The following is a 56,429-nucleotide window of genomic DNA, read 5'->3' on the forward strand; positions in this document are numbered from 1 at the left end:
GGGTCGCTGAATGCGGCTTCTGACGCGCGGTCCGGGGTCGCAGTAAGGCCGTCGGGTCAGGAGCCGTCAGCGGGCAGTACCAGGCCCGTACGGAGCGACGTAGCGGCGGCATCGTCGTCCACGTCGAACTCCTGGCCTTCGCGGTACTCCTGGCCGTTCAGGATGAGCCGGCGGGCGGCTCCTACGCGGAGTCTCACGGGCGTCTCCGCCGTCGCGAACGCCGGATGCGGGCCCACTCCATGGCGTGAAACAGGCAGCGGTCCAGGGTGCCTGTGGGGACGTCGCAGTGAGGATGCCAGCAGGTGTTCACGGAGCCTCCTTTCAGGAACCTGAAGGGGGCCCAGGTGGCGTCAACTACCTGAGCTCTGAAGGGGGTTGGTCAGCGCTTGTCCAGGTCGAAGCTGTCGAGTCTCGGCCGGTACAGGTAGGCCGCCCGTGCCGACACGGGAAGTGCTGCGATCACGTCAGCGCGCTCAGCGTCGGAGAGGTCGGCCCACTCGCGCTGTGTCCAGCCGATCGGCGGGAACCGGTAGGAAGTCACGCGGCCGCCGCCTCCTGGTCGATGTACTCGACCGCACCGGAGTGGACCAGCGCCGCCGCCTGGTCGGCGTCCAGCTCCAAGACGCTGCCGTTCGTGGTCGACCGAACCGCGACCTTCGGGCCAGGGCCACGAACAGCGCCGTACGACTCGTCAATGACCCTGACTTCAGCGGCTCCACGGTCGACAGGGTTGCCGTAGACGTCGACTGCCAGGCCCCCGGAGGCTTGCGTGGGTGTGGCCTCCTGGCGCTCCACGAAGTCCGTCCGCAGACCCAGCTTTGACCAGTCCGTGACCCAGGAACGGAGGGTCAGCTTCGCGCCGTAGCGCTGCCTGGCCGCGTCGGCCTCCCGCTGGAGCTTGATGTATTCCTCCGCTGCGGTGGCTACGTCCGGCTCCACCAAGGCCGCGATGGCTGGGAGTTCACGGCGGACAGCGGCGACCAAGGCGCGGTCAGCCGTCATGGCCGCGTCTCGGAGGGCCCGCAGTGCGCCGATGATCCGGGGCCGCTTCGTCTCGGCGTCCTCCATGGCGGAGGGGACGCTGAGCGGGTCCTGGCCGTCCACGATCGCAGCGCGGCCAGCCGCTTCGTCCTGGGCGCGGAGCATGTCCCGCCAGTTGGACTGGAGGAGTTCGGCGTGGTCGCTCTCGAAGTCCACGAAAGCGTCGTACGCCTTGTCGCGGTCGTCGACCAGCTTGTGGAGGGACTTCGGGAGGTACTTCTTCGGCGGGACGCCGGTCACGTCGGCGTAGATACCGGCGTCAGAGTTGAAGTCGGGGAGATTGAAGGGGTTGGTCTCAGTCATGAGCGTTGCTCCTTTGTTGGCCAGAGAGGGCGCCAGGCGGTCACGCGAGGGCCTGGCGGGGCCTCCCCTGGTCCTTTGAGGTCGGGGAGGCGAAGAGGAGGTGTTAGGCGGCTTCGTCGCGGAGGTCGATGCCCTCGAAGTAGCTCCAGCCCTTGGGGCCGACGTTCACGCAGCGACGGAACCCAGCGGCCTTCACCAGTCGGATGAAAGAGCCCAGGGGGATTTCCGGGCAGTCGGCGTCCTGAAGGGCCGCAAGGACTGCGCCGTACAGGGCGATTGAGTCCGTGAAGCCGGCAGGGTCAGCGACAGCGACGCGGGGAAGTGCGTAGTCCAGGTTGGCCAGGTGCTCCAGGTCCCTGGGGCGGAGCGCGTCCATCAGCGGGCCGTCTTCGCGTCGTAGAACTGAATGCGGCGCAGGTTCGCCTCCTGGGCCCTGGTCTGGGCGTCAACCAACTTGGCCAGTACCTCCAGGGCGTCCAGATCGATGTCCGTGGAGGCGGTCAGCTTCAAGGCCGTACCAGTGATGAGGTCACGGACGACCGCCCGCTGGACTGTTTCCGGTGACGGCTTGCGCGCTGGCACGTCGGCGGGGGTCGGCTCTGAAGATCGCTGGTCGTCCACGGTGGGCTCCTCGAAGGGGGTGTCAGGCGCCTCACTTGAGACGGCTGGTCACCCCGCAAGGCCCGACCCCGAAGGGACGGACCAAGGGAGTCGGTGTCAGCGCTGGGACCGCATGTCGTCGGTCATCAGACGCCGAAGGTCGTTCAGGACCTGTCGAGTGTTCGGCGCGTAGTCGACTCCCAAGCCGTTAGCCTCAGCGACCGCGACCGCCCAGCGGCTGGCCATCGTGCGGACCGTTGAGAACTGAACCGGGCGTCCGTCCAGGAGCCAGCCGGACGCGTCACGGCGAAGCGTGTACATCGTGAACCGATAGACCCACAGGGCGGCTTCAGCGGCGAGTGTCTGAGACGTCGGAGCGGGCGCCAGGACAGGCTCCACGGTCACCGGCCAGTCCCGCGCCAGCTCCGCCCTGACCGCGTTCACAGCGGCGACAGTGGCGCGCTCACCCCTGGCCCGGAGAGCCATCACGGCCATGTCCTGGATATCCAGCGGATGCGCGTGCTGGCCGTGCTGGCGCCAGCCCTGGGGCGCCTTGCGGAAGCCAGCCGCCGCGATGTCGTTCACGACAGACGTGATCAGAGGTGCGTTCACTGGGTGGCCTCCTGGCGCTGGCGGGCACGGCGGACACGCTGGCGACAGCGCGCGGAACAGATGGTTTTCACGCGGCCCTTTCCGGACCAGGTGACTTCCTGGTCGCATCCGTCGGCCACACAGACGGCCGTGCGCTGGGTGCGTCGGTCGGCCACGTAGCCGGCGCGGGCCTCCGCCAGGTACTGGAGTTCGTCACAGTGGTCCGTGCGGTCGTCCTCCGGGCAGCGGTAGTCGCGGCCGGAGTAGTCCCAGACCGGTTCGCCGCAGTAGCGGCACGGCTGGTCTTCCTTGCGGTGCCCGGCGCGTTCACGCTGGACGCGTTTGTGGCAGCGGGGCGAACACGCCACGGTCTTTTCCCGCCGCTTCCGCCCGTCGGCGTCGTCGGGAAGATCCTTCGTCATGTCGACGCCACAGCCTTGGCAGTGTCTGTCGTCGAAGTCGTGGTAAGGCACGGGTGGTTGGCCTCCAGGGAGTGGCGTCGGACTCCGGCCTGGGAGGGCAGGCGGGAGGGTGCCCGGTACCGCCGGGTGACGGAAGTCGTAAACGAAAAGGCCCCCAGCTCCAGACAGCGGGCCAGACCCCCGACGCCACATCGGAGACTGACCAGCCAGCCGGAGCCGGGGGCCTACGTGCGCCTGTATCAAGCCCAGGCGCTGGGCGGTCAGCGGCAGCGTTCACGGGGAAGTCGAGTGGCGTCGACCCGTGAAGCTGCGAAGTTGGGTGCCCCGGTCCTGGTGGTGATCGAAGACGGACCGGGGCGGGGTGCTGGGCTGGCCCAGCGTCTCGAAGACAGGACGGCCGGAGCCGTCCGCAACCCAGGTGAACAGCCTGGGAAGTTATGGCCCCGGCGCGGTCGCTGACCTGGAGGACTTGTCCATGGTTCGCGCCGGGGTACGAAAAAAGGCCGCTGGTCGCGCTCCGCCTGGCTGCGATTCCAGGGGCGCTGACCAACGGCCAAGCAAGTGGACGGCCTGTGATCGCAGACGGCCGTACGGAGGCGCCGAAGCGGCCTCTACTACTGACCGGTGAGGATGTCCCCTGATCGTTAACGATCGCCGTGGACCAGGCGGCGGCCAGCGGAGGGGGCCAACGAAGTGGAGCTGTCACAGAAGTTGGGACAGGTCAGAGGTTCCTAGTAACCGCCGAGAACTGAAGCTCTATGAGACTTATATTTTTTCTTGGACGTCTACCAAAAAAAGTAACAAATACCAGGTCAGAGGCCATGTCGACTGTCATGGTTCTCCGCTGTCCGCCAACGGCGCCCAGACGTCAGAGGAGCCGTCCCCCGATCTATCCAGGGAACGGCTCCTCTCGGGTCCCGCTGTCAGTCCAGTGCGCCGAACATCCCGTCCAAGGAAGCCAGCGCAACGGCCAGTAGTTCCGCGTCTGGAGCGTCAGGGCGGGCCATCTCCGCCAGGCGCAAGAACGGGCGCAGGAGGGCCAAGTCATCCACGCTGAGACTGTCCATCAGAGCCAGGATCAGCTCTGTACGCGGGACACGCTTCGACCGGGCCGGCCAGGACACGTACGCGTTGTTGTGGGGCGTCCAACGGGCGTGGCCAACCGGCAACAGGCACCCCTCCGCGGCGTCACCGCTCAGGCCGGCGGCCAGGTCCTCCGGCACCGCAGCGTCGCACGTCTCTTCCGAAAGGTTCGCCCAGGTCGTCCCAGCGGCGTTGCGATGGTCGTCCCAGTGGTCGGCGGGCAACACACAGGGCAGGGATCTGGCGCCAATCGGCGGGCGGAGTTCATAGCCCGGCATGTGGGCGTCACAGGTGTGGTTGTCCATCAGGCTGCCACCGCCGACGGGGCGTGGCCGCAGGACCGGCACTCGGCGACCACGGCCGGCATCTCCCACAGGAGGGCGGCCTGGAGGACCTCCAGGCGCTCCACACGTTCACGGAGCCGGGGCGTGTCCTGGCCCCCCAGGATCTGGGCCCAGAGGAGGCTTGCCTGGCGCTGGAGCGCGGCCAGCTCCTGAATGTGGACAGGGGTGTGCTCGGACATAGAATGTCCCTTCCGCTTAAGGGCGGAACGTCGGTCCGGTCTCGTCCGGGAAGATGCAGTCCGGACCGACGTCCAATGAGTGTTGGGGAGTGCGTGAGGCGCGGCCTACTGGTCGGCCACGGCCTCCTCCCGAGACGGCACCGCGTCTCCGTGCTCCGCGTGCTTGCCTTCGTCGTCCGGGGCCTCCGCCCACGTGATCAGTACGCGGTCCTCAGTGTTGGCGTTGCGTCCGCGCCCGATGGACTTTGTGATGCGGATGCGGTCGACGAACAGAGCTATGAAGTCCCGTCGCTCCTGGAGCGTCCAGCCGTCCCATGTCGAGCCAGGGCCGACCGGGTCCATTTCCGGCTCCGTCCACTCCAGCGGAATGGCGATGGTGCCGGGGCCGGAGGACTCCAGCTCACTCACACGTTCCGTCATGCGCTCCTCATGAGCGGTCAGGCGGGTCACCGACTCCACGAACGTCTTCTTGCCTGTCTCGCCTGGGTAGAGGCCCTCTTGGCGGTCCTCGTACAGCGTTGCCAGTGCGGCCTGGACGTGCGTCAGCTCCGCCTTAGCCGCGGCCAGTTCGGCCTGGCGCTCACTGGTGTCCTGCTGCGCCGCGAAGCGTCGGGCCGCCTCGGACAGGAACTCCAGGTCCTCCGGGTCCGACGGGTCCATGGCCTCCAGGCGCGACCAGACGTCACGGGCCACGACGTCGTCAGCCGCGGCCATACTGATGTTCAGGCCTCCGTGTCCTGGGACCAGGCCCGCGCTGGCACGGTTACAGCGGTACATGGTCTTACCGTTCCGTTCGTCCGTGACCATGACGGAGCCGCACACATCACAGAAGAGGATTCCGGCTCCGGCCAGGAGTGAAGGGCGGGATCGGCGGGTCTGGCGAACGACTGGCGTGCGACCGTCCAGGGTGTCCTGGAGGCGCCACCAGTCGTCAGGCTTGACGACTGCTTCATGGGCGGCCATGGGGCGGCCTTCGCCGTCGCGGATGATGGACCGCTTGCCGGCCGTGCCGGGGGCCTCCTTCGTCTTGGCTGTCTTGCCCGTCCACTCGATGGCGTATCCGGCCAGACGGGGGTCCCGGAGGACTCGAAGAACCGTGGTCGACGTCCAGGTGGGAGTCTCCGTCGGCTCCGACTGGGCACGCTTTCGGCGGCTCTTCATGCGCGCTTCGTCGTTGGCGTTCTTCGTCGGCACCTTGGCCTGGTTCAGCTCACGTGCGATCAGTGCGGCGGATTTCCCCTCCGTTGCCCAGGCCACCATCTGGCGGACGTGGGCGGCCTCCTGAGGGTGCGGGATGAGGCGGACGACGTTCAGCTTCCCGCGTTGTACGCGCTCTTTCGTGAAGCCGTACGGGGCCATGCCGGACGTGTGACCGCCTACGTTGCGGATCGTCTCCTTCGCGGCAGTGATGTACTCCGACTTCAGGTCTGATTCCTGCTTAGCCAGGGCCGCGATCAGAGCGAAGATAGCCAGGCCGACCGGTGAGGACGTGTCCAGGAACGGCTCTTCGACGCTGACCAGGATTACGCCGTACTTGTCCAACTCCTGGACGATGGCCAGCGCTTCGAAGACGCCCTGGCGGGTGAGGCGGGAGAGTGCGAAGACGATTACGGCGTCTACGTGGCCGGCGCGGACCGCGGTCATCATCTCTTCGAAGTCCGGCCGCTCCACGTTCGGATCCCAGCCGGAGCGACCGACGTCGGAGAAGTGCCCGGCGTGGGACCAGCCCTTCGCCGTGATCATCGCCATGCATTTGGCGTGCTGCGCTTCGGGGCTGGCTTCGCTCTTGTCGGTCCGGCGCTTGGATTGGCGGGTGTAGTCGACTGCTCGCACGTCATCAAGCGTACGAGCCGCCTGATTCATCGGAGGTGGCGTCATGTGCCTAGCGCATCAGCATCTTTGATCTTGACGATGCTCATGCGTCCATCGTGCCTCAGCGCCCTCTCAGGCCGACTCGCGCCCCGGCCGCGCCTGCCGCCACTCCCATACGAGTTCCTCGATCTCCTCCGCCGTGTACGGCTTCAGGCCGAGCGGCGGGCTGACTCGAAGCTGACTCCGGGCGGTTTGCGTTCGGTCATGAAGCAAGTGTCCCAGAGCGGATCGTGGCGCCATAGGCTGCGAGGGACAACGGGTGACCAAGGCACGACGGTGGTGGGGGTGCGCGGTGCTCGAACTGACCATGGCCACCATGGCGGGTGGCGACGAGGGGGCGACGGCCGCGATGACCATGGCCGAGGCCCGGAGCGAGCCGGGAGCCGTGCTGCGGGTCGGCCGCGACGCGAGCGTGTGCCGGCTCGTGACCCCGGACGACTGGCTGTTCGTTTCGCGGGTGCACCTGGAGTTCCGGTGCGGGCCGGAGGGCGACTGGATCCTGTTCTGGCTGCGCGGCTCGCAGGACGACCCCGCCTCCGAGGTGCGGGTGCGGTTCGGGCCGCAGGAGCAGGGGCACGGTCCCGGTCAGCCCGTCGCGTACGGCGGGGTGGCGACGCTGCCGCGCGGCTCCTCCGGTGAGGTGCTCGTGGTCGACCGGAGCGGGCCGCGCAGCGTGCACGTCGGCTTCTGTCACGAACTCACGTAGGCCAGCGCGAAGCCGTCGTGCCCCTTCGAGCCCACCGTCTGGATCGCCGTCGCGTCCAACCTCGGGTGGTCCGCGAGGAGTTGGAGCGCGGCGCGGGTGCCGACGACGTCGCCTTCCGTGGAGTCGGCGTTCGTCACGCGGCCGCCGCGTACCACGTTGTCGACGACGATCACGCTGCCCGGGTGCGTCATACGCAGCGCCCACTCCAGGTAGCGCGGGTTGTTGACCTTGTCCGCGTCGATGAAGACCAGGTCGAAGTCGGGGCCCTCGGAGGCGAGGCCGGGCAGTGAGTCGAGCGCCGCGCCCACCCGGATCTCGACGACCTTGTCCAGGCCCGCGCGGGCGATGTTGGCGCGGGCGACCTCTGCGTGCCGGGCGCTGTACTCGAGGGTGACCAGCGTTCCGTCGGCGGGGAGCGCGCGGGCCAGCCAGATGGTGCTGTAGCCGCCGAGCGTGCCGATCTCCAGGATCCGGCGGGCGCCCTGGATGCGGGCGATCAGGTTCAGCAGTTTCCCGTTGGTGGCCGAGACGTTGATGCCGGGCAGGCCCGCCGCCTCGCTGTCGGCGAGGGCCGCGGCCAGGGCCTCGTCGGCGGGGGCGAGCAGGTCGCCGAGGTAGGCGTCGACGGCGGCCGCGGACTCGGGCGGACCGGAGTGTGGGTGAGTCGTCATGGCCGTCAGCGTAGGCACGGGAGCGTAGGCACGGGGAAAGGAAAAGCGGGCGGGGCCGGAGCGATGAACATCGCTCCGGCCCCGCCCGCTTGAAGAACTGCGAGTGTTGAAGAACCTCGAAGAACTACGCGTGCGTCACACCGCCGGCGGCGAGCCCGGCAGCGGCTTGCCCGCGGACTCCTTCATGCGCCACACCGCGATACCGCCGATGACGGCCGCGGCCATCATGTAGTACGCCGGGATCATCAGGTTGCCCGTGGCCGCGATGAGGGAGGCCACGACCAGCGGCGTCGTACCACCGAAGATCGAGACGGACAGGTTGAAGCTGACGGCCAGGGAGCCGTAGCGGACCTTCGTGTCGAACAGAGCCGGCAGCGTCGAGGGCATCGACGACGTGAAGGAGACGAGCAGCAGGCCGAGCGCGGCGAGGCCGAGCGCGATCGCCCACGTCGAGCCCTGCTGGATCAGCAGCAGCGCGGGGACGGAGAGCGCCAGAAAGCCCGCGCAGCCGATGCCGATCACCCAGCGGTGGCCGAAGCGGTCGTTGGCGATACCCATCGGGAGCTGCACGACCATCATCAGCAGCATCACGCCGATCAGGATCAGCGTGCCGTGCGTGGCGTCGTAGCTGAGCTCCTCGCTGAGGAACGTCGGCATGTAGGAGAGCAGCATGTAGTCGGTCACGTTGAAGACCAGGACCAGCGCGATGCACAGGAACATCGGCTTCGCGTTGCCGACGAACATCTCCTTCAGCTTCGGCTTCGGGCGGGACTTCTCCTTCGCCTCGGCCTCGTCCGCCAGCTTCTTGAACGCCGGGGTCTCCTCGAGCTTCATCCGGACGTAGAGACCGACCAGGCCGATCGGGCCCGCGACCAGGAACGGGATGCGCCAGCCCCAGCTGTAGAGGTCGTCGGAGGCCATCGTCGTCGTGAGCACCGTCGCGAGCGCGGCACCGGCGACGTAACCGGCATTCGTGCCGAGCTCGAGGAACGAGCCGAAGAAGCCGCGGCGCTTGTCGGGCGCGTACTCGGCGATGAACGTGCAGGCACCGCCGTACTCACCACCGGCCGAGAAGCCCTGCACCATGCGGGCCACGATCAGCAGCACCGGGGCCCAGATGCCGATGGCGCCGTGCGACGGGATCAGGCCGATCGCGAAGGTGCCCGCCGACATCATGATCATGGTGATGGCGAGGACGCGCTGACGGCCGATGCGGTCGCCGAGCGGGCCGAAGAAGGCGCCGCCGATGGGGCGCACGAGGAAGGCGGCGGCGAAGGTGCCGAGCGTGGACAGGACCTGTGCCGTGCTCGATGCCGCGGGGAAGAAGACGTGCCCGAGCGTCGCGGTCAGGTAGCCGTAGACGCCGAAGTCGAACCACTCCATCGCGTTGCCGAGGGCTGCCGCCTTGACCGCGCGCTTGACCAGCGCGGGGTCGGTGGTGGTGGGCTCGGATGAGGTGCGGTCCTTCGTGGGGGCGGAGGACCGGACGGTACTGGGGGCGATGGAAGTGGCGCTGGACACGGGTCCTTCGCCTTCCTTTCGTCGGGGACATGAGCAACGGCCGTTCACGCGGAACGGCCGACGCATCGACCATAGGGGCGCCCGCGCCCGCAACGGGTAGTGTTCAGTTAACTTCCCTCCGTGAGGAAACCCTCTCTGGCCTGGGGAAACGTCAAAGCCTTCGCACGGTGCTGATGCAAATTCTTGTGATCTATGTCAAGGAACCGCACGTGTGAAGGCCGGGACAAAGTGGCCGAAGACACTGCCTACCCGTCAAATTCCGGTGGACAGACAGGTGAAGGAGCAGTTGCCTGCGTCTTATCGGGATGTGCGGTGAATGTCGGTGATCCGGCCGAGTTGAGCGGGAGGTCCGAAAGGCGTGGCGAACGCGGAGCATGGAGGGGCGGCGCCGGGATCCACGGATCCGGTGACGGGGCGGCTCGGCGTGCTGCGCGCCGGCCTGTGGGTGATCGCGGCCGTACTGGGCACGCGTCAACTTGTTGCGGTGCTGAGCGCTCCTCCGGGTGAGCGCCTCACCGATCTGGAGACCTGGATCGGACCCGATGGGGTGCTGCATGTCAGCGGCTCGCTGTACGACGGCCCCGACCGGTTCACCGGCCCGCCGTTCGCGGGTCTCGTCCTCAAGCCGCTCGCGCGCGCGGCCGAGCAAGCGCTGGGCTGGGGCTGGACGTTCGGCTCGCTGGCCCTGGTCGTCGCGCTCGGCGTGGTCGCCGCGCGCGCCCTGCCGCCGCCCGTGTCACGGCGTACGGCACTGTTCGCGGCGCCCGTCGCGATCAGCCTGCTCATGCTGTCGCTGCCGGTGCGCAACGCCTTCACGCTCGGCCAGACCAGCATCCTGCCGGTCCTGCTCGTGCTGCTCGGCTGCTTCGCGGTGCGCGGGCAGACGGCGTCCGGCGTCCTGATCGGCGTCGCCGCCGCGCTCCAGCCGACCGTGCTGCTGTTCGCGCCGCTGCTCTGGTTCACCGGGCGCAGGCGGGCCGCCGCCGCGACGGGCGCCGCCTTCGCCGCCGGCACCGGCATCGCCTGGCTCGCGATGCCGCAGGACTCGTGGACGTACTGGGTGCATCACGTGGCGGGCACCGGTCTCGCCGCCGATCCGGCCGCGACCGCCAACCAGTCACTGCACGGCATGCTGCTGCGCCTCGGCCTCGCCGGGCCGCTGGAGATCGCTCTCTTCCTGGCCCTCGGCGCCGCCGTGGCCGTGCTCGGCCTGCGCCGCTCCATCGCGTACGCGCGCGACGGGCAGCTGCTGCTCGCCGTCGCGGTCACCGGCTGTGTCGCGGTCGCCGTGTCCCCGACGACCTGGCAGCACCAGCTTCTGTGGGTGCTGCTCGCGGTGGTCGGCCGGGTGGGGGCCAAGACCGCCGACCGGGCGGTGTGGCCGGTCGCCGTCGTCCTGGTGATGACGCTGCCGGCCTCCGCGGTACTGCCGCAGCTGCCGGTGCTCGCGCCGCTGCGGGACAACCTCGTGCTGGTCGCGGTGCTCGCCGCGGCCTGCGCCGTCCCCTTCCTGCGGCGCACGGATCCGGCCTTCGGGGCCGCGCGGCCCACCGTCTATACGGAGCCGGTCCCCGCCCGCTGGGCGTGGGTGCCGCTGCTGCCGGTGTGGCGGCGCGCGCTCGCCCGCCCCAACCTGCTGCTCGAACTGCTCCTGATTCGCGTCGGATACTCCGCGTATCAGCAGGTCAGGATCGTCGCGGCGGGGGGCAGGCCGCGTGCCGAGGAGCACGGGGCGCAGGTGCACGCGGTGGAGCGGTTCCTGGGCATCGACATCGAGCACTGGGCGAACCATGCGGTGGTATCGGTCGGATGGCTGCGCAATTTCTTCGACTTTTACTACACGTCCTTTCACTTTGTGGTGCCGCTGACGGTCCTCGCGGTCCTCTACGTGCGCCGCCCCGCGGACTACCGCTGGGCGCGCACCTCCCTCGGTTTCGCGACGGTCCTGGCCCTCGTCGGCTTCTGGCTGTACCCGCTCGCGCCGCCGCGCCTGATGCCCACGCTGGGCTTCATCGACACGGTCCACGGTGTGCAGGACTTCTCCCAGCCGGACTACGGGACGCTCACCGCGGTCACCAACCAGTACGCGGCGATGCCCTCGCTGCACTTCGGCTGGTCCCTGTGGTGCGGCCTCGTCATCGTGGCCCTCGCCCCGAAGTGGTGGATGAAGGCGCTCGGCCTCGTCCACCCCTTGTTCACGGTGTCCGCGATCGTGGCGACGGGGAACCATTGGGTGCTTGATGCGGTGGGCGGGGCGGTGGTGGTGGGGGCCGGGTTCGGGCTTACGTACTTGTTGTCGGGGCCACGGGCGTTTGTGGCGGCGCCGAGGTTGAGGTCTCGGGGCTCCGCCCCGAACCCCGCTGCTCAATCGCCGCAGGGGCTTTAAATGCCCACCTGAAGTTCCTTCACTCCGTTCAGCCACGCCGCGCGCAGTCGTCGGGGGTCGCCCGCAAGACGCAGATCCGGCGCCGCGTCCGCCAGGGCGTTGAAGATCAGGTCGATCTCCAGGATCGCCAGGGACTTGCCGAGGCAGAAGTGCGGTCCGCCGCCGCCGAAGCCGAGGTGCGGATTGGGGTCGCGGGTGATGTCGAAGGTGTCCGGGTTCTCGAAGACCTCCGGGTCGTGATTGGCGGAGGAGTAGAAGATGCCGACCCGGTCGCCCGCCTTGATCTTCTGTCCGCCGAGTTCGGTGTCCTGCGTGGCGGTCCGCTGGAAGGAGACGACCGGGGTCGCCCAGCGCACGATCTCCTCGGCCGTGGTGCTCGGGCGCTCCCGCTTGTAGAGCTCCCACTGGTCGGGGTGGGTGAGGAAGGCGTGCATGCCGTGGGTGATGGCGTTGCGGGTCGTCTCGTTGCCGGCGACGGCGAGCAGGATCACGAAGAAGCCGAACTCGTCGGAGGACAGGTTGCCTTCGTCCTCGGCCGCAACCAGCTGGCTCACGATGTCCTTGGCCGGGCACTTCTTGCGGTCGGCCGCGAGGTTCATCGCGTAGCCGACGATCTCCATGGCGGCCTCGGCGCCGATCTCCTCGGTGATCGCGTACTCCGGGTCGTCGTACGCGACCATCTTGTTGGACCAGTCGAAGACCTTGGAGCGGTCCTTCTGCTCGATGCCGATGAGCTCGGCGATGGCCTGCAGCGGCAGCTCGACGGCGACATTCGTGACGAAGTCGAACGAGCCGTCGGGTCCCGCCTGTTGGACCGCCTTGGCGACGATGTCGCCGGCGCGGCTCCGGAGCTTCTCCTCCAGGGACCGGATGGCGCGCGGAGTGAATCCGCGCTGCACTATCTGGCGCACCCGGGTGTGCTCGGGCGGGTCCATGTTCAGCATGATCATCTTCTGTACCTCGATCTGGTCGCGCTCGATCGAGGAGTTGAAGCGGATCACGGCGGTGTTGATGTTGGACGAGTAGATCTCCGGGTGAGTGGAGACGTATTTGACGTCCGCGTGTCGGGTCACGGCCCAGTAGCCGGAGTCGTCGAAGCCGGAGATGCCGGTCTCCTGCTGGATCCAGCGGACCGGTTCGGTCTGCCGGAGTTGGGCGAACTCCGGGTGGGGCACGCGGTGTTGGAGGAGATCGGGGTCGGTGAAGTCGAACCCGTCGGGCAGCGCGGGGCACGGCATGGAGTCACTCCCGTGGTGGTCTGACGCTCCGTCAGTTGTGGCTGTGAAGGTAATAACGGGTTCTAGAAGTAGCAAGGCCCCCGGTCGTGTTGGTTCAGTGCGTTGTGCGTGCACGCCCCTTGCGTACCGGGGGTAAGGGACCCGAGACTGCAAGCAGAACTGGTACGCGTTCTAGTTTCGTGAGCACGAGGTCCGCGAAGTCTGTCCAGTTCTGGTCGTGCTGGTCCGGGAATCCTGGAGAGGACGTAGGTCATGGCAGCCGAGCCCGTCATCGTCGAAGCCGTACGCACCCCGATCGGCAAGCGCGGCGGCGCGCTGGCCAATCTGCATCCCGCCTATCTACTGGGCGAGACCTATCGCGAACTCCTCGGCCGCACCGGTATCCAGCCGGACTGCGTCGAGCAGATCGTCGGCGGCACGGTCACGCACGCGGGCGAGCAGTCCATGAACCCGGCGCGCACGGCCTGGCTCACGATGGGCCTGCCGTACGAGACGGCCGCGACGACGGTCGACTGTCAGTGCGGCTCGTCCCAGCAGGCCTCGCACATGACCGCGAACATGATCGCGGCGGGCGTCATCGACGTGGGCATCTCGTGCGGTGTCGAGGCGATGTCGCGGGTGCCGCTGGGGTCAGGGTCCAAGCACGGGCCCGGAAAGCCGTTCCCCGACGAGTGGAACGTGGACCTGCCCAACCAGTTCGAGGCCGCGGAACGCATCGCGCGCAGGCGGGAGTTGACCCGGGAGAACGTGGACTCGCTCGGCCTCATATCCCAGGAGCGGGCCGCCACCGCCTGGGCCGAGGAGCGCTTCAAACGCGAGACGTTCGCGGTGCAGGTGCCCACCACGGAGGAGGAGCAGGCCGCGGGGCACGGCATGTGGCGGCTCGTCGACCGCGACGAAGGTCTGCGTGACACGAGCATGGAGGGCCTCGCGAAGCTCAAGCCGGTGATGCCGACGGCCGTGCACACGGCGGGCAACTCCTCGCAGATCTCCGACGGGGCCTCGGCCATCATGTGGGCGTCGAAGCGGATGGCGCGGGCGCTCAAGCTGAAGCCGCGGGCGCGGATCGTCGCGCAGGCGTTGGTCGGCGCGGACCCGCACTACCACCTGGACGGGCCGGTCGACGCGACGCGGGCGGTGCTCGGCAAGGCGGGGATGTCCCTGAAGGACATCGACATCGTCGAGATCAACGAGGCGTTCGCGTCGGTGGTGTTGAGCTGGGCGCAGGTCTTCGAGCAGGACCTGGAGAAGGTGAACGTGAACGGCGGCGCGATCGCCCTCGGACACCCGGTGGGGGCGACGGGGGCGCGGCTGATCACGTCGGCGCTGCATGAACTGGAGCGGCGGGACAAGGAGTTCGCGCTCATCACGATGTGTGCGGGTGGGGCGTTGTCGACCGGCACGATCATCCAGCGGCTGTGACGTTCCGGTCGCCTCCGGCGCGGGTGAGCCAATTAAGCCCCCGCGGCGATTGAGCGGTGGGGGCCGGGGCAAAGCCCCGAGGCCGCAACCCACATCGGGGCTGACGTCTCGGGGCTCCGCCCCGGACCCCGCTGCTCAAACGCCGCAGGGGCTTGAATGGCTCAATCGCCGCAGGGGCTTGAAAGGCTCAATCGCCGCGAGGGGATGGCCGGGTCAAACGCCGGAGGCGATCAGTACCAACCGTTGGACTGCCAGTGGTCCCACGCGCCGCAGGCGCTGCCGTAGCGGTCGTTCATGTACTTCACGCCCCACTCGATCTGCGTCTCGGGGTTCGTCTTCCAGTCGCCGCCGGCCGACGCCATCTTGTTGGCGGGCAGCGCCTGGACGAGGCCGTAGGCGCCGGTGGAGGCGTTCGTCGCGTTCGGGTTCCAGCCGCTCTCGTGGGACACGATCTTGTCGAAGCAGCTGAACTGGGCCGAGTTCGAGATCTTCTGCTGGGCGATGGCCTTCGCCGAGCCCGACGTCGACGCGGCCTGGGCCGGGGCCGATGCGAAGAGGAAACCGGTCGTGGCGGCGGCGAGGGTGACGCCGGCGATGGCCTTCTTCGGAGTGGCGATACGGCGCAGGAGCGTGGCGGACAAAACGTGACCTTCCGTGGGGGACGGGGGTGGCAGGGCGTGGTGCCTTGCGGTTCCTCCACAGAAACAAAGACCGACGGGTGGAAGCAATGTTGGCTTTTACTAAGAAAGGTCGGACTTGGTGGACGGTGGGGTAAATGTCCGTTGTGTGACGTAAGGAAGGTGCACCAAGGGACTACGGTCCCGCTTAGTACGTGACGTGGGTCATGTGGGGGGCTTCACGCCCGCGGCTCGTCGAATGTGACCTGGGCCTCGAAGGCGGCCCGCCGGGTGGCCCGGCGCAGCGCCTTGAGGACGGCGCCGCCTGCGACCAGCGTCAGGACGACGGTGAGCGCCGCACGCCCCAGGTCCCAGCCGAGCGAGGTGGCCGCGCAGTACGCGAGGAAGCGGGCCAGGTTCTCGTGCAGCGCGGCGTCCGGCTGGTACGCCACGGAGGAGGCCAGCGCGTTCATGAACGGCCAGCCCGCGAGATTCATGATCGTGCCGTACGCGAACGCGGCCAGGAAGCCGTAGGCGGCGAGCATGAAGCGCTCGGCGCGGCCGCGCAGGGCGTGGGCGCCGGGGAGCAGCCCCGCGCCCATCGTGAACCAGCCCATCGACAGCATCTGGAACGGCATCCAGGGACCCACGCCCCCGGTCAGCAGCGCCGAGGTGAACATGCTGAGCGAGCCGAGGACGAAGCCGAAGCCGGGACCGAGGACCCGGCCGCTCAGGACCATCAGGAAGAACATCGGCTCCAGGCCGGCTGTCCCCGCGCCGATGGGCCGCAGGGCCGCCCCCGCGGCCGCCAGCACACCGAGCATCGCCACCGCCTTGGGGCCCATGCCGGACTCCGAGATCGTGGCCGCGACCACGGCGACCAGCAGCACGAGCAGCGCCGCGAACAGCCAGGGCGCGTCCTGCGCGTGCGCGTTCACCTCGGACCCGGGCCCGGTGATCAGCGGCCAGCCGATGCCGACCACGCCGACCGCGCTCACCAGGAGCAGCGCCGCGATGGAGCGGGGGCCGAGGCGTACGGGGTTCGCGCGGCCCGTGACGGGCGGTGGTGTCGTGGTCCCCGTCATGCCAAGGCCTTCTCTACCTCGGAAACCGTGAGCCAGCGCTGCGGCGCCAGGATCTTCGCGACCTGCGGGGCGAAGGACGGGGACGACGTGACGATGTCGGGGGTGGGGCCGTCCGCCACGATCTCGCCGTCCGCGAGGATCGCCACGCGGTGGGTCAGCTCCGCCGCCAGCTCCACGTCGTGCGTCGCCATGACGATGGCGTGGCCCTCGGCCGCGAGTTTCCGCAGGATCGCGACGAGGCGGGACTTGGCCGCGTAGTCCAGGCCGCGGGTCGGCTCGTCGAGGAGGAGGAGCGGCGGGGCCGCCGTCAGCACGATCGCCAGGGCCAGGGTGAGGCGCTGGCCCTCGGAGAGGTCGCGGGGGTGGGTGTCGTCGGCGATGCCGGGGAGGAGGTCGGTCAGGAGGGTGCGGCAGGTGCCGGGGGTGGCGGACGCGTCCTTGTCCGCGGCTGCGCACTCCGCTGCGACCGTGTCCGCGCAGAGCAGGTCGCGGGGTTCCTGGGGGACGAGGCCCACCTTGCGGATGAGGTCGCGGGGGGTGGTCTTGTGGGGGACGGCTCCGCCGGTCGTGACCGTGCCGGAGGTCGGCTTGATCATGCCGACGAGGGTGGAGAGCAGGGTGGATTTGCCGGCGCCGTTGCGGCCCATCAGAGCGAGCACCTCGCCGGTGGTGACCGTGAGGGTGATGTGGCGGAGGGCTTCGATCCGTCCCCGGCGTACGCCCAGATTCTTGGTTGCGGCCAACGTGGTTGACGTCGCGGGGCTCTGCCCCGGACCCCGCTGGCTCTCGTCCCAAAGCGGGGCTTGATTTGCCCGAGCTTCTCGATCGGCCCCCGGCGTTGATTGCGCGAGCCGGTGTTTCAGGTCGGTCGCCGCGCGCCGCGCATTCCGGACCGTCAAGGGGAGCGGGTCCCAGCCTGCCAAGCGGCCCAGGCCCACCACCGGGGGATACACCGGGGAGACCGCCATGACCTCCGCCGGGGGGCCCACCACCAGTGGCTTGCCCGGGCCCGGGAGCAGTGCCACCTGGTCCGCGTACTGGATGACCCGTTCCAGCCTGTGTTCGGCCATCAGGACTGTGGTGCCCAGGTCGTGGACCAGGCGTTGCAGGACCGAGAGGACCTCTTCCGCCGCTGCCGGGTCGAGGGCGGACGTCGGTTCGTCGAGGACGAGGACCTGGGGGTGCGGGGTGAGGACGGAGCCGATCGCGACGCGCTGCTGCTGGCCGCCGGAGAGCGTGGCGATGGGGCGGTCGCGCAGGTCGGCGAGGCCGAGGAGGTCGAGGGTCTCCTCCACGCGGCGGCGCATGACCGGTGGGGTCAGGCCCAACGACTCCATGCCGTACGCGAGTTCGTCCTCGACCGTGTCCGTCACGAAGTGCGCGAGCGGGTCCTGGCCCACCGTGCCGACGACATCGGCGAGTTCGCGCGGTTTGTGGGTGCGGGTGTCGCGGCCGGCGACGGTGACCCGGCCCGCGAGCGTGCCGCCCGTGAAGTGCGGGACCAGTCCGCTGACCGCTCCGAGGAGCGTGGACTTGCCCACCCCGGACGGGCCCGCGAGGAGCATCAACTCGCCCTCGGGGACGTGGAGATGGATGCCGTCGACGGTGGGGTGCGAGGCACCGTCGTAGGTCACGGAGACGTTCTCGAAGCGGATCATGACGACGCCTCCGTCGGCTTGTCGGGAATCGGCCCGTCGGGAATCGGCTTGTCGGGAATCGGCCTGTCGGGAACGGGTGCGAGGAAGGCCGGGAGCAGGCCGAGCAGGATGCCCGCCGCCGGCCACAGCGGCAGCGCCGGCGCCGCGAGCGGGACCACCGGCGGCTGGAGGGCCGCCGGGTCCTGGGTGCCGGTCCAGATCATGACCGCCGCGGCCGCCGCCCCGGACGCCGCGACCAACCAGGCCCGTACCCCCCACACATCGGGCCGGTAGCGGGTCCGCACCGTGCGCCGGCCGCCGAGCCACAGCCCGCCGAGCGCGGCGGCGACCCCGGCCAGCAGCACCGGGAGCCCGTAACCGGCACCCGACGCGGCGAGCAGCCCGTACGTTCCCGCGCACACCCCGATGAGCCCGCCCAGCGTGAGCGCGGCCGTGGCGCGGCGGACGGCGGGCGGCACCTCGGCGGTGCGGCCGTAGCCGCGCGCGTCCATGGCGGCGGCCAGTGCGACCGAGCGCTCCAACGCGCCCTCCAGGACCGGGAGTCCGACCTGGAGCAGCCCGCGCAGACCGTGGTCCGGGCGGCCGCGCAGGCGTCGCGCCGCCCGCAGCCTGCGGACGTCCGCGACCAGGTTCGGGGCGAACGTCATCGCCACGACGACCGCGACCCCGGCCTCGTACAGCGCGCCCGGCAGCGACTTGAGCAGCCGGGAAGGGGAGGCGAGCGCGTTCGCGGCGCCCACGCAGATGAGGAGGGTGGCCAGCTTCAGGCCGTCGTAGAGCGCGAAGACGAGGCCTTCGAGCGTCACCGGGCCGCCGATTCGCACCCCCTGCGCCCACTCCGGCAGCGGCACCTCGGGCAGCGTGAACAGCAGGTGCGTACCCGGGATCGCCGAGCCGAGCAGCGTCGCGAAGACCAGGCGGATACCGAGCACGGCCAGCGCCAGCTTCACGAACGCCCCGTACGAACGCGCCCACGGCGCCTCGGTGCGGCGCGCCGCCACCACGTACCCGGCGACGCCGATCAGCATCGCGAGCAGCAGCGGGTTCGTGGTGCGGGACGCGGCCGTGCCGAGGCCGAGCGCCCAGATCCACCAGGCGCCCGGGTGCAACGAGTTGGAGCGGTGGGCCCTGGGGGCGCGGAGCTGGGAGGCGGCCATGCGTCAGCGGCGGCGGCGTCGGGCCTGCACGCCGGCCGCGATGCCGAGCACGACGACCACGGCGACACCGGCGATGAGTCCGACCGAGGGGCCGCTGTCCGAACCGGAGTCCTTCGCTGCGGGCTTCTCGGACGCCTTGTCCGGGTCGTTCGACTCCGGGTCCTTCGACGAGGACACCTGATCGCCGCAGCCCGACTTCGGGTACCCGGAGATCGCGCACAGCATCGCGCTGCTGTCGTAGCGCAGCGGCTTCGCGACGGCGGCGAGCGCGTCGGCGCTCGTCGCGCCCTCGGCGACCTGCGCGCACGCGGAGCGCGGCTTAGGCGGGGTCTCGCCGGACGGGGCGTCGGCCGCCGTGCCGGAGTCGATGACGAGCGCGATCCGCTTCTTGCCGTCCTTGGCGGGGGTGTCCTCGCAGACTGCGTCGAAGTCGGCGGCGCCGCGCGGCTGCTTCGCGTCCTTCGAGTCCGCGCTCACCGCGAACCGGAAGCCCTGCACATCACCGTCGTCCGGCTTGCTCTGCGAGGGGCCCGCCGTCGCGTACGTCCATGTGTTCTTGGTGTTCTTGGAGCCGTCCTGCTCCCAGAACGACCAGTACCGGTACCCGGCCGCCTGCGCGGGGGCCACGGTCATGGCGAGGAGCGCGACGAGAGTTGCGATGACCAGCCCGCCGAGCCCGGCCGACCTGCGCGCGGTCACGGCTGCTGCTTCTTGCGGCCGCTGAGCAGGAAACCGGCGCCCACGGCTGCGATGAACATCACGCCGATGATCCACCAGTTGGCGCCGCCACCGCCGTCGTCCTTCTTCTCGTCCGAGTCCGAAGCGGACGACTTCGTGGACGCGGGCTCCGGGCCGGTCTTGTTCAGCGCGCTCACCAGGTCCGTCCCGCCGAAGTCGCGCGGGTCGTTGCCGGTGGCGTGCGCCGCGAAGATCAGCTCGGCGTAGGCGGCGGGTCCTGTCTGCGCGGCCCAGCCCTTCGCGTTCTTCTCCAGCCAGGTGTACGAGTCCTTCGTGGCCTTGACGCCCTCCGCAGCGGCGACGGCGGTGACCGCGTCGGCGGTGTTGCCGTAGTCGGGCTGATCGGTGGCGCCGGCCAGCTGGGACTTCAGGTAGAGGTGGGTGTCGAGCTGGTTCTGGAGGTAGACGGCGCCGTTGTGCGCGATGTCCGCCGCGCTCTTGCCGTCCTCGCAGGTGTACGCGTCCGGGGCCGTGCCCTTGCCGGGCGCGAAGCCGGTGCCGAGGCCGCCGAGCACACCGGCCGCGGTGGCGTCGGCGTTCGCGGCGAGCTTGCCCTTCTTGTCCGGCTGGTAGGCGAGGGCGCCGCCGTCCTTGCCCTTGGAGCAGGGGAGGGCGAGCGACGCGAGGGCGTCGGTGCCGGTCTTGCCCTTGCTCGACTTCACCTCGGACGGCTTCTCGCCGGCCGCGGCGAGGGCGCCGATGGCGACGGACGTGGAGTTCGCGTCGCTGTCCATGCCGAGGCTGTAGCCCCAGCCGCCGTCGGCGTTCTGGCTCTTCTTCAGCCGGTCGACGCCCTTGGCGACCTCGCCGTCACGGCCGCCGACCGCGGCGAGGGCCTGGACGGCGGCCGCGGTGGCGTTGCTGTCGATCTTGGTCTTGGCGTCGCAGGGCTTGGTGGGCTCGGCGCGGAAGGCGGCGAAGCCGCCGTTCTCGCACTGCTGCCCGGCCAGCCAGTCGACGGCCTTCTTGGCGGGCTCGACGCCCACGGTGTCCTGCGCGACGAGCGCGAGGGACTGCCGCCAGACTCCGTCGTACGTGGGGTCGCCCTTGCCGTAGAGGCCCGACGGGACGACCGTCTTCGGCGAGGGGGAGGCACTGTCCGCGCTCGCGGCCTGCGCGCCCATGGCGCCGATGGCGACGGTCGCGGCGACGAGCGCGGCGCTGCGGCGAATGTTCATGGTGGGGCGGGTGCCTCTCCCTGTGGGGAGCGGGGCGGCGCGGCACACGGGGGTACCGGGCGGCTCCGGCTCCGTATTCCTCGACGGTCCTGAGCCGAGCGCGTACGTATGAGGCATTCCGGCTGTCACGGCTGCGGGTCAGCGCCGGATTTGCACCGGCTTCCCCTCGTACGTACGTACTGACGACGCCTTTACTGTACCCGGCGGGGTGGTTCCGGCCCCCCGGGCTCCGCCCCGGCCACCCGCGCCTCAAACGCCGGCGGGGCTGAAAAGATCGGGGCTCTGCCCCGGACCCCGCTGCTCAATCGCCGCAGGGGCTTGAAAGCCGGCGGTGGACATTTCTAGCCCCGCCGGCGATTGAGGCGCGGGGTCCGGGGCGGAGCCCCGAGGCCGTAACGCCGGTGCCGGTGGTCAGCGGACGTCGACCGGGCCGTCGTCGCTTCCGCGCGGAGCGCCCACGTAGGGCTCGACCGCCGAGCCGAACCCGTCCGTCCCGTCACCGGAGAGGTTCTTGCGGACCGAGTCCAGGATGGTGAGGCCCTGGCCGACCAGGCCCGCCGCGATCTCGCCCAGGCCGTCCGCCCCGTTCAGAACGTTGACGTTCGCCCCGGCGAGGCCCGCCGAGGCCTCCTTCACGATCTGCGGGAGCTGGTCGATGAGCATGCGGTCGAGGGCGACACGGTCGTACGACGCCGCCGCCTCCGCCTGGATCTTCATCCGCTCGGCCTCGGCGAGGGCCAGGACACGGATGCGCTCCGCGTCGGCCTGCGCCGGCTTGACGACCTCCGACACCAGCTGCTTCTCCCGCAACTCGGCCTGCCTCATGGCCAGTTCCGTCTGCGCCGCGAGGACCTCCTGCTGGGCGTGGGCGAGCGCGAGCGGGCCCGCCTGGTCGGCCTGCGCCTTCGCCCGGTCGACCTGCGCGTTGTACTCGGCCTGCACGACCGCGGTCTCCCGCGCGTACTCGGCCTGCTTACGGGCCGCCGCCTGCTCCGCCTCGGAGGACGCCTGCGTGGCCTGCGCCTGCGCGATCTGCGCCTGCCGCTGGATGGCGGCCTTGTGCGGGCGCGACATCGCCTCGATGTATCCGGTCTGGCCGTCGTCGATGGACTGGATCTGCAGCGAGTCGACGTGCAGGCCGATCTTCGCCATCTCGGCCTTCGACGTGTCGAGGACCTCCGTGGCGAGCTTCTGCCGCTCGGTCACGATCTCCTCGACCGTCATCGAGCCGATGATCGAGCGCAGATGACCGGCGAAGATGCGGCCGGTGAGGACCGACATCTGGTCCTGGTCGGAGAGAAAGCGCTGACCGGCGTTGACGATCGACTCGTGGTCGTTGCCGACCTTGAAGGCGATCACGGCGCGCACGGTCAGGGCGATGCCCTGCTTGGTCACACACTTCTCGACGACTTCCGCCTCGCTCATCGCGAGCGACAGGAAGCGGGTCTTGCGGAACACGGGGAGCACGAACTTCCCGTGCCCGGTGACGACGCGGAACGGCGCTCCCCCAAGTCCCCGCCTGCCGCCCGAGATCAGCATCGCCTCGTCGGGCGCGGGAACGCGATATCCGAACATGCCTGTACGTCTCCTTAGCGGGCGTCGCCCTCGCCGCCGGAGAGAAGAGGGTCGGACCAGGCCATGACCACGACCTGCCGGCATCCGCGGGACTCGATCACGAGCACGGTGGCGCCCCGCTCCAGGGGCTCGTCCGAGTACGCGAGAAAGGTCTCGGTCCCGCCCCTGACCTGCACCAACACCTCACCCGGACCACCGGCCCCACGTGTGCCGACAACCAGCTTCCCCGTTTGGCCGACCACTGCCTCGTCCGGCGTCATCGGCGGGCGCCCCCTTGTCGTTCCAGCTCTTGCGAGCCCTTGAGGCCAGAACATACGCCTGCGGGGGCGGGCCTTCCATCAGGGCACGGCAAAGATCCTCCCGGGGCGGGAACTTGTCCTAGTGCGGGCTTGCTTGGTACGTCACCGGGTCGCTGCCCGAGACCTGTTCCACCCGGCCCGCCTTCTGGAGACGGCGCAGATGTGCCTCCGCCTCCGACACCGCGATCGTCCGTGACCCGTAAGGGATTTGGGCCCACGGGCGGTTCCACTCCATGCGCTCGGCGAGCTGCCATGGAGTGAGGGGGGAGGAGAGGAGGGTGAGGAGGCCGGTCAGGCGGTCCTCGTGGTGGTCCAGCAACTCGGCCACGCGCGCCGGGGCGTCGGTGAACGTGTGCTGGTGTGCCGGGAGGACCTCCGCCGGGTCGAGCCGTCCCACTCGTTCGAGCGAGTCGAGGTAGTCGCCGAGCGGGTCGGTGACGGTGGCGTCGTCCGGGTCCTCGTACAGGCCGATGTGCGGGGTGATGCCGGGCAGTATGTGGTCGCCGGAGAAGAGGCGGCCGTTGCCCGCGCGGCCCGCGGGGTGTTCCTCTTCCAGGTGCAGGCATACGTGCCCCGGGGTGTGGCCCGGCGTCCAGATCGCGCGCAGCCTGCGGCCCGGCAGGTCGAGCAGGTCACCTGGGGTGATGGTGCGGTCCGGCAACGCGGGGGCGAAGCCCGGCAGTTGGCGCTGCTTGCCGGAGTCGCGGGCCGCGATCAGCGGGGCGATGTGCTCCTCGGGCGCACCGGCCGCGACCAACTTCCGCACCATGTACGCGTACCAGCGCGCCGGCTTGTTCTCCCGGGTGCGACGGACCACCGCCACGTCCGCCTCGTGCATCGCGATCCAGGCGCCGGAGGCCTCACGCATCTTCTCCGACAGGCCGTGGTGGTCCGGGTGGTGATGGGTGATCAGGATGCCGGTCAGTTCCTCGACGCTGGTTCCGCAGGCGGTCAGGCCGGTGGTCAGTGCGTCCCAGGACGTCGGGTCGTCCCAGCCGGTGTCGATCAGGACCGGGCCCGCGTCGGTGTCGACCAGGTAGACGAGGGTGAAGCCGAGCGGGTTGTCGGGGATCGGTACGCGGATGCTGTGCACGCCCCCGCTGTGGTCGGTCACCTGCGTCGCCTCGTCCATCGGTCGCCTTCCGCCGCTCCAGCCGTACTGCCGCCCCTACGAACTGCCGCCACTGTACGGGAACTTGTAGAACTCGTTTCAATGGTCGCCCGGGCGAACCGTATGCGCGAGGGGGTCCGGTCGGGTGTCCGTGTGCGGTGCACCACCCTTCCGGATCGCAACTAGAACTGGTATCAGTTCTGAAACACCGTCAGAAATGTCGTGCGTGAGGATGCCAGCCATGACCGAGCTCGCGCGGTTCGTGTCGGGAGCTGGAATCGGACGTGAGGCATCGTCGACTGTCGTGACGTGAGGATGTCAGCCATGACCGAGCTCTTGGAATACGGACAGCTTTTCATCGGCGGGGAGTTGACCGACCCGCTCGGCAAGGACGTCATCGAGGTGGTCTCGCCGCACACCGGCGAGGTCTTCGGCCGGGTGCCGCATGCCGCGCCGGCCGATGTCGACCGCGCCGTGGCCGTCGCCCGCCGCGCCTTCGAGGACGGCCCCTGGCCGCGGATGAGTCTCGACGAGCGCATCGAGATCATCACGAAGATCAAGGACGCGTTCGCGGTCCGGCACGAGGAGATCGCCCGCGTCATCAGCAGCGAGAACGGCACCCCCTACACCTCGGGCGTCATGGTGCAGGCGCTCGCCGCGATGATGGTCTGGGACTCCGCGATCAACGTCGCCCGCAACTTCACGTACGAGGAGACGCGCGACGGCGCCCTCGGCAAGCTCCTCGTGCGGCGCGAGCCCGTCGGCGTCGTCGCGGCCATCGTCCCGTGGAACGTCCCGCAGTTCACCGCCGCCGCGAAGCTCGCGCCCGCGCTGCTCGCCGGCAACCCGGTGATCCTCAAGACCTCGCCGGAGACGCCGCTCGACGCGTATCTGCTCGCCGAGATAGCCACGGAGGCCGGGCTCCCGGAGGGCGTGCTCTCCATCCTCCCCGCCGACCGCGAGGTCAGCGAGTACCTGGTCGGGCACCCCGGCGTCGACAAGGTCTCCTTCACCGGGTCCGTCGCCGCGGGCAAGCGCGTCATGGAGGTCGCCTCGCGCAACCTCACCCGCGTCACCCTCGAACTCGGCGGCAAGTCCGCGGCCGTCATCCTGGAGGACGCCGACGCGGGCGCCGCCGTTTCCGGGATCGTCCCGTTCGCCTGGATGATCAACGGCCAGGCCTGTGTGGCGCAGACCCGGATCCTCGTCCCGCGCTCGCGCTACGACGAGTTCGCCGACGCGTTCTCCACGGCGGCGTCGGCGTTGAAGATCGGCGACCCGCTCGACCCGGCCACCGAACTCGGCCCGCTCGTGGCCCAGCGCCAGCAGCAGCGCTCCCTCGACTACATCCGCATCGGCCAGCAGGAGGGCGCCAAGATTCTCACCGGCGGCGGGGTCCCTAAGGGCTTCGAGCAGGGCTGGTACGTCGAGCCGACCCTCTTCGGTGACGTCGACAACTCGATGCGGATCGCCCGCGAGGAGATCTTCGGCCCGGTCATCTGCCTGCTCCCGTACGGGGACGAGGCCGAGGCCATCAAGATCGCCAACGACTCCGACTACGGCCTCAGCGGCAGCGTGTGGACCGCCGACACCGCGCACGGCGTCGACATCGCGCGGCAGGTCCGTACGGGCACGTACAGCGTGAACACGTTCAGCCTCGACATGCTCGGGCCGTTCGGCGGCTACAAGAACTCGGGCCTGGGGCGGGAGTTCGGGCCCGAGGGGTACGGGGAGTACTTCGAGCACAAGATGATCCACCTGCCCGCGGGCTACGAGCCGGAGGCGAGCTGAACATGGGTGACCGGTGGCATGTGGAGGTCGACCGGAGCGTGTGCATCGGGTCTGCGATGTGTGTGAACACCGCGCCGGACGGGTTCCGCCTCGACAGCGCGCGGCAGTCGCACCCGGTCGACCCGGAGTCCGACGCCAACGAGAAGATCCTCGCGGCGGCGGAGGGCTGCCCCGTCGAGGCGATCACGCTGGCGCTGGCGGATACGGGGGAGGTCGTCTTTCCGCCGGAGGATTGAATCGCGGCCTGGGCCGTGGTTGCGCCCACGGGGCTCCGCCCCGGACCCCGCTGCTCAATCGCCGCAGGGGCTTGATTTGTCGATCAACCGGCACACCATCTCGATGTCGATTTTGACCTGGGCGATGGAGGCGCGGCCGGAGAGCCACGTGATCAGCGCGGAGTGCCACGTGTGCTCGATGACCCGCACCGCGGACAACTGCTCCGGGGTCGGGTCGTCGAGCTCCATCGCGTCAAGAATGATCGCCGTGGTCTGCCGCGACACCTGGTCCACCGCAGGGCTCACGCTCCGGTCCGCGAAGGTCAGCGCCCGCACCATCGCATCCGCGAGATGCGGCTCCCGCTGCAACGCACGGAAGGCCCGCATGAGCGTCTCGGCCACCCGCTCCGCGGGGGAGTCGCCGGACGGCGGCCGCTTACGGACCGTCGTGTGCATGTGCTGGAGCTGGTCCTGCATCGTGGCGACCAGGAGGTGCACCTTGCTCGGGAAGTAGCGGTACAGCGTGCCGAGCGCGACCTGGGACGATTCGGCGACCTCCCGCATCTGCACCGCGTCGAAGCCACCGCGCGCCGCGAGCTGGGCGCTCGCGTGCAGGATGCGACGGCGCCTGGCCTCCTGACGCTCAGTGAGCGCGGGGCTCGTGCGGGTGGTGGTTCTCGCGTCCGGAGCTGTCATCAGAAAGCTTTCCGTGTCCCGTGGCGCCAGCCGTGGCGTGAATCACCTGATCCACCTCTTACGGCCCGGCTACCAGCCGGTAGATTCGATGCTCTTGAACGATCAAGTCTGAAACTTGTTCTAGATTAGCGTCCCCACGTAGTGTCCACGGGCAAGCAGGAAGAAGGGTGGCCTGGAGTGACCGCGGAGTCGTTGCGTATCGCTCTCCTCACGTACAAAGGCAACCCGTTCTGCGGTGGTCAGGGCGTATACGTCCGGCACCTCTCGCGGGAGCTGGTCCGGCTCGGGCACCGTGTGGAGGTCATCGGCTCCCAGCCGTACCCCGTGCTCGACGAGGGCGAGGACCTCGCGGGTCTCTCGCTGACCGAGCTGCCGAGCCTCGATCTGTACCGCAGCCCCGACCCCTTTCGTACACCCAAGCTCGCCGAGTACCGCGACTGGGTCGACGCTCTTGAAGTCGGAACCATGTGGACCGGCGGTTTCCCCGAGCCGCTGACGTTCTCGTTGCGCGCCCGCCGTCATCTACGGGCGAGACGCGGCGAGTTCGACGTCGTGCACGACAACCAGACGCTCGGGTACGGGCTGTTGGGGGACATCGGCGGCCCGCTCGTCACCACCATCCACCACCCGATCACCGTGGACCGGCAGCTGGAGCTGGACGCCGCCGAGAACTGGCAGCAGCGGATGTCCAAGCGCCGCTGGTACGCGTTCACGCGCATGCAGAAGCGCGTCGCCCGCCGGCTGCCGTCCGTGGTCACCGTCTCCGGCACGTCCCGCGACGAGATCGTCGAGCACCTGGGTGTGCGCCCCGGGCGGATCGACGTCGTGCACATCGGCGCCGACACCGACCTGTTCTCGCCGAATCCGGCCGTGGCGGAGGTGCCGGGCCGGATCGTGACGACCTCCAGCGCCGACGTGCCGCTCAAGGGCCTCGTCTTCCTCGTCGAAGCGCTCGCCAAGGTGCGGGCCGAGCAGCCGGACGCCCATCTGGTCGTGGTCGGCAAGCGGCCCGAGGAGGGCCCTGTCGCGGGGGCCATCGCGCGGTACGGGCTCGAAGGCGCCGTCGAGTTCGTCAAGGGCATCAGCGACCAGGAGCTCGTCGACCTCGTGCGCTCGGCGCAGGTCGCCTGCGTGCCCTCCCTCTACGAGGGTTTCTCGCTGCCCGCCGCCGAGGCCATGGCCACCGGCACCCCGCTCGTCGCCACCACCGGCGGCGCGATCCCCGAGGTCGCAGGCCGCGACGGCGAGACCTGCCTCGCCGTGCCGACCGCCGACCCGGGCGCGCTCGCCGAGTCCCTCGCCCGGCTGCTCGGCGACCGTGAACTGCGCGCCCGGCTCGGCGCGGCAGGCCGCGCCCGCGTCCTGGAACGCTTCACGTGGGCGCGCGCCGCGCAGGGCACCGCAGAGCTCTACCGCGAGGCGATGGAGACCGCTCCCCGGTCGACTCGCCCCATGCGCAACGAAGTTGTCACCGAAACCCCCCAGGAAAGCAGGGCCACGTGCTGACCGTCGACTTCACCCGTTTCCCGCTCGCCGCGGGCGACCGCGTCCTCGATCTCGGGTGCGGGGCCGGACGGCACGCGTTCGAGTGCTACCGGCGCGGGGCGCAGGTCGTCGCCCTCGATCAGAACAAGGACGAGATCGCCGAGGTCGCCAAGTGGTTCGCCGCGATGAAGGAGGCGGGCGAGGCCCCCGCGGGCGCCACCGCGACCGCCATGGAGGGTGACGCGCTCCAACTCCCCTTCCCCGACGAGTCGTTCGACGTCGTCATCATCAGTGAGGTGATGGAGCACATCCCCGACGACAAGGGGGTGCTCGCCGAGATGGTGCGCGTGCTGAAGCCGGGCGGCCGGATCGCGGTCACCGTGCCGCGCTACGGCCCCGAGAAGGTCTGCTGGGCGCTCTCCGACGAGTACCACGAGGTCGAGGGCGGCCACATCCGCATCTACAAGGCCGACGAGCTGCTCGGCCGGATGCGCGAGGCGGGCCTCAAGCCGTACGGCACGCACCACGCGCACGCGCTGCACGCGCCGTACTGGTGGCTCAAGTGCGCCTTCGGCGTCGACAACGACAAGGCGCTGCCGGTGAAGGCGTACCACAAGCTCCTGGTCTGGGACATCATGAAGAAGCCGGCGCTCACCCGGGTCGCCGAGGGGCTCCTCAACCCCGTCGTCGGCAAGAGCTTCGTCGCGTACGCCACGAAGCCGCACCTGCCGAAGGCCGACGGGGCCGCTGAGTGAGCAGCCCTGAGCGGACCGAACTCCTCGTACTCCCCGGCGTGCTGACGGCGGATCAGGCCGCGCAGACCGTCGCCGGGATACTCGCCGTGCAGCGCGCGGACGGGGCCATCCCGTGGTTCCGCGGGCACCACCTCGACCCGTGGGACCACACCGAGGCCGCCATGGCGCTCGACGTGGCCGGCGAGCACGAGGCCGCAGGGCGCGCCTACGAGTGGCTGGCCAGGCACCAGGGTGAGGACGGCTCCTGGTTCGCCGCCTACCGCGACGGCGACCCGGACGACGTGACGGACCACGGGCGCGAGTCCAACTTCGTCGCGTACATCGCCGTGGGCGTCTGGCACCACTATCTCTCCACCGGCGACGACGCCTTCCTCGACCGCATGTGGCCGGCCGTGTGCGCGGCGACGGAGTTCGTGCTCCGCCTCCAGCAGCCCGGTGGCCAGATCGGCTGGAAGCGCGAGCCGGACGGCACGCCCGTCAACGACGCGCTCCTCACCGGCAGTTCGTCCGTCCATCACGCCCTGCGCTGTGCGCTCGCCATCGCCGAACAGCGCGAAGAGCCGCAGCCCGACTGGGAGTTGGCGCTCGGCGCGCTCGGGCACGCCATCCGCAGCCACCCCGAGCGGTTCCTCGACAAGGGCCGCTACTCGATGGACTGGTACTACCCGGTCCTCGGCGGCGCCGTGCGCGGAGCCGAGGCGAAGGCCCGCATCCAGGCCGACTGGGACACGTTCGTCGTGCCCCGCCTCGGAGTGCGCTGCGTGGTCCCCAACCCGTGGGTGACCGGCGGCGAGAGCGCCGAACTCGCCCTCGCGCTCTGGGCGATGGGCGAGTCCGACTGGGCGCTCGAGATCCTCCAGGACATCCAGCACCTGCGCGACCCGAAGACCGGCCTGTACTGGACGGGCTACGTCTTCGACGACAAGGCCATCTGGCCGGAGGAGCTGACCACGTGGACCGCGGGCTCCGTCCTGCTCGCGGTCGCGGCCCTCGGCGGGGACGAGGCCACGTGCTCCGTGTTCGGCGGCGACCTCCTGCCGACCGGCGTCGAGCCGGACTGCTGCCCGGCCGACAGGGACTAGTACCTGTGCAGCCGGTTGGCGATCGCGTGGCCGATGAAGAGGTAGACGACGGCCGCGAGGCCGTAGCCGGCGACGACGCGGGCCCAGTCCGCGTCGAACGTGAAGAGGTCATGGGACCAGCCGGCCAGCCACGCGGACGCGTCGTGGACGATCTGGACCAGGTCGTTGCCGCGGTTCGCGTCCAGTAGGTACATCAGGATCCACAGGCCCAGGATCACGGCCAGTGCATCGGCGACGATCGCCACGGTCCGGGCGGCCTCGTTGGTCCCTCGGTAATGCCGATTCGCAGACATGTTCTTCCGGGTTGCCGCGTCGACCCCGATCAAACCCGTACGGGCTTCCTCAAGTGGCACACGCGCAGCGGCCGGGTGACGCTGCCGCGAGTGCCACTTCAGCCACGGAGGTAGTCGGTGGTAACCCGTTCCCCTCTTCCCCTGCGACGTCTGCTCACGGCCCTGATGCTGTGCGGCGCGCTGCTCGCCGGCGCGACCGCGTGCGGCTCCGACAGCGACTCGGCGTCCGCGACCAAGGCGTCGTCGAGCGCCACCACGAAGGCCGAGAAGCAGAAGTTCGCCAAGACCAGGTTCGCGGCGAACGCGGGGCTCGCGGCGGGTGCCACGTATCAGTGGATCGTGAAGCCGTACCGCGCGGGCAAGTTCAAGGCCGGTGCGGACGGCCGCAGGTTCGCGCTCGTCAAGGCGGGCCTCGCGGGCGCGTTCACGTACAACCGGCTGAAGGCCGCCTCGAAGAACGCCGAGGGCGACCCGACGCTCTCGAAGGCGGTCGGGCCGCTGTCGGCCGGAATCGCGTCGCTGAAGGGTCTGTCGACCAAGCTGCGCAAGGGCGAGGGCCTCGGCGACGTGACCTCCTCCTTCAACGAGGTCATCAGCGGCGTCAAGGACGCGGGCAAGGATGCGGGCGCCGAAGTGACGAACAAGGTCCCGTCGGCCTCGCAACTCACGAAGGGCTCCTAGCGCCCTTCGTGGCCTACGAGTTCAGCTCGGCCAGTACGCGCAGCGTGTGCGGGTCCGGGGACAGGAGCAGCAGGTCCGTCACCGGGCCCTTGCGCCACAACTCCAGCCGCTCCGCGATCCGTTCACGCGGTCCGACGAGCGAGATCTCGTCGGCGAACGCGTCCGGCACGGCGAGCACCGCTTCCTCCCTGCGCCCCTCGGCGAACAGGTCCTGGATGTGCCGGGCTTCGGCCTCGTACCCCATGCGCGCCATGAGATCGGCGTGGAAGTTGCGGGTCGCGTGCCCCATGCCGCCGATGTAGAAGCCGAGCATCGCCTTCACCGGGAGCAGCCCCTCGGCGACGTCGTCACAGACCTTCGCGCGGGCCATGGGCGCGATGGTGAAGTCTTCGGGCAGGTCGGTGAGCGACGCCTCGTACACGTCCGTCCGCTTCGGCGACCAGTACAGAGGCAGCCAGCCGTCCGCGATCCGCGTGGTCTGCGCGATGTTCTTCGGCCCCTCCGCGCCGAGCAGGATCGGCAGATCGGGGCGCAGGGGGTGCGTGATCGGCTTGAGGGCCTTGCCGAGCCCGGTCCCGTCCTCGCCCCGGTACGGATGCGAGTGGAACCGCCCGTCGACCTCGACCGGTCCCTCGCGCCGCAGCACCTGCCGCACGACGTCCACGTACTCGCGGGTGGCCGTCAGCGGGGAGCGGGGGAACGGGCGCCCGTACCAGCCCTCCACGACCTGCGGCCCGGAGAGCCCCATGCCCAGCATCATCCGGCCACCCGACAGATGGTCCAGGGTGAGCGCGTGCATCGCGGTCGTGGTGGGGGAGCGGGCGGCCATCTGCGCGATCGCCGTGCCGAGCCTGATCCGCGAGGTGTGCGCGGCGAACCAGGTGAGCGGGGTGAACGCGTCACTGCCCCAGGACTCCGCCGTCCACACCGATTCGTAGCCCAACTCCTCCGCGTCGCGCACGAGTTGAAGATGATCGGGGTTCGGTCCGCGCCCCCAGTAGCCGAGTGCGATTCCGAGCCGCATGTGCACCCCCATGTCCGAGGCCGTATCTGATGCCCCATCAGTTCAGGCTTTCGGTGCGCGACTGTACGCGAAAGGCCCCCCACCCGGAAGACGGGCGAGGGGCCTCACATGCCATGGACCGGGGTCAGCCGCGCTGGATCCCCGAGGTGTCCTGGAGCACGCCGCGGCGGCCGTCCTGGGTCTGGGCGACGAGGCCGGGGCCCCGCTGCTCGACCGCCAAGTACCAGGTACCGGGCGCCAGTTCCGCGATCTGCGCCTGCGAGCCGTCCTCCGCGAAGAGCGGGCGCGGCACCGGCACGGCGAACCAGAACGGCGAGAAGTCCGCGGCCTGCGGCTGCGCGGCGGCCTGCGGCGCCGGGGCGCCGCCCTGCTGCTGCGGCTGGCCGCCGTACGGCTGCTGCTGGCCGGGACCCGGCTGCTGCGCGCCGTAGGGCTGGTGCTGGCCGGGGCCGCCGGGCTGCTGCTGGGCGCCCGGGTAGCCGTAGCCCTGCTGCGGCTGACCGCCGTACGGCTGCGGCTGCTGCGGGCGCGGGGCGCCGAGGAGGGCGCCCTTGAGGGCCGGGACCAGCGGCGTCGCGATCGCGGCGGCGGCCATGATCAGCGTGGCGACGAGGCTGAGGATGAGGCCGATGCCGGCGGTCGGACCGTCGGACGCGCCGCTGCCCATGTTGTCGATGCCGCCGGCCGGGTCGAAGACGTTGCCGAGCGCCGCCCACGCCGCCAGCACCGTGGCCGCGAGGCCGAACTGGCCGAGGTCGATCCCCGCGACCTTGCGGGGCTGCGCCGTACCGCGGCTGAGCACGATGAGCACGGCACCGATGACGCCCGCGAGCACCACGCTCATGAGAAGCGGGCCGCTCTCCCAGGAATTCGGGAACTCGACGCTGTCGGGCGCCCCGTCGTACGAGTAGATATCGAGGAACGAGGCGATCAACAGCAATACCGCTGCTCCGATCACCACGCCGTCGCCTCGAGTGAGGGAGCGGATATTCACTTCAAGTCCTTCGTCAGTCGTCCGGTCATCGGTGGAGGCGGCGCATAGCGCAGGGGTGGCCCCACATCGTACGGAGGACACTATCGCCCGGGTCCGGGGAGTGTCTGCCGAGATCCATAGGGTGACAGTTACCCGCCGAGGAAACTCATGATTCCCTCAGAGATGCCCTGCGCCGCCTTCTGCCGCCACGCGTCCGAGGTCAGTCGCTCGACGTCCTGCGAGTCCCGCATGTTGCCACACTCGATGAAGACCTTCGGAACCTTGGAGAGGTTGAGTCCTCCCAGGTCACTGCGGGTGTCGAGGCCCGTGCCGCCACCGACGTAGTTCGACGGGGCCTGGCCCGTGGCCTTCACGTAGCGGCCCGCGATCCGCTCGCCGAGGTCGCGCGAGGGCTTCACGATCGGGGTGGTGTCGGCGGCTCCCGCGCGCACGGATGCGGGAAGGATCACATGGAAGCCGCGGTTGCCCTCGCCCGAGCCGTCCGCGTGGACGGAGACGACGGCGTCGGCCTTCGCGGTGTTGCCGATCCTGGCGCGCTCGTCGACGCAGGGGCCCCAGGCGCGATTCCCGTTCTGGGTCAATTGGACGGTCGCGCCCTGCCGTTCAAGGACCGTCCGCATGCGCTTCGCCACGTCCAGCGTGAACCGGGCCTCGGTGTAGCCCGCGTTCGTCGACGTACCGGTGGTGTCGCACTCCTTGGAGCCGTTGCCCACGTTCACCGACCGGTTGATCTCGGTCGTGTGCTGGAAGTTGCCCGGATTGTGGCCGGGGTCGATGACGACGAGCTTGCCCCTGAGGGGGCCGGAGCCGCCGGCGGGCTTGGCGGGCGCCTTGGACGCCTTCGACTTCGACGGCGAGGCGGACCGCTTCTCGGACTTCGACGGCGCTGGACTCGCCGAGGCCTTCCCGCCCTGCGAGCCCTGGGAGTCCTGCGAGTTCTGCGAGTTCTGCGAGGGCGAGACGGTCGAGGACTGGCCGGGCGCGGGCAGCACCTTCGGCGGCTCGCTCTCACCCGGCCCGCTCACGACCTGCCACACCAGCCACGCCGCGAGCGCCGTCGGCACCAGCGCGGCAAAGGCGACGAGCACGGGACGCCCGCTGAAGCGGCGGCGTGGCGATCCGCCACTGCCGTCCCACCCATCGGGATCGAAGCCATCGGGTTCCGGACCTACATACGACACGTTGCTGACCTTAACCGTGGGCTCAGATCCCTGCGCCACTTCGACGCAGGACGCGCAGAGAGTCGCACTCAGAGACCTCGGTGAACGCCCCGGACGCGAGTGCCCGCTGGTACACGCGGTACGGCGCCTGCCCCGTCCACTCGTCGTGCTTCACGGGGAAGACGTCGTGGATGACGAGGTAGCCGCCGTCGGCGACGTGCGGGGCCCAGCCCTCGTAGTCCGCGGTGGCGTGCTCGTCGGTGTGCCCGCCGTCGATGAAGACGAGCCCGAGCGGCCCGCCCCAGGCCTTCGCCACCTGCGGCGACTTCCCGACGAGCGCGACCACGTGGTCCTCCAGGCCCGCCGCGTGCAGCGTGCGCCGGAACGTGGGGAGGGTGTCCATGAGCCCCACCGCCGGGTCCACGGTCTCCGGGTCGTGGAAGTCCCAGCCCGGCTGCTGCTCCTCGCTGCCGCGGTGGTGGTCGACGGTGAGCGCGCTCACCCCGGCCGCGCGTGCGGCGTCGGCGAGCAGGATGGTCGACCGCCCGCAGTACGTCCCGACCTCAAGGAGCGGCAGCCCGAGCGCCCCGGCCTCGACGGCGGCGCCGTACAGCGCGAGTCCCTCACCGCGCGGCATGAATCCCTTGGCGCTCTCGAAGGCGGCGAGGATCTCCGGGGAGGGGGTGTGGCTGTGGCTTGTGATGCTCATGCTGATCACTTTGCCCTACGCGGGCGGGGCCGAGGCCGGAGGGGGGAGGGAACTGTGACGCGTAACCACGACCAAATCGTGGCCACACGTCACAGTCCCCCGCGTGCGGCCCTCAGCACGCCTGCCAGAGCCGCACCATCACCCGCACCCCGAACCGCAGCCCCTCCAACGGCACCCGCTCGTCCACCCCGTGGAACAGACGCCCGTAATCCAGGTCGGCCGGCAGCTTCAGGCCCTTGAAGCCGAAGCAGCGGATGCCGAGGTGGGTGAAGGCCTTGGCGTCGGTGCCGCCCGGGTTGCAGTACGGGACGGGGTGGCCGTCCGGGTCCTCGGCGCGGACGGCGTCGCACATGGCGTCGACGAGGGGGCCGTCGAAGGTCGTCTCCATCGCGATGTCGTGGTTGACCCACTCGCGGGAGACGGAGGGGAGGAGCAACGCGTCGATGGCGTCGAGGAGTTGCTGCTCGTGGCCGGGGAGGAAGCGGGCGTCGACGCGGGCCGTCGCCTTTCCGGGGATCACGTTGGTCTGGTAACCGGCCGTGAACATGGTGGGGTTCGCGGAGTTGCGGAGCACCACCTGCATGAAGTCCGCTACGTGGCCGAGCTTCGCGAGTTCCGTGTCCAGGTCCTCGGCCTCGAAGTCGATCTCCACGCCCTGGAGGTCGGCGGCCTCCTGGAGCAGGGCGCGTACGGGTTCGATGAGGTGGATGGGGAAGGTGTGGCGGCCGATGCGGGTGAGGGACTCGGAGAGGTCCGTGACCGCGTTCTCGGCGTTGGGCGATGAACCGTGGCCGGCACGGCCGTTCGCCGTCAGTTCCATCCAGGCCATGCCGCGCTGGGCGTTCTCGATCGGGTAGAGGCGGCGGGTGTCGTCGAGGGCGTACGAGAATCCGCCGCCCTCGCCGATGGCCTCCGTCACGCCCTCGAAGAGGTCGGGGCGGTGTTCGACCAGCCAGTGCGCGCCGAACTTGCCGCCCGCCTCCTCGTCGGCGAGGAACGCGAGGACCAGGTCGCGGGACGGCTTCGTACCCGTACGCGCGAAGTGGCGGGCGGTGGCCAGCATGACGGCCACCGTGTCCTTCATGTCGATCGCGCCGCGGCCCCAGAGGTAGCCGTCGCGGATCTCGCCGGAGAAGGGCGGGACCTGCCATTCGGTGGCGTCGGCGGGGACGACGTCGAGGTGGCCGTGGACGAGGAGGGCGCCGCGGGTGCGGTCGGTGCCCTCGATGCGGGCGATGACGCTGGAGCGGCCCGGCGCGCTCTCCACGAACTCGGACTCGATGCCGACCTCGGTGAGCTTGTCCTCGACCCAGCGGGCGCAGGCCCGCTCGTCGCTGGTCGGGTTGGACGTGTCGAAGCGGATCAACTCGGCGCAGAGTTCGACTACTTCGCGCTGGGCGTCCTCGGAGGCGAGGACGGCGGAGGTGGCGGGGGTGGTCATGCCGCTCCTACGGGGGTGTGTTCGGCCGCGGCGGGGGGCGTTTCCTCGTCGTCGGTCAGGGTCGTGGTTCCGTACGTCCTGATCCAGCCGAGCAGCCCGAGCACGGTGTAGAGGACGAACGCGGTGGCCAGGGAGTTCAGGGCCGGGATGCCGCCGTCGTAGAACTTGCCGACGCAGAAGGCCGCGGCCCAGATGACCAGGGACGCGGGGACCCAGGTGGGGGAGGTGGCGGGGAGGGTGCCGGCCTCGCGGGTCTCGTCGAGCGGCTTGCGCATCGTGCGGACGACCCAGTACTCGGCGACGACGATGCCGCCGATGGGCGGGATGGCCACGCCGAGGACCGAGAGGAATTCGGTGAAGTGGGTCATGATGCCCACTGCGGAGAGGGCCGTTCCCGCTACGCCGAGGGCGATGGTGACCGCGCCGCGGTGCAGGCGCTTCTTGAAGACGACCTGGAAGAAGTTGACGACGCCGAGCGAGGAGCCGTACAGGTTCCAGTCGTTGATCTTCGCGGTCGACATCAGGACGACGAGGACGCCGAAGACGCCGGACGTGGAGAGCACGATCTGCGAGACCTGGTCGCTCTTGACCATGTGGCCGAGGAGCACGCCGGTCAGGCCGACGATGTACTCGGAGAGGATCATCGAGGACGCCGACTGGAGAAAGACGTGCGCGCCCTTCTTGTTGTAGCGGGTCATCTCCGGGGAGACGATCGCGCCGGTCATGTAGCCGCCCGCGATGGCGGTCGCGGCGACCGAGAGCGGGATGGCCTGGCCGGGCGGCGGGGAGCTGATGAGGTCGCCGATGGAGTGGTCGGAGAGTGCGTCGACGACGGACCAGGCGACCATGGCGAAGAAGAGGGGCGTGACGATCTTCGCCATGACCGCCATGTAGCGGAAGCCGAAGATCACCAGGACGGTGATGGCGAGGCCCGCGACGATGCACCATAGCCACGACGGGCCGCCGACCAGTGACGAGACGCTGTCGCCGAAGATCGTGTTCTGGACGCCGAACCAGCCGACGAGGCTGACGGCGATGACGAAGCTGACCAGCGCCGAACCGTTGCGGCCGAAGCCGACCCAGCGGGTCAGGAGCGGCGTCGCGAGGCCCTCGCGCATGCCCGCCATGCCGATCAGGAAGATGACGACTTCGAGGATGACCGCGCCGAGCGTGAAGGCGAGGAAGGCGTCCCCGAAGGTCATGCCGACGCCGATCGTGGCGCCCAGGGTGAACTGCGAGATGGAGCCGGACTGGGCGAGCCACTGCAACAGCATCGTCCAGAAGCCGAGCCGCTTGTCCTTCGGGACTCTGGACAGCGCGTAGTCGTCGCTGCCCACGCTCTTCTTGGTGGTGGCCATGGCGTCACGACTCCGTAGGTGCGTTGCCGAGGGTCTGCAGGTGGGTGAGCGGGCCGTAGCGGCTCACGAGGGCGTCGAACTCCGCGGCGTCGTGGAAGTCGATGCGCCCGCCCCCGTACGCCTTCGCGGCCTCGACGGCGAACCGGGCCGCGGCCGCGATGTCGGTCTCGTGGCTGGCACCGGTCTGGCAGCCGGGGACCGCCGAGGCCGAGGTGACCGCGAGGCCGACGACCGGGGCGGCGGTCGCCGTGGCCGGCTGAAGGATCGAGTTGATGTGGTGGACGCCGTTACCGTATGGCGTTATGTCCTGCGTTGTCACTGGATAAGTGACCAACGGCTCACCCGTGACGACGGCGAGCAGCTCGCCCAGCTCCTCGCTCACCCGCAGCACCCACCCCTCCTTGACGGTGGGGGACAGGGCGAGGCCCTTGTGGTTGATGATGCGGTTGCCCTTGGTGGTGTCGATGGAGAGCACGGCCTCCATGTCGGCGGTCACCTCGTGGCGGTTCATCGTGGCGATGTCGACGGGCGAGTCCATGAAGGGGACCGGGTCGTGCGGCGCGGTCGGTGCGTCCGGGCAGATGTGGGTGGCGATGACCACATCCCCGTCGAGTACGTCGCCGCGGCGGCGCATGTCGAGGAGCTTCGCGGCGGTGGAGAGCGCGGCGGCGGCGCCGTCCGCGTCGGAGACCAGGCCCGTCATCTCGGGCCGGGCACCGACCCCGCCGAGACGGCCGACGACGCCGAGCGTGCGGGCGTCGCCGCCGCTGGTGCGGCCCTTGGCGCCCGGGATGCGGACGAGGACGAAGTCGGTGGACCCGCGCTCGCCTTCGACGGTGGTGATCTCGGCGCCCGAGCCCTCCGGGCCCGCGACCGAGTCGAGATACGCGACGGCGCGCTTGCCGTCGGCGTCGGGGTCGTCCAGCAGATCGACGACATCGAGGACGTACTTCAGCATGCGGAGTCCCTCTCACTGCTCACTGCGGCGCGCTCACCGCGCTGCGCCCGGTCGCGATTTCCACCGGTACTGACAGCAGATTCCGGATCGGATAGCGTTGTCCGCAAGCATTTCCCGTTATTTGCAATACAGGTCTGGATGGTGAGATGGCGTGCCGGAGATCCCGCTCGACCGGAAGACCCCGGCCGGCGCCCTGCAGACCGTCGACCGGGCCCTCCTCGTGCTGCTCGCGTTCGAGCGGACACGGCCCGACTGGGGCGTGACGGAGGTCGCCGCCGAGTTCGGCTGGGACACGTCGGTCGCGCAGCGGCTGCTCTCGACGCTGGCCGGGCGCGGCTTTCTGGTCTCGGACCCGGTGACGCGGCGCTACCGGATCGGGCCCGCGGTGCTGCGGCTCGGCCGGCTCTGGGAGCGCTCGGGCTCGCTGGAGCTGCTGGCGGGGCCGGTGTTGGAGGAACTGCGGGCGGCGACCGGCGACACGGTCCTGTTCTGCCTGCCCGACAGCTTCCACATGCGGTGCGTCGCGGCGGTCGAGGGGGAGTCGGGGCCGCTGCGCTACTACCCGCTGGTCGGCGAGCTGTACCCGGCGCACGCGGGCGCGACGAGCAAGTCGTACTACGCGTTCCTGCCCGACGACCAGCGCCACCGGCTGTTCCGCGGCCGCCCCATGGCCCGCTTCACGGAGCGCACGGTGACCGACGCGGACGAGCTGGAGCGGGAGTTCCTCCAGGTCAGGGCCCGGGGCTACGCGTGGACGGTCGGCGAGTACGACGCCGGGATCGGCACGGTCGCCGTGCCCGTCTTCCTCGGCCGCGAACCGTACGGGAGCCTCAGCCTCGGCGGCGCGAAGGAGAGCTTCCCGGACGGGCCGGAGGACCGCCTCGACGCACTGCGCAAGGCGGCGCACCTCCTTGAGCGCAGGCTCACGCATCCGCCCCAGCGCACGCGCCGCGGTCGGCCTGCCACCAACTGACCTTTATGCACAGCCTGTTGATTACGCCATGCACAGCTTGTTGATTACGTTGATCGGAGCGACCCCGTCGTGAACCTTCTGCTGCTCTCCAATTCCACCCAGCACGGCCGGGGTTACCTGGAGCACGCGCTCGACACCGTGACCGGCTTCCTGCCGCCGAACGCCCGCCTCGCGTTCGTGCCGTACGCGCTCGCCGACCACGACGCGTACACGGCGAAGGTGCGGGGCGCGCTCGAGGGCGCGGGGATCTCCGTCCACGGCGTCCACGAGGGCGGCGACCCGCTCGCCCAACTGGCGGCGGCAGACGCGGTGTTCATCGGTGGCGGCAACTCGTTCCGGCTGCTGAGCGCGCTGTACCGCACCGGGCTGCGGGACGCGGTGACGAAGGCGGTCCGGGGCGGCCTGCCGTACATGGGTGCCAGCGCCGGCACCAACATGGCCGCGCCCACCCTCCGTACGACCAACGACATGCCGATCGTGCAGCCCCCGTCCTTCGAGACGCTGGGCCTGGTCCCGTTCCAGGTCAACCCGCACTACCTGGACCCGGACCCGTCCTCCACTCACAAGGGCGAGACCCGCGAGCAGCGCCTCACCGAGTTCCTTGAGGAGAACGACGTACCGGTGCTCGGGCTGCGGGAGGGCTCGTGGCTGCGGGTCGCGGGTGCGCGTGCGTCCGTTGAGGGTGCGTATGCGGCGCGGCTGTTCCGGCGGGGGGCCGCTCCGGAGGAGCTGGCGGTGGGGTCGGATGTGTCCGAACTGCTGGGTGTGGAGGCGAAGTTCGACGTGGGGAGCTGAGGCCGCTACGAGATTTCGGCGGCAAAAACGCAGGAGGCGCGGCACGCTGTAGCGTGCCGCGCCTCCTGCGTACAGGGCCTCCCGCAGCCCGACTACCGCCTACCGGACCGTCTCGGCGAGTGCCTCCAGTGCCAGCTCCACCCGCACCGGGCGGTTCTCGCCGTGGTGGGTGACGGCCGAGGCGCGCGGGGCGTGGCCGGAGGCCGTGGTCGCGAGGACGTAGGAGCCGCCCGTCGGGACGTCGAGGGCGAACTCGCCCTCCGTGTCCGTGAGGGCCGAGCCCGCCTGGCGGCCGCGGCGGTCGATCAGGGTGACCTTGGCGCGCGGCACCGGCAGGCCCGCCGGGTCGAGGACGCGGCCGTGGAACTGGGCGGCGAGGGCCTCCTCCACGCGTTCGAGGATCGTGTCCTCCTCGCTGCTGGCGCGCAGCTGGACCGTCGGCTTGCTGCGGCCCGGCAGGCCGAAGGCGAGCAGCACGCCGACCGCGACCGCGCCCGTGGCGATGAGGAAGGAGATCCGGAAGCCGTGCATCGTCGGGACGGCGACGCCGCCGACGTTGTTCGCCGTGTTGGCCAGGACCATGCCGATGACCGCGGAGGACACCGACGTACCGATGGAGCGCATCAGGGTGTTGAGGCCGTTGGCCGCGCCCGTCTCGGACGCGTCCACCGCGCCGATGATCAGCGCGGGGAGGGAGGAGTAGGCGAGGCCGATGCCCGCGCCGACCAGGACCGCGATGATGATGGTCTGCCAGGGGGCGCTCATCAGGCCGATGCCCGCGCCGTAGCCGATCGCGATGATCAGCAGGCCGAGGAGCAGGGTGACCTTCGGGCCGAACGCGGCGGACAGGCGCGCGTAGATGGGCGCCATCAGCATCATCGTCAGGCCGAGCGGTGCCACGCACAGGCCCGCGACGACCATCGACTGGCCGAGGCCGTAGCCCGTCTCCTTCGGGAGCTGGAGCAGCTGGGGCAGGACGAGCGAGATCGCGTAGAAGGCGACGCCGACCATGATCGACGCGAGGTTCGTGAGCAGGACCTCGCGGCGGGCCGTCGTACGCAGGTCGACCAGCGGGGCCTTCAGGCGCAGCTCCATCGCGCCCCAAGCGAGGAGGACGACGAGCGCCGCGGCGAACAGGCCGATCGTCGTGCCCGAGCTCCAGCCCCAGTCACTGCCCTTGGTGATGGGCAGGAGGAAGAGGATGAGGCCGACGGTGAGGCCGATGGCCCCCGCGACGTCGAAGGTGCCCTGTGCGCGCAGCGGGCTCTCGGGGACGAAGAAGACGGTGAGCACCATGGCCACGACGCCGAGGCCCGCCGCGCCGAAGAACAGCGCGTGCCAGTCGGCGTGCTGGGCGACGAGCGCGGCCGCCGGGAGGGCGAGTCCGCCGCCGACGCCGATGGAGGAGGACATCAGGGCCATCGCCGAGCCGAGCTTCTCGCGCGGCAGCATGTCGCGCATCAGGCCGATGCCGAGCGGGATGGCGCCCATCGCGAAGCCCTGGAGCGCGCGGCCCACGATCATGACGAGCAGGTTGTCCGTGAAGCCACAGACCAGGGAACCCAACACCATGATGGCGAGGCTGGTGAGCAGCATCCGGCGCTTGCCGGCCAGGTCGCCGAGGCGGCCCATGATGGGCGTCGAAACGGCGCCCGCGAGGAGGGTCGAGGTCATGACCCAGGTCGCGTTGGAGGGGGCGGTGCTCAGCAGCTCGGGCAGGTCCTTGATCACCGGCACGAGCAGCGTCTGCATGACCGCCACGGTGATGCCGGCGAAGGCGAGGACGGGGACGACGCCGCCTGACGGGCGGGCTTGAGTCGTCGGCTGGGACATGAAGGAAGGCCTCCGGAAGGCGGTCTGGGTCCACATACTGGGACGTGTCGCTGAGGGCGGCGAACGCGCGCCGCCGGGCTCGGGGCGCGCGTTGTGCGATCGGTGTGCGGTCGTGGTGCGGGCAGGTTGTGTGTATGTCGAACCGGTCTGCTGGGGCGACTATTCCGACGGTCGTCGTACGAGCGGAATCCTTTACCTCTTCATTACGTCGCCGTTCGGTGAACGCTTGTTTCTGACTCGGTGTCAGATTTGGTCTTCCGGTCTACTGGAACGTGTTCTACCGTGCGCCGCATGGGCATCGCCATCACGCAGGAACAGCGGGAACTCGCGGACGCCGCGCGCGGTTGGATCGCGCGCGCCGTACCGCCCGACGAGGTGCGCAAGCTGCTCGACGCCCCGGCCGCCCCCGGCCACCGCCCCTCCTACTGGGACGGTCTCGCCGGTCAGGGCCTCCTCGGGGTGCACCTCCCCGAGTCGTACGGCGGCGGGGGCGGGACCCTGCTCGATCTCGCGGTGGTCGTGGAGGAGGCGGGGCGCGCGGCGCTGCCCGGGCCGTTCGTCGGCAGCGTGCTCGCCGCGGAAGTGCTGCGCAGGGCGGGGCGGCGTGAGCTCACCGGCGCGCTCGCCGAAGGGGAGCGGATCGGCGCGGTCGCGTTCGGGCCCGGCGGGCTCAGCGCCGTCGCGGGCCCCGACGGGCTCGTGCTCGACGGCGTGGCGCCGCCCGTCCTCACCGGCGCCGATGCCGACCTGCTGGTCCTCGCGGCGGAGAGCGCCGACGGCGTGGTGTGGTTCGCCGCCGACGCCGAGACCTCCGGCCTCACCGTGCGCGCGCACGAGAGCGGCGACCCCACCCGGCCCACCGCCGAGGTGACGGCGACCGGCGCCGTCGTGCCCGCCGACCGGGTCCTCGCCGTGGACGGCACGCTCGTGCGCGACCTGGCGGGTGTGCTGCTGGCCGCCGACGCCTGCGGCACCGCGGCCTGGGCGCTGCACGCCGCGGCCGAACACGCCAAGGTGCGCGAGCAGTTCGGGCGGCCGATCGGGCAGTTCCAGGGCGTCAAGCACTTGTGCGCGGACATGTTGGTGCGGGTGGAGCAGGCGGCTGCGCTGGCGTGGGATGCGGCGCGGGCGCTCGATGAAGGGGAGGGGGAGGGCGGGAGTGACGGCGCCGGCGAGGACGTGCGCGGGCTTGTCGCCGCGCTCGCCGCGGGGACCGCGCTCGACGCCGCGTACTCCTGCGCCAAGGACTGCATCCAGGTCCTCGGCGGCATCGGCTTCACCTGGGAGCACGACGCCCACCTCTATCTGCGCAGAGCCGTCGTCGCCCGCCAGCTGCTCGGCGCGGGGGACGCGCACCGGCTGCGCGCCGTGCGGCTCGCCGAGTCCGGCGTCCGCCGCGAACTGCGGTTCGCGCTGCCCGCCGAGGCGGACGGGTACCGGGAGGCGGCCCGGGGTGTCATCGAGGGGGCGCGGGGGCTCGACCCGAAGGCCGCGCGGCGGGCCCTCGCGCCCACCGGGTACGCGGCGCCGCACCTGCCGGCCCCGTACGGACTCGGCGCCGGGCCGGTCCAACAGCTCGCCGTGCAGCAGGAGTTGAAGGCGGCCGGGGTGAAGCTCAGCGACCTCGGCATCGCCACGTGGGTCGTGCCCTCCCTCATCTCGTACGGCACCCAGGAGCAGCGCGACCGCCATCTCCCGGCGACCCTGCGCGGCGAGACGCTCTGGTGCCAGCTGTTCTCGGAGCCGGGCGCGGGCTCCGACCTCGCCTCGCTGCGTACGAAGGCGGAGCGGATGCCCGACGGGCGGTGGCGCATCAACGGGCAGAAGGTGTGGACGAGCGCCGCGCAGTGGGCGGACCACGGCATCCTGCTCGCCCGGACCAACCCGGACGCGCCCAAGCACAAGGGCCTCACCTACTTCGTCCTCGACATGAAGAACACCGAGGGCATCGACATCCGGCCGCTGCGCGAGATCACCGGTGACTCCCTCTTCAACGAGGTCTACTTCGACGACGTGGTGCTGCCCGCCGACGCGGTGGTCGGCGAGGTCGACGACGGCTGGCGGGTCGCCCGGCACACGCTCGGCAATGAACGGGTGCACATGGCCGACCAGTTGACGTTCGACACGGGTCTGGAGGCGCTGCTCGCACGGTCGGGCGACCTCGACGGCGCGTACCGGGCCCGCATCGGCGCCCTCGCGGCGGAGGCGCATGCGCTCGGCTGCATCGGACTCCGTACGACCATGCTTCAGGTGGCAGGGGAGGAACCGGGGGCCGGTGCCTCGGTGCGGAAGCTGGTGCAGACGCCGCACCAGCAGAAGGTCGCGGAACTGGCCCTCGAACTCCTCGGCCCGTCGGGGGCGCTTCGTGAGGGGGCGGGAGAGCGGGCGCTCCACGGGTTCCTGCTGTCGCGGTGCCTGACGATCGCGGGTGGGACGACGCAGGTGCAGTTGAATGTGGTGGCGGAGCGGATCCTGGGGTTGCCGAGGGACTGAGGTCACCCGGCGGGGCTCCGCCCCCCACCCCGCTGGCTCTCGTTCGAAAGGCGGGGCTTGAAAGCCGTAGCCTCGCCCCGTGGAACTGAAACACCTCACCGGATTCGTAGCGGTAGCGGAAGAGTTGCACTTCGGGCGGGCCGCGGAGCGGTTGCACATCGCCCAGTCGCCGCTCAGTCAGCAGATCAAGCTGCTGGAGCGCGACCTGGGCGTGAAGCTCTTCGACCGGACCACCCGCACCGTCCGCCTCACCTCCGCCGGGCAGGCGCTCGTGGAGCCGGCCCGGCGGCTGCTCGCGGATGCCTCCGCCGTGCACAGGACGGTGCGGGCCGCGCACCTGGGGGAGGTCGGGAGGGTTTCGGTGGGGTTCGCCGGGGCCAGTAGTTATGCGGCGCTGCCGTTGCTCACCAGAGCTGTCACCTCGCAACTGCCCGGGATCGAGCTCGTGTTGGAGGGGCAGACCTACAGCGGCGAGGCGCTGCGCCGGGTCACCGACGGCACGCTCGACATCGGCTTCGTGGCGCTGCCGGTGCGGCGCGGCATCACCGCCCGCGTCGTCCGCATGGAGCGCCTCGTCCTCGCCCTGCCCGACAGCCACCCCCTCGCGGACCGCGCCGAGGTCCCCGTGCGCGCGCTCGCCGACGAGCCCATCGTCACCTTCCCGCTCTCCCGCGAGTCGGCGGTGCGGGACGCCATGGTGCAGGCGTGCCACGACGCCGGGTTCGCGCCCCGGATCGCGCAGGAGGCCCCGGACTCGTACAACATGCTGGCGCTCGTCGGCGCGGGTGTGGGCGTCGCCGTCGTCGTCGAGTCGGCGCGCAACATCCACCTGGAACATGTGGTGTTCCGGCCGCTGGCCGGGGACGAGGTGCCGGTCCTGCCGATCGCGCTCGGCTGGCGCAGCGGCAACCCGTCGGCGGCGTTGCAGGCGGTGCTGCGGGTGGCACAGGAGGTGCTGCCGACACCGGAGGACGCCCCGGCGGCTTCGGACTCCGGGAGCTGATTGCGCGCGATCGCAGCTCAATCGGACCCGGAATTGGTCTTGGACAGCGCCTAATGCGTGAGGGCAGAGTGATCTGCGTCTCGCGACGGAGCGTGCACGGGCCTCGGTGTCCGCGCCGGACGGGCGGGACCCGCCGCACCGAGAGGACGCTCGCATGCCGCACGACGCCCCCGCCCCGAACGAGGTCCCCGCCGCCGAGTCGGCGGCGCCCGCCCCCGATCCGGCCCCCGATCCGGACCTCGCCCGGGATGCCCGCCGCGCCGGGGTCACCGCGTTCGTCGGCACCACCATCGAGTGGTTCGACTTCTACATCTACGGATCGGCCTCCGCGCTGGTCCTCGGCAAGATCTTCTTCGCCGACGCCTCGCCCGCCGTCGGCACGCTCGCCGCTTTCGCCACGTTCTGGGTCGGCTTCCTCGCCCGCCCCCTCGGCGGACTGATCTTCGGGCACTTCGGTGACAAGTACGGCCGCAAGAAGGCCCTGATCACCACGCTCACCATGATGGGCGGCGCCACCTTCTGCGTCGGGCTGCTGCCTGGCTACGACCGGATAGGCGCCGCCGCGCCGATCCTGCTCGTGCTGCTGCGGATGATCCAGGGTGTCGCGATGGGCGGTGAGTGGGGCGGCGCCGTGCTCATCGCCACCGAATACGCGCCGCCCAACCGGAAGTTGCTGTACGGAGCGTTCGCCCAGCAGGGCTCGCCGGTCGGCAATCTGCTTGCCACGCTCGCCTTCCTCGGCATCGCCCAACTCCCGGACGCGGCCTTCGAGTCGTGGGGGTGGCGGGTGCCGTTCCTGTTCTCGGCGGTGCTTGTTGCTGTTGGGCTCTTCATTCGGTTGAAGCTTGCCGAGACGCCGGAGATGCGGGCCGCGCTCGCCCGCAACAAGCCGGTCAAGCTGCCCATCAAGACCGTGCTGAGTCGCTATCCGCTGCTGGTGTTCCTGGGCGTGCTCGCGGGGACCGCCGGTGTCGCCATCACCTACGTGAAGACGACGTTCGCGTTGTCGTGGGCCACGTCCGACCTGGACTTCGACCGGTCGACGTTCCTCACTGTCATCGCGCTCGCGCTCGTGGTGCAGGTGATTGTGCAGCCCTTCGGTGCGGTGCTGGCGAGCAAGTGGCCTGTGCGCAAGGCCGTGTTGTGGATGCTGATACCTGAATTCGTGGTGCTGCCGGTGATGTTCGTGCTGGTGGGAACGGGCAACTTCTGGCTTGCCGTTCTGGGGATGGGGATCGCGACCTTCCCGCATGCGATGTACTACGCGGCGCTTGCGGGGATCCTTGCGCGCGTCTTCCCGGTCGAAGTCCGGTACACCGGGATGTCGTTGTCGTACCAGCTGTGTACGACGCTCTTCGCGGGGACCGCGCCGATCGTCTCGCAGTACCTCTTGACCTCGTTCGACTCGATCTGGCCGGTTGTTGCGCTTGGGCTGGCGTACACGGGGATCACGCTGGCGGGTGTGCTGCCGTTGTTGGCGCGGACGGGCGAGAACGCCGCGGGTGACCGCGACGCCACGGGGCTCCGCCCCGGACCCCGCTGCTCAATCACCGGCGGGGCTTGAAAGAGCGGGGCTCCGCCCCGGACCCCGCTCCTCAATCACCGGCGGGGCTTGAAAGAGCGGAGCTCCGCCCCGGACCCCGCTCCTCAAACGCCCCTGGAGCTCGAAAGATCGGGGCTCCGCCCCGTGCCCCGCTCCTCAATCGCCGGAGGGGCTTGATTGGCCCCGCACCCCGCTGCTCAATCGCCGCAGGGGCTTGATGTGGACCTGGAGGTTCCATGAACTACGCCGACCGTGATCCCGTCCTGCGTCCCGCCCTCGGGCGTGTGCTGTCCGTCGAGGATCGTGAGCGGGTCGAACCGCTCCTCGTCGAACTCGGTGAACTCGCGGCCGGCGAGCTCGACCGGCAGGCCGCCCTCGCCGACGCCAACCCGCCGCGGCTCGTCCAGTACGCCCCCGACGGCACCCGGATCGACGAGGTCGACTTCCACCCCGCCCACGACAAGGTGGCGGCCATCGCCTACGAGCGCTTCGGCCTCGCCGCGATGTCCCACAGGCCCGGCGTCCTCGGCTGGCCCACCAAGGTCCCGCACACCGTCAAGTACGCGCTGTCCTACCTCTACGTACAGTCCGAGTTCGGCATGGCCTGCCCGCTGTCCATGACCGATTCCGCCGCCCGCATCCTGCGCCTCTTCGACCCCGAGCGGTACGCCGACGAGATAGCGGCTCTCTCCTCCACCGATCCCGAACTCCGGTCCACCGGCGCGATGTTCATGACGGAGAAGCAGGGGGGAACGGACGTAGGGCTGACGGAGACCGTCGCCGCCGAGCAGGGCGACCACTGGACCCTCACCGGCAAGAAGTGGTTCGCCTCCAATCCGTCCGCCGATGTCATCCTCACCCTCGCCCGTGTCCCCGGGCAGGGGGAGGGGACGCGCGGGCTCGGCATGTTCCTCGTGCCGCGGCTGCGCCCCGACGGCACGCGCAACGCCATCCGCATCGACCGGCTCAAGGACAAGCTGGGGTCGCGTTCCATCGCCAGCGGCGAGGTGACACTGGACGAGGCGTACGCGACGCCCGTCGGTCAACTGACCAACGGTTTCCGGCAGATGGCCGAGATGCTCAACGTCTCCCGCCTCTCCAACGCCATGCGCGCCACCGCCCTGATGCGCCGCGCCGTCCGCGAGTCCGTCGACCACACCCGCGTGCGCGAGGTCTTCGGCAAGCCCCTCTTCGACCAGCCGCTCATGCGGGCCACGCTGCTGCCGATGATCCTCGACACGGAGGCCGCCCTGCACCTGGTGCTGGAAGCCGCGGCCCGGCTGAGCGCCGCCGATGACGGTGCCGCCGAAGGTGAAGAGGGTGTCGCCCGCGCGCTGGTCCGCGTCCTCACCCCCCTCGCCAAGCACACCCTGTGCAAGCGCGCCCGCACCGTCACCGGCGAGGCCATGGAGATCCGCGGCGGCAACGGCTACATCGAGGACTGGGTCAACCCGCGCCTCGTCCGCGACGCCCACCTCGGCTCCATCTGGGAGGGTTCCTCGAACGTCATCGCCCTCGACGTCCTGCGCTGCATGCGCCGCCAGAGCGCCCACATCACCCTCGCCGACACCTACGGCGACCGCCCCGCCACCGCCGAGCGCTGGGAGACGCTGCGCAAGAGGGGCGACGAACTCCTCCAACTCCCGCAGGACGAGCAGGAGATGAGGGTCGGCCGGTACGCCGACGAGCTCACCCGCGCCGTCATGGAGACCCTCTTGTACGACCAGGCCGACCACGAGGCCCGTACGTCCGGTGACGGCCGCGCCCTCCTCGTCGCCCGCGCGTACACGGCGCTCGCCGACGACCCGGCCGCGCTGCCCCGCACCGCTCTGGACCACTTCGCCGCGCTGGCCGACGGTGGACAGGTCCCGCTCGCCGATCTCCAGGAGACCCACCGTGCCTGAAACGCGTGACACGCCCGACACGCCTCTGAGCGGCATGAAGGTCGTCGACCTCTCCAAGATCCTCGCGGGTCCGTACGTCACCATGTCGCTCGCCGACCTCGGCGCCGACGTCATCAAGGTCGAGCACCCCGAGGGCGGCGACCCCACCCGCTCCTGGGGCCCGCCCTTCAACGGCCCCGACGCCACCTACTACTTGGCGGCCAACCGCAACAAGCGCTCGGTCGCCCTCGACCTCAAGTCGGAGGCGGGGCAGGACGCCGTGCACCGGATGCTCGCCGGCGCCGACGTCATGGTGGAGAACTTCCGGCCGGGGTCGTCGCTCGCCCGGCTCTTCGACTACAAGGAGCTGAGCGCCCGCTATCCGCGCCTGGTCATCCTGCACATCTCCGCCTTCGGCGACACCGGGCCGCTGCGCGACGAACCCGGCTACGACATGGTGGCGCAGGCGTCGGCCGGACTGATGTCGCTGACCGGTGAGCCGGACGGGCCGCCCGTCAAGGCCGGTTACGCGATGGGCGACCTCGGCGCCGCCCTCTTCGGCCTCATCGGCGTGAACGCGGCCCTCGTCGAACGCGAGCGAACGGGCCGCGGCCAGTACGTCACGACCTCCCTCTACGAGTCCCAACTCGCCCTGCACATCAACTGGGCCACGGGCTACTTCGCGACGGGCGAGCGGCCGGGGCGCCTCGGCTCGGGCCACCCCAGCCTCGTCCCGTACCAGGCGTACCGGGCCGCCGACGGGCACTTCGTGATCGCGGTCGGCAACGACGCGCTCTTCCGGCGCCTCGTGACCGCCCTCGGCCACCCGGAGTGGGCGGACGACGAGCGCTTCGCGAGCAACCGGGACAGGGTGGCGAACCGTACGGCCCTGAACGCCAAGCTGGAGTCGGTCCTCGTCGACGAGTCGGTGGCCCACTGGGTCGGCCTGCTCAAGCCGCTCGGCGTGCCCGTCACGGCCATCCGCACCCTCGACGAGGTCTACGACTGCCCGCAGACGGCGGCCCTCGACATGGTGCAGAAGGTCGACCACCCGGACGTGGGGCCGTTGCAGCAGGTCGCGTTCCCCGTCACGTTCCGCGGCGCCCGCCCGGCGGTGCACTCCGCGCCGCCGACGCTGGGGCAGCACAGCAGGGAGGTGCTGGCCGAACTCGGTTATGGGGAGGGCGAGATCGAGGGTCTGCTGGGTCGCTGAGACCGATCCATGGGGTCACCCTCTTAGGTCAACGCCTGAGGCCCCTTCCGTTGGGCGGCCCACCCTGCCAGTATCTGACGCATCGTCAGTTAATGGCAGGAGGGCTCGCAGCCATGAAGTCGTACATAGTCGGCGTCGGCATGACCAAGTTCGAGAAGCCCGAGACCCGGGACTGGCAGTACTGGGACATGGTGAAGGAGGCGGGAACGGCGGCGCTCGCGGACGCCGGTATCGCGTACGCGGACGTCCAGCAGGCCCCCGTCGGCTACTGCTTCCAGGCCTCGACGGCAGGCCAACGGGCCGCGTACGAACTGGGGTTGACCGGCATCCCCGTCTACAACGTCAACAACAACTGCGCGACGGGTTCGACCGCGCTGATGATGGCGCGGCAGTTCGTCGAGGGCGGGATCAGCGACTGTGTGCTCGCGCTCGGCTTCGAGAAGATGCAGCGCGGCGCGCTGGGCGGCGGCGCCGACGGAGGCGACTTCAAGACGTCGCCCGTCGCCCGCCACTACGGCATCATGGCGGCCCGCCACGGCTTCGAGATGTCGCCGCCCACCGCCCAGATCTTCGGCGACGCCGCGCGCGAGCACATGGAGCGGTACGGCACGACCGAGGCGCAGTTGGCGGCCGTGGGGGCGAAGAACCACCGCCACTCGGTGAACAATCCGTACGCCCAGTTCCAGGACGCGTACTCGGTCGACGAGATCCTCGCCGCCAAGACCATCCACAGCCCGCTGACCAAGTTGCAGTGCTCGCCGACGTCGGACGGGGCGGCCGCGGCGGTCGTGGTCTCCGAACGCTTCGTCGAGGAACGGGACTTGGGCGACAAGGCGGTCGAGATCGCGGCCCAGTCGATGACGACGGACACCGAGGAGTCCTTCGCGTCCGGGTCCTGCATCGACGTCGTCGGACAGCCCATGTCGCGGGACGCGGGCCGCCAGGTCTACGAGGCGTCGGGCCTCGGCATCGAGGACGTGGACGTCGTCGAGCTGCACGACTGCTTCTCCATCAACGAACTCCTCACGTACGAGGCGCTCGGCATGTGCGCGGAGGGCGAGTCCGGCAAGCTCGTCGAGGCGGGCGCGACGACGTACGGCGGGAAGTGGGTGGTGAACCCCTCCGGCGGCCTCATCTCCAAGGGGCACCCGCTGGGCGCGACCGGCATCGCCCAAGCGGCCGAACTGACCTGGCAGTTGAGGGGCGAGGCGGGCGCGCGGCAGGTGGAGGGTGCGCGGGTCGGGCTCGCGCACAACATCGGGCTCGGCGGCGCGGCGGTGGTGACGATGCTGCGGCGGGCGTGAGGCCCGCAGTCGGGATGCCGAAGACTCCTGAAGACGGGGCCTAGGACCGTGGACCTATGCCCGGCGGCCCACGGCGTCTGCGGCGAAATCCGGATGTACGGGGTGCCGGGCGACTGAGACCATGACACGCATGGCCCAGACTCCCCCCGACGCCGCTTCCGCAGCGGCCTCCGACGACGCGATACGTTCCCGTGGCCGCGCGCCCGCCGCCCCGCCCGCCTGGCTGGTGGTGGCCGTGGCCTGCGCCGGGCAGTTCCTCGTCGTCCTCGACGTGTCCGTGGTGAACGTGGCACTGCCGTCGATGCGCGCCGACCTCGGGCTCAGCGCGAGCGGGCTGCAGTGGGTGGTGAACGCGTACTCGATCGCGTTCGCCGGCTTCATGCTCCTCGGCGGCCGGGCGGGGGACCTCTTCGGCCGCAAGCGGATGTTCCTGGTCGGGCTCGGCCTGTTCACGCTGGCGTCGCTCGCGGGCGGGCTCGCGCAGGAGGGCTGGCAGCTGCTGGCGGCGCGGGCGGTGCAGGGCCTCGGTGCGGCGGTTCTGGCGCCCTCTACGTTGACGATCCTCACGTCGGCCGTTCCGGAAGGGGCCGCGCGGGCGCGGGCCATCGCGACGTGGACCGCCGTCGGGGCGGGCGGCGGCGCGGCCGGCGGGCTCGTCGGGGGCGTCCTCACGGAGGGGCTCAACTGGCGCTGGGTGCTTCTGATCAACGTTCCGCTGGGCGCGGTCGTCCTCGCGGCGGCGGCCCGCTGGATCCGGGAGTCCCGCGCGGGCGGCGAGCGCCGGCTGGACCTGCCCGGCGCGGTGCTCGTGACGGCGGGCACGGCGGTCCTCGCGTACGGCATCGTGCAGACGGAGGAGCAGGGCTGGGGCGATGCCGCGACGCTGGTGCCGCTGGGGATCGCGCTGCTGCTGATCGTCGCGTTCCTGGTGGTGGAGGCGCGTACGAGGGTGCCGCTGATGCCCCTCGGCCTGTTCAAGGTGCGGTCGGTGGCGGTCGCGAACGCGGCGATGTTCGTGTGCGGCATGGGCTCGTTCGCCATGTGGTTCTTCATGACGTTGTACGCGCAGAACGTGCTCGGCTACACGCCGATCGAGGCGGGGCTCGCGCTGGTGCCGAGCTCGCTGGCGGTCGTCGCGGGCTCGAAGTTCGCGCCGCGCCTCATGCCGCGCTACGGCGCGCGGAACGTGGCGGCGGTGGGTGTGCTCGTGACCGCGGCCGGATTCCTGTGGCAGTCGACGATGAGCGCGGACGGCGGGTACGTCACGGCCATCATGCTGCCCGGAATCGTGATGATGGCGGGCGCCGGCTGCGCGATGACACCGCTGGCCTCGCTGGCGACGTCGGGCGCCGCGGCGGGTGACGCGGGTCTGGTCTCCGGCCTGGTCAACACGTCGCGGACGCTGGGCGGTTCGCTGGGCCTTGCGATCCTGTCGACGGTGGCGACGAGTCGCGCCGCGGGTTCGGTGGACCCTGTTGCGCTGACCCGGGGGTATGCGGGGGCGTTTGCGGTGGGGGCGGGGATTTTGGTGGTGGCTGCGGTGGTGGTGCTGGCGGGTATGCGGGGCGGGGAACGGTTGGGGCAATCAAGCCCCTGCGGCGATTGAGCAGCGGGGGCCGGGGCGGAGCCCCGAGACGGCAACCCCGTTACAGCCACCCGTTCTCGGAAGCCGCCCGCAACGCCTCCGTCCGATTGCGCGCCCCCGTCTTCCCGATCGCCGCCGACAGGTAGTTGCGCACGGTCGACTCCGACAGATGAAGCTCCCCGGCGATGTCGGAGACGGTCGCCCCGTCCGCCGCCGCCCGCAACGCGTCCGCCTCCCGCGCGGTCAACGGATTCGGCCCAGCGCCCAGCGCCGCCGCGGCCAGCGCCGGATCGACGACCGTCTCGCCGCGCAGCACCGTGCGGATCGCCTCGGCGAGTTCTTCGACCGGGCCGTCCTTGACGAGGAACCCGGCGGCCCCGGCCTCCATCGCCCGGCGCAGATAGCCGGGGCGGCCGAACGTGGTCAGGATCAGGACCCGGCAGTCCGGGACCTCGTCGCGCAGTTCGGCGGCGGCGTCGAGGCCGCTGCGGCCGGGGAGTTCGATGTCGAGGAGTGCGACGTCGGGGCGGTGTTCGAGCGCCGCGTCGACGATGGCGTCGCCCCTGCCGACCTGGGCGACGACGTCGAGGTCCGGTTCGAGCCCGAGGAGCAGCGCGAGCGCACCGCGCATCATGCCCTGGTCCTCCGCGAGCAGAACGCGGATGCTTTTGGCGGGGCGGTGGTCCTGCGGCATGTCCGTCACGGGGGAGAGGCTACGGCCCGCCGTGCGGGGCTGCGCGGTGGCGGGGCCGGGGGTGGTTCCGGGCCGGAGCCCCGTGGCGTGGGGCTGCCAGGTTCGGGCGGAGCCCAGTGGAGCGGGCTGCTCTAGGACGAGACGCCCCGGGGGTCCTGGGAGAGCCCGGAAGAGGGGAGGGGCGCGTCCGTCGTCGGGAGTTCCGCTCGGACCTCGAAGCCGCCCGCAGGGGACTCGCCCGCCTCCAGGGACCCGCCCGCCGCCGCGAGGCGTTCGGTCAGGCCCTTGAGGCCGGTGCCGCCGACGCCGGGTGCGGGGCCCGCCCCGTTGTCCGTGACCCGGAGCCGGACCAGGTCGTCCGCCCCCTCGATCGCACCCTCGATGGTGATCGTGCAGGTCGTCGCCGCGCTGTGCCGGATCGCGTTCGTCACGGCCTCCCGCACCACCCACCCGAGCAACGCCTCCGTCCGCGCCGACAACGGCGGCCCCGACTGCCGTACGACGGGTTCCATCGCGGCCGCCGTGAGGGCCGACCGCGCCCGGTCCAGCTCCGTGGCGAGGCTGCCCTCCCGGTATCCGCTCACCGCCTCGCGGATCTCGGTGAGCGCCTGCCGGCCGACCGCCTCGATGTCGGTGACCTGTTCGAGCGCCGCGTCGATGTCGCGCGGCGCGATACGGCGCGCGGCCTCCGACTTCACCACGATCACCGAAAGCGTGTGGCCGAGCAGATCGTGCAGGTCGCGGGAGAAGCGCAGCCGTTCCTCGGCCACCGCGTTGCGCGCCAGCTCCTCCCGGGTCGCGCGCAGCTCCCGTACGGTCTCGCCGAGCGAGAGGATCGCCGCGGTCACCATCGTCGAAAGGAACGTGGCGTAGCCGACGGTCGCGCCCACGCTCGGGCTCTGCGCACCGGCGATGGCGCCGCCGAGCGAGGAGAGAACGATGGCGACCTTGGCGAGGTGCCGCCCCCGCATCGCCGCCCCGGCCGCGAGCCCCAGCAGCGGGAAGAACGCCACCCAGCTGCTGCCGTACAGACCCGCGAGCGCGCACGTCACGACGGCCATCGCAAGCAGCGCGAGGCGGGTGGAGAGGGCGTCGCGGGTGGCCGGGACGAAGGACCGGAACGACACGTAGATGTAGAGGGAGTTGAAGGTCAGGAGGCCGAGGCCGCCGACCCAGGGGTTCGGGGTGTCGCCCTGGAGGAGGTTCGAGAGCGCCCCGAGGCCGAGGAGCAGCCAGGGCAGCATCGAGTACCCGTTCACCCGTGCGCCGCCGATGCCGGCGACGGGCCAGTCCTGCTTGCCCGCCCGGTCCCGCCTGTCGCACTCCCGGCCGGCCGCCTTCGTCTTCGATGTCATGCCGGAAGCGTACGAAGGGGCACCCAAGGGAGGGCAGATCCGCTTGTCCCCGGATCAGCAGTACAAATGTCACGGCCGCCGCCAGGCGGGCCCCCACCCACACAGCCGCCCCCATCTGACGTAGCGTCAGAAAACCCGTTCGCGACTCTTCCCAAGCCGACCGCACTTGGCTATACATGGGGATCGCCGGAGGAATGAAACAGGTTCTAGAACCAGTACGCGTACTGGTCTCCGGCCCGTGACGACCTCGGTGCGGCCGACGGTGCGGACGGTCGCACCGAGGTCTTGACCAGCCTTAGGAGCGTTAGCCTCTATGCCCATCGACGCCGCGAAGGCCGTAGCCGCCGAGCCCAGGTCCGCCGAGATCACCTGGGACCACAAGGACATCCAGCTCTACCACCTGGGCCTCGGCGCGGGCGTCCCCGCCACCGACCCCGACGAGCTGCGCTACACGCTCGAGTCGAAGCTGCACGTCCTGCCGAGCTTCGCGACCGTCGCGGGCGCCGGCATGGGCGTGGTCGGCGGCCTCTCCGCGCCCGGCATCGACGTGAACCTCGCCCACGTGCTGCACGGCGGCCAGACCATCGAGCTGCACCGCCCCATCCCGGTCAAGGGCAAGGCCACGACCACCTCGCGGGTCGCCGCCGTCTACGACAAGACGAAGGCGGCCGTGCTCGTCCTGCGCAGCGAAGTCGCCGACGCGGACGGCCCGTTGTGGACCAGTGACTCCCAGATCTTCGTACGGGGGGAGGGCGGATTCGGCGGCGACCGCGGGCCCTCCGCACGACTTGACGTCCCCGAGCGCGCCCCCGACCGCACCGTCGAGCGGGCCATCCGCGAGGACCAGGCCCTCCTCTACCGCCTCTCCGGCGACTGGAACCCGCTGCACGCCGACCCGGAGTTCGCCAAGCTGGCCGGCTTCGACAAGCCGATCCTGCACGGCCTGTGCTCGTACGGAATGACGCTGAAGGCGGTCGCGGACACGGCGCTCGGCGGCGACGTCTCCCGCATCACCCGCTACAGCACGCGCTTCGCCGGGATCGTCTTCCCGGGCGAGACGCTGCGCATCCGCATGTGGCAGGAGCCGGGCCGGGTGCAGGTGACGGTCACGGCCGCGGAGCGCGAGGACGCGCCAGTGCTCGCGGACACGCTCGTCGAGCACAACTGACCACCGGTACAACGACGTACGAAGGAGCCGCACGCCATGCGAGCAGCCGTACTGCAGGAGATAGGCCAGGACAAACTCGAGGTGTTCGACGACGTCGAGACGGTCGGCTTCGGACCGGGCAAGGTGCGGGTCCGGCTGCGCGCCACGG

At 70.4% G+C, this 56,429-nt stretch carries 54 protein-coding genes and 1 riboswitch (1 of these 55 cut by a window edge); of the genes, 20 read left to right on the forward strand and 34 right to left on the reverse strand.

Annotated features, from left to right (window positions below):
• Positions 1 to 56: 56 nt before the first annotated feature.
• The 10 genes from OG746_RS29290 to OG746_RS29335 all read right to left on the reverse strand — a co-directional run bounded on the left by OG746_RS29290 (position 57) and on the right by OG746_RS29335 (position 6,396).
• Entirely contained in the window at positions 57 to 197 is a 141-nt protein-coding gene (locus OG746_RS29290) for a hypothetical protein (RefSeq protein WP_266720101.1), read from the reverse strand.
• Between the two features lie 182 nt (positions 198 to 379).
• On the reverse strand, positions 380 to 541 hold the full coding sequence (locus OG746_RS29295; protein WP_266720103.1) for a hypothetical protein: 162 nt from the start codon (positions 539 to 541) through the stop codon (positions 380 to 382).
• Positions 538 to 1,344 (reverse strand): hypothetical protein, encoded by an 807-nt coding sequence (locus tag OG746_RS29300; RefSeq protein WP_266720105.1) that lies wholly within the window; start codon positions 1,342 to 1,344, stop codon positions 538 to 540. Before OG746_RS29300 ends, OG746_RS29295 begins: the two co-directional genes overlap by 4 nt.
• 103 nt (positions 1,345 to 1,447) lie before the next feature.
• Positions 1,448 to 1,720 carry a hypothetical protein gene (locus OG746_RS29305; protein WP_266720107.1) on the reverse strand — a complete coding sequence of 91 codons (273 nt, stop codon included), beginning with the start codon at positions 1,718 to 1,720 and terminating at the stop codon, positions 1,448 to 1,450.
• Entirely contained in the window at positions 1,720 to 1,965 is a 246-nt protein-coding gene (locus tag OG746_RS29310) for a hypothetical protein (protein ID WP_266720109.1), read from the reverse strand. Before OG746_RS29310 ends, OG746_RS29305 begins: the two co-directional genes overlap by 1 nt.
• Positions 1,966 to 2,061: 96 nt before the next feature.
• Positions 2,062 to 2,556, reverse strand: coding sequence for a hypothetical protein (locus OG746_RS29315; protein WP_266720111.1), 495 nt, complete (start codon positions 2,554 to 2,556; stop codon positions 2,062 to 2,064).
• Positions 2,553 to 2,957 (reverse strand): hypothetical protein, encoded by a 405-nt coding sequence (locus tag OG746_RS29320; RefSeq protein ID WP_266720113.1) that lies wholly within the window; start codon positions 2,955 to 2,957, stop codon positions 2,553 to 2,555. Before OG746_RS29320 ends, OG746_RS29315 begins: the two co-directional genes overlap by 4 nt.
• Before the next feature lie 923 nt (positions 2,958 to 3,880).
• Entirely contained in the window at positions 3,881 to 4,345 is a 465-nt protein-coding gene (locus tag OG746_RS29325; protein WP_266720115.1) for a hypothetical protein, read from the reverse strand.
• Entirely contained in the window at positions 4,345 to 4,563 is a 219-nt protein-coding gene (locus OG746_RS29330) for a hypothetical protein (RefSeq protein ID WP_266720117.1), read from the reverse strand. Before OG746_RS29330 ends, OG746_RS29325 begins: the two co-directional genes overlap by 1 nt.
• A gap of 105 nt (positions 4,564 to 4,668) precedes the next feature.
• On the reverse strand, positions 4,669 to 6,396 hold the full coding sequence (locus OG746_RS29335) for a recombinase family protein (protein WP_266720119.1): 1,728 nt from the start codon (positions 6,394 to 6,396) through the stop codon (positions 4,669 to 4,671).
• 331 nt (positions 6,397 to 6,727) lie between these two features.
• Between OG746_RS29335 and OG746_RS29340 the strand changes: the two genes are divergently transcribed.
• Positions 6,728 to 7,141 (forward strand): hypothetical protein, encoded by a 414-nt coding sequence (locus OG746_RS29340; RefSeq protein WP_266725504.1) that lies wholly within the window; start codon positions 6,728 to 6,730, stop codon positions 7,139 to 7,141.
• On the opposite strand, the gene OG746_RS29345 is transcribed toward OG746_RS29340, so the two are convergent.
• Positions 7,126 to 7,812: an O-methyltransferase gene (locus OG746_RS29345; protein WP_266720121.1), complete on the reverse strand. Its 687-nt coding sequence runs from the start codon at positions 7,810 to 7,812 to the stop codon at positions 7,126 to 7,128. The two genes, OG746_RS29340 and OG746_RS29345, sit on opposite strands and share 16 nt — an antisense overlap.
• Before the next feature lie 135 nt (positions 7,813 to 7,947).
• Entirely contained in the window at positions 7,948 to 9,333 is a 1,386-nt protein-coding gene (locus tag OG746_RS29350) for an MFS transporter (RefSeq protein ID WP_266720122.1), read from the reverse strand.
• 358 nt (positions 9,334 to 9,691) lie between these two features.
• On the opposite strand from OG746_RS29350, the gene OG746_RS29355 reads away from it, so the two are divergent.
• Positions 9,692 to 11,719: a phosphatase PAP2 family protein gene (locus tag OG746_RS29355; protein WP_524540489.1), complete on the forward strand. Its 2,028-nt coding sequence runs from the start codon at positions 9,692 to 9,694 to the stop codon at positions 11,717 to 11,719.
• On the opposite strand, the gene OG746_RS29360 is transcribed toward OG746_RS29355, so the two are convergent.
• A complete protein-coding gene (locus tag OG746_RS29360) occupies positions 11,716 to 12,957 on the reverse strand; it encodes a cytochrome P450 (RefSeq protein WP_266720123.1) in 1,242 nt (413 codons plus the stop codon). The two genes, OG746_RS29355 and OG746_RS29360, sit on opposite strands and share 4 nt — an antisense overlap.
• Before the next feature lie 252 nt (positions 12,958 to 13,209).
• On the opposite strand from OG746_RS29360, the gene OG746_RS29365 reads away from it, so the two are divergent.
• Complete coding sequence (locus OG746_RS29365) at positions 13,210 to 14,379, forward strand: steroid 3-ketoacyl-CoA thiolase (RefSeq protein ID WP_266720125.1); 1,170 nt, start codon at positions 13,210 to 13,212, stop codon at positions 14,377 to 14,379.
• Between the two features lie 230 nt (positions 14,380 to 14,609).
• Here the strand turns inward: OG746_RS29365 and OG746_RS29370 are convergent, their stop codons facing one another.
• The 9 genes from OG746_RS29370 to OG746_RS29410 form a co-directional block, all read right to left on the reverse strand.
• Positions 14,610 to 15,020, reverse strand: coding sequence for an aggregation-promoting factor C-terminal-like domain-containing protein (locus OG746_RS29370; RefSeq protein ID WP_266720127.1), 411 nt, complete (start codon positions 15,018 to 15,020; stop codon positions 14,610 to 14,612).
• Positions 15,021 to 15,235: 215 nt separating this feature from the next.
• The gene (locus tag OG746_RS29375; protein WP_266720129.1) at positions 15,236 to 16,081 is read right to left on the reverse strand and encodes an ECF transporter S component; all 846 of its coding nucleotides are present in this window, start codon (positions 16,079 to 16,081) and stop codon (positions 15,236 to 15,238) included.
• On the reverse strand, positions 16,078 to 17,739 hold the full coding sequence (locus OG746_RS29380) for an ABC transporter ATP-binding protein (protein ID WP_266720131.1): 1,662 nt from the start codon (positions 17,737 to 17,739) through the stop codon (positions 16,078 to 16,080). Before OG746_RS29380 ends, OG746_RS29375 begins: the two co-directional genes overlap by 4 nt.
• The gene (locus OG746_RS29385) at positions 17,736 to 18,896 is read right to left on the reverse strand and encodes an energy-coupling factor transporter transmembrane component T (protein WP_266720133.1); all 1,161 of its coding nucleotides are present in this window, start codon (positions 18,894 to 18,896) and stop codon (positions 17,736 to 17,738) included. Before OG746_RS29385 ends, OG746_RS29380 begins: the two co-directional genes overlap by 4 nt.
• Positions 18,897 to 18,899: 3 nt before the next feature.
• A complete protein-coding gene (locus OG746_RS29390) occupies positions 18,900 to 19,529 on the reverse strand; it encodes an SCO2322 family protein (protein WP_266725508.1) in 630 nt (209 codons plus the stop codon).
• A gap of 62 nt (positions 19,530 to 19,591) precedes the next feature.
• Positions 19,592 to 20,812, reverse strand: a complete 1,221-nt coding sequence (locus tag OG746_RS29395; RefSeq protein ID WP_266720135.1) for an SCO2321 family membrane protein — start codon at positions 20,810 to 20,812, stop codon at positions 19,592 to 19,594.
• Positions 20,813 to 20,915: 103 nt separating this feature from the next.
• A riboswitch (adenosylcobalamin-variant (AdoCbl-variant) riboswitch) is annotated at positions 20,916 to 20,991 on the reverse strand.
• Positions 20,992 to 21,223: 232 nt separating this feature from the next.
• Positions 21,224 to 22,387, reverse strand: coding sequence for a flotillin family protein (locus tag OG746_RS29400; RefSeq protein ID WP_266720137.1), 1,164 nt, complete (start codon positions 22,385 to 22,387; stop codon positions 21,224 to 21,226).
• A gap of 14 nt (positions 22,388 to 22,401) precedes the next feature.
• Complete coding sequence (locus tag OG746_RS29405) at positions 22,402 to 22,647, reverse strand: NfeD C-terminal domain-containing protein (protein ID WP_266720139.1); 246 nt, start codon at positions 22,645 to 22,647, stop codon at positions 22,402 to 22,404.
• 118 nt (positions 22,648 to 22,765) lie between these two features.
• Positions 22,766 to 23,818, reverse strand: coding sequence for a Strvi_7410 family MBL fold metallo-hydrolase (locus OG746_RS29410; protein WP_266720141.1), 1,053 nt, complete (start codon positions 23,816 to 23,818; stop codon positions 22,766 to 22,768).
• 303 nt (positions 23,819 to 24,121) lie between these two features.
• Here OG746_RS29410 and OG746_RS29415 point away from each other — a divergent pair, with 303 nt between their 5' ends.
• Positions 24,122 to 25,588: an aldehyde dehydrogenase gene (locus OG746_RS29415; protein WP_266720143.1), complete on the forward strand. Its 1,467-nt coding sequence runs from the start codon at positions 24,122 to 24,124 to the stop codon at positions 25,586 to 25,588.
• Between the two features lie 2 nt (positions 25,589 to 25,590).
• Entirely contained in the window at positions 25,591 to 25,824 is a 234-nt protein-coding gene (locus OG746_RS29420; RefSeq protein WP_266720145.1) for a ferredoxin, read from the forward strand.
• Positions 25,825 to 25,878: 54 nt separating this feature from the next.
• Here OG746_RS29420 and OG746_RS29425 read toward each other — a convergent pair whose 3' ends face one another.
• The gene (locus OG746_RS29425) at positions 25,879 to 26,499 is read right to left on the reverse strand and encodes a TetR family transcriptional regulator (protein ID WP_266720147.1); all 621 of its coding nucleotides are present in this window, start codon (positions 26,497 to 26,499) and stop codon (positions 25,879 to 25,881) included.
• Between the two features lie 177 nt (positions 26,500 to 26,676).
• Here OG746_RS29425 and OG746_RS29430 point away from each other — a divergent pair, with 177 nt between their 5' ends.
• From OG746_RS29430 to OG746_RS29440, 3 genes are read left to right on the forward strand one after another with little or no spacing between them, the layout of a single operon-like run.
• Positions 26,677 to 28,005 carry a glycosyltransferase family 4 protein gene (locus OG746_RS29430; RefSeq protein ID WP_266720149.1) on the forward strand — a complete coding sequence of 443 codons (1,329 nt, stop codon included), beginning with the start codon at positions 26,677 to 26,679 and terminating at the stop codon, positions 28,003 to 28,005.
• A complete protein-coding gene (locus OG746_RS29435) occupies positions 27,999 to 28,739 on the forward strand; it encodes a class I SAM-dependent methyltransferase (protein WP_266720151.1) in 741 nt (246 codons plus the stop codon). The genes OG746_RS29430 and OG746_RS29435 overlap by 7 nt, the downstream gene beginning before the upstream one ends.
• Entirely contained in the window at positions 28,736 to 29,821 is a 1,086-nt protein-coding gene (locus tag OG746_RS29440; RefSeq protein ID WP_266720153.1) for a prenyltransferase/squalene oxidase repeat-containing protein, read from the forward strand. The genes OG746_RS29435 and OG746_RS29440 overlap by 4 nt, the downstream gene beginning before the upstream one ends.
• Here OG746_RS29440 and OG746_RS29445 read toward each other — a convergent pair.
• Positions 29,818 to 30,114: a hypothetical protein gene (locus OG746_RS29445; RefSeq protein ID WP_266720155.1), complete on the reverse strand. Its 297-nt coding sequence runs from the start codon at positions 30,112 to 30,114 to the stop codon at positions 29,818 to 29,820. The genes OG746_RS29440 and OG746_RS29445 overlap by 4 nt on opposite strands.
• 165 nt (positions 30,115 to 30,279) lie before the next feature.
• Between OG746_RS29445 and OG746_RS29450 the strand changes: the two genes are divergently transcribed.
• Positions 30,280 to 30,795 carry a hypothetical protein gene (locus OG746_RS29450; RefSeq protein WP_266725510.1) on the forward strand — a complete coding sequence of 172 codons (516 nt, stop codon included), beginning with the start codon at positions 30,280 to 30,282 and terminating at the stop codon, positions 30,793 to 30,795.
• Positions 30,796 to 30,808: 13 nt separating this feature from the next.
• Here OG746_RS29450 and OG746_RS29455 read toward each other — a convergent pair whose 3' ends face one another.
• The 7 genes from OG746_RS29455 to OG746_RS29485 all read right to left on the reverse strand — a co-directional run bounded on the left by OG746_RS29455 (position 30,809) and on the right by OG746_RS29485 (position 38,439).
• Positions 30,809 to 31,819 (reverse strand): LLM class F420-dependent oxidoreductase, encoded by a 1,011-nt coding sequence (locus tag OG746_RS29455; protein WP_266720157.1) that lies wholly within the window; start codon positions 31,817 to 31,819, stop codon positions 30,809 to 30,811.
• Positions 31,820 to 31,943: 124 nt separating this feature from the next.
• Positions 31,944 to 32,813 (reverse strand): hypothetical protein, encoded by an 870-nt coding sequence (locus OG746_RS29460; RefSeq protein ID WP_266720159.1) that lies wholly within the window; start codon positions 32,811 to 32,813, stop codon positions 31,944 to 31,946.
• Positions 32,814 to 32,941: 128 nt separating this feature from the next.
• Complete coding sequence (locus tag OG746_RS29465; RefSeq protein ID WP_524540490.1) at positions 32,942 to 33,994, reverse strand: N-acetylmuramoyl-L-alanine amidase; 1,053 nt, start codon at positions 33,992 to 33,994, stop codon at positions 32,942 to 32,944.
• Between the two features lie 22 nt (positions 33,995 to 34,016).
• Positions 34,017 to 34,682: a class I SAM-dependent methyltransferase gene (locus OG746_RS29470; RefSeq protein ID WP_266720161.1), complete on the reverse strand. Its 666-nt coding sequence runs from the start codon at positions 34,680 to 34,682 to the stop codon at positions 34,017 to 34,019.
• A 112-nt stretch (positions 34,683 to 34,794) separates the two neighbouring features.
• Positions 34,795 to 36,123, reverse strand: a complete 1,329-nt coding sequence (locus OG746_RS29475) for a M20/M25/M40 family metallo-hydrolase (RefSeq protein ID WP_266720163.1) — start codon at positions 36,121 to 36,123, stop codon at positions 34,795 to 34,797.
• The gene (locus OG746_RS29480) at positions 36,120 to 37,481 is read right to left on the reverse strand and encodes a cytosine permease (RefSeq protein ID WP_266720165.1); all 1,362 of its coding nucleotides are present in this window, start codon (positions 37,479 to 37,481) and stop codon (positions 36,120 to 36,122) included. The genes OG746_RS29475 and OG746_RS29480 overlap by 4 nt, the downstream gene beginning before the upstream one ends.
• Before the next feature lie 4 nt (positions 37,482 to 37,485).
• Positions 37,486 to 38,439: a DUF1177 domain-containing protein gene (locus OG746_RS29485; protein ID WP_266720167.1), complete on the reverse strand. Its 954-nt coding sequence runs from the start codon at positions 38,437 to 38,439 to the stop codon at positions 37,486 to 37,488.
• 151 nt (positions 38,440 to 38,590) lie between these two features.
• On the opposite strand from OG746_RS29485, the gene OG746_RS29490 reads away from it, so the two are divergent.
• The gene (locus OG746_RS29490) at positions 38,591 to 39,412 is read left to right on the forward strand and encodes an IclR family transcriptional regulator (protein WP_266720169.1); all 822 of its coding nucleotides are present in this window, start codon (positions 38,591 to 38,593) and stop codon (positions 39,410 to 39,412) included.
• A 69-nt stretch (positions 39,413 to 39,481) separates the two neighbouring features.
• Positions 39,482 to 40,207 carry a dipeptidase PepE gene (gene pepE, locus OG746_RS29495; RefSeq protein WP_266720171.1) on the forward strand — a complete coding sequence of 242 codons (726 nt, stop codon included), beginning with the start codon at positions 39,482 to 39,484 and terminating at the stop codon, positions 40,205 to 40,207.
• A gap of 99 nt (positions 40,208 to 40,306) precedes the next feature.
• On the opposite strand, the gene OG746_RS29500 is transcribed toward pepE, so the two are convergent.
• The gene (locus tag OG746_RS29500; protein WP_266720173.1) at positions 40,307 to 42,040 is read right to left on the reverse strand and encodes an MFS transporter; all 1,734 of its coding nucleotides are present in this window, start codon (positions 42,038 to 42,040) and stop codon (positions 40,307 to 40,309) included.
• Between the two features lie 291 nt (positions 42,041 to 42,331).
• Between OG746_RS29500 and OG746_RS29505 the strand changes: the two genes are divergently transcribed.
• The 7 genes from OG746_RS29505 to OG746_RS29535 all read left to right on the forward strand — a co-directional run bounded on the left by OG746_RS29505 (position 42,332) and on the right by OG746_RS29535 (position 53,085).
• Positions 42,332 to 44,533 carry an acyl-CoA dehydrogenase family protein gene (locus OG746_RS29505; protein ID WP_266720175.1) on the forward strand — a complete coding sequence of 734 codons (2,202 nt, stop codon included), beginning with the start codon at positions 42,332 to 42,334 and terminating at the stop codon, positions 44,531 to 44,533.
• Between the two features lie 79 nt (positions 44,534 to 44,612).
• On the forward strand, positions 44,613 to 45,536 hold the full coding sequence (locus tag OG746_RS29510) for a LysR substrate-binding domain-containing protein (RefSeq protein WP_266720177.1): 924 nt from the start codon (positions 44,613 to 44,615) through the stop codon (positions 45,534 to 45,536).
• Between the two features lie 154 nt (positions 45,537 to 45,690).
• Positions 45,691 to 47,100, forward strand: coding sequence for an MFS transporter (locus OG746_RS29515; RefSeq protein WP_266720179.1), 1,410 nt, complete (start codon positions 45,691 to 45,693; stop codon positions 47,098 to 47,100).
• Between the two features lie 215 nt (positions 47,101 to 47,315).
• Positions 47,316 to 48,983: an acyl-CoA dehydrogenase family protein gene (locus OG746_RS29520; RefSeq protein ID WP_266720181.1), complete on the forward strand. Its 1,668-nt coding sequence runs from the start codon at positions 47,316 to 47,318 to the stop codon at positions 48,981 to 48,983.
• Positions 48,976 to 50,175 (forward strand): CaiB/BaiF CoA transferase family protein, encoded by a 1,200-nt coding sequence (locus OG746_RS29525; RefSeq protein ID WP_266720183.1) that lies wholly within the window; start codon positions 48,976 to 48,978, stop codon positions 50,173 to 50,175. Before OG746_RS29520 ends, OG746_RS29525 begins: the two co-directional genes overlap by 8 nt.
• 113 nt (positions 50,176 to 50,288) lie before the next feature.
• Positions 50,289 to 51,479, forward strand: a complete 1,191-nt coding sequence (locus OG746_RS29530; RefSeq protein ID WP_266720185.1) for a lipid-transfer protein — start codon at positions 50,289 to 50,291, stop codon at positions 51,477 to 51,479.
• A gap of 130 nt (positions 51,480 to 51,609) precedes the next feature.
• The gene (locus OG746_RS29535) at positions 51,610 to 53,085 is read left to right on the forward strand and encodes a DHA2 family efflux MFS transporter permease subunit (protein WP_266720187.1); all 1,476 of its coding nucleotides are present in this window, start codon (positions 51,610 to 51,612) and stop codon (positions 53,083 to 53,085) included.
• A gap of 40 nt (positions 53,086 to 53,125) precedes the next feature.
• On the opposite strand, the gene OG746_RS29540 is transcribed toward OG746_RS29535, so the two are convergent.
• Both OG746_RS29540 and OG746_RS29545 read right to left on the reverse strand, forming a co-directional pair.
• Positions 53,126 to 53,758, reverse strand: a complete 633-nt coding sequence (locus tag OG746_RS29540; RefSeq protein WP_266725514.1) for a response regulator transcription factor — start codon at positions 53,756 to 53,758, stop codon at positions 53,126 to 53,128.
• Between the two features lie 131 nt (positions 53,759 to 53,889).
• A complete protein-coding gene (locus OG746_RS29545) occupies positions 53,890 to 55,113 on the reverse strand; it encodes a sensor histidine kinase (protein WP_266720189.1) in 1,224 nt (407 codons plus the stop codon).
• A gap of 313 nt (positions 55,114 to 55,426) precedes the next feature.
• Between OG746_RS29545 and chsH3 the strand changes: the two genes are divergently transcribed.
• Entirely contained in the window at positions 55,427 to 56,281 is an 855-nt protein-coding gene (gene chsH3, locus OG746_RS29550; RefSeq protein ID WP_266720191.1) for an enoyl-CoA hydratase ChsH3, read from the forward strand.
• Positions 56,282 to 56,317: 36 nt separating this feature from the next.
• On the forward strand, positions 56,318 to 56,429 hold the start of the coding sequence (locus OG746_RS29555) for a Zn-dependent alcohol dehydrogenase (RefSeq protein ID WP_266720193.1). It continues 965 nt past the right edge of the window; only the first 112 of its 1,077 coding nucleotides appear in the window; it begins with the start codon at positions 56,318 to 56,320; the stop codon falls past the right edge of the window.

The organism is Streptomyces sp. NBC_01016, assembly GCF_026341035.1.
In the GTDB taxonomy this organism is placed as follows: domain Bacteria; phylum Actinomycetota; class Actinomycetes; order Streptomycetales; family Streptomycetaceae; genus Streptomyces.

Bases quoted from the DNA above. Each gene is read 5' to 3' on its own strand.
- OG746_RS29300 (WP_266720105.1), bottom strand. From the start codon at position 1,344: ATGACTGAGACCAACCCCTTCAATCTCCCCGACTTCAACTCTGACGCC.
- OG746_RS29305 (WP_266720107.1), bottom strand. From the start codon at position 1,720: ATGGACGCGCTCCGCCCCAGGGACCTGGAGCACCTGGCCAACCTGGAC.
- OG746_RS29320 (WP_266720113.1), bottom strand. From the start codon at position 2,957: ATGACGAAGGATCTTCCCGACGACGCCGACGGGCGGAAGCGGCGGGAA.
- OG746_RS29325 (WP_266720115.1), bottom strand. From the start codon at position 4,345: ATGGACAACCACACCTGTGACGCCCACATGCCGGGCTATGAACTCCGC.
- OG746_RS29330 (WP_266720117.1), bottom strand. From the start codon at position 4,563: ATGTCCGAGCACACCCCTGTCCACATTCAGGAGCTGGCCGCGCTCCAG.
- OG746_RS29345 (WP_266720121.1), bottom strand. From the start codon at position 7,812: ATGACGACTCACCCACACTCCGGTCCGCCCGAGTCCGCGGCCGCCGTC.
- OG746_RS29360 (WP_266720123.1), bottom strand. From the start codon at position 12,957: ATGCCGTGCCCCGCGCTGCCCGACGGGTTCGACTTCACCGACCCCGAT.
- OG746_RS29365 (WP_266720125.1), top strand. From the start codon at position 13,210: ATGGCAGCCGAGCCCGTCATCGTCGAAGCCGTACGCACCCCGATCGGC.
- OG746_RS29375 (WP_266720129.1), bottom strand. From the start codon at position 16,081: ATGACGGGGACCACGACACCACCGCCCGTCACGGGCCGCGCGAACCCC.
- OG746_RS29380 (WP_266720131.1), bottom strand. From the start codon at position 17,739: ATGATCCGCTTCGAGAACGTCTCCGTGACCTACGACGGTGCCTCGCAC.
- OG746_RS29385 (WP_266720133.1), bottom strand. From the start codon at position 18,896: ATGGCCGCCTCCCAGCTCCGCGCCCCCAGGGCCCACCGCTCCAACTCG.
- OG746_RS29390 (WP_266725508.1), bottom strand. From the start codon at position 19,529: ATGACCGTGGCCCCCGCGCAGGCGGCCGGGTACCGGTACTGGTCGTTC.
- OG746_RS29395 (WP_266720135.1), bottom strand. From the start codon at position 20,812: ATGAACATTCGCCGCAGCGCCGCGCTCGTCGCCGCGACCGTCGCCATC.
- OG746_RS29400 (WP_266720137.1), bottom strand. From the start codon at position 22,387: ATGTTCGGATATCGCGTTCCCGCGCCCGACGAGGCGATGCTGATCTCG.
- OG746_RS29405 (WP_266720139.1), bottom strand. From the start codon at position 22,647: ATGACGCCGGACGAGGCAGTGGTCGGCCAAACGGGGAAGCTGGTTGTC.
- OG746_RS29410 (WP_266720141.1), bottom strand. From the start codon at position 23,818: ATGGACGAGGCGACGCAGGTGACCGACCACAGCGGGGGCGTGCACAGC.
- OG746_RS29415 (WP_266720143.1), top strand. From the start codon at position 24,122: ATGACCGAGCTCTTGGAATACGGACAGCTTTTCATCGGCGGGGAGTTG.
- OG746_RS29420 (WP_266720145.1), top strand. From the start codon at position 25,591: ATGGGTGACCGGTGGCATGTGGAGGTCGACCGGAGCGTGTGCATCGGG.
- OG746_RS29425 (WP_266720147.1), bottom strand. From the start codon at position 26,499: ATGACAGCTCCGGACGCGAGAACCACCACCCGCACGAGCCCCGCGCTC.
- OG746_RS29445 (WP_266720155.1), bottom strand. From the start codon at position 30,114: ATGTCTGCGAATCGGCATTACCGAGGGACCAACGAGGCCGCCCGGACC.
- OG746_RS29450 (WP_266725510.1), top strand. From the start codon at position 30,280: ATGCTGTGCGGCGCGCTGCTCGCCGGCGCGACCGCGTGCGGCTCCGAC.
- OG746_RS29455 (WP_266720157.1), bottom strand. From the start codon at position 31,819: ATGCGGCTCGGAATCGCACTCGGCTACTGGGGGCGCGGACCGAACCCC.
- OG746_RS29470 (WP_266720161.1), bottom strand. From the start codon at position 34,682: ATGAGCATCACAAGCCACAGCCACACCCCCTCCCCGGAGATCCTCGCC.
- OG746_RS29475 (WP_266720163.1), bottom strand. From the start codon at position 36,123: ATGACCACCCCCGCCACCTCCGCCGTCCTCGCCTCCGAGGACGCCCAG.
- OG746_RS29480 (WP_266720165.1), bottom strand. From the start codon at position 37,481: ATGGCCACCACCAAGAAGAGCGTGGGCAGCGACGACTACGCGCTGTCC.
- OG746_RS29485 (WP_266720167.1), bottom strand. From the start codon at position 38,439: ATGCTGAAGTACGTCCTCGATGTCGTCGATCTGCTGGACGACCCCGAC.
- OG746_RS29500 (WP_266720173.1), bottom strand. From the start codon at position 42,040: ATGTCCCAGCCGACGACTCAAGCCCGCCCGTCAGGCGGCGTCGTCCCC.
- OG746_RS29505 (WP_266720175.1), top strand. From the start codon at position 42,332: ATGGGCATCGCCATCACGCAGGAACAGCGGGAACTCGCGGACGCCGCG.
- OG746_RS29515 (WP_266720179.1), top strand. From the start codon at position 45,691: ATGCCGCACGACGCCCCCGCCCCGAACGAGGTCCCCGCCGCCGAGTCG.
- OG746_RS29520 (WP_266720181.1), top strand. From the start codon at position 47,316: ATGAACTACGCCGACCGTGATCCCGTCCTGCGTCCCGCCCTCGGGCGT.
- OG746_RS29530 (WP_266720185.1), top strand. From the start codon at position 50,289: ATGAAGTCGTACATAGTCGGCGTCGGCATGACCAAGTTCGAGAAGCCC.
- OG746_RS29535 (WP_266720187.1), top strand. From the start codon at position 51,610: ATGGCCCAGACTCCCCCCGACGCCGCTTCCGCAGCGGCCTCCGACGAC.
- OG746_RS29540 (WP_266725514.1), bottom strand. From the start codon at position 53,758: ATGCCGCAGGACCACCGCCCCGCCAAAAGCATCCGCGTTCTGCTCGCG.
- OG746_RS29545 (WP_266720189.1), bottom strand. From the start codon at position 55,113: ATGACATCGAAGACGAAGGCGGCCGGCCGGGAGTGCGACAGGCGGGAC.
- chsH3 (WP_266720191.1), top strand. From the start codon at position 55,427: ATGCCCATCGACGCCGCGAAGGCCGTAGCCGCCGAGCCCAGGTCCGCC.